Origin of the sequence: Nocardia pseudobrasiliensis NBRC 108224 (genome assembly GCF_001613105.1) — a bacterium.
In the GTDB taxonomy this organism is placed as follows: Bacteria; Actinomycetota; Actinomycetes; order Mycobacteriales; family Mycobacteriaceae; genus Nocardia; species Nocardia pseudobrasiliensis.
Map to the genome: position 1 here is coordinate 114,359 of NZ_BDBS01000005.1, position 57,671 is coordinate 172,029.

Genomic DNA, 57,671 nt, shown 5'->3' on the forward strand with positions numbered 1-57,671 from the left:
CAAGTCTGTCCTATGCCGAATTCGCCGCGCGCGTGCGGCGTTTGGCGCGCTGGCTGATCGCCGAGGGCGTCGGGCCGGAGACCCCGGTGGCGCTGGGGATGGGTCGCTCGATCGATCTGGTGGTCGCCATGTACGCGGTCAGCGCCGCGGGTGGCGCGTATGTGCCGCTGGATCCCGATCATCCGGCCGATCGCATCGCCTATATCGTCGACACCGCGCGGCCGAAGTTCGTCCTGGTCTCCGGGGACGAGCTGGAATCGGTTGCGGCGCACCAGGTCCGGATCGACGAGCTGGATCTGTCCGGATTCGCCGACACCCCGCTGACCGACGCCGATCGCCGGGCGCCGCTGCGGGCGGCCAATACCGCGTATCTGATCTTCACCTCCGGTTCGACCGGCCGCCCCAAGGGCGTCGCCGTGACGCACGGCGCGATCGTGAACCAGCTGGTGTGGATGCACGCCCAGTACGGCCTCGCGGCCTACGACGTGGTGCTGCAGAAGACCCCGGCGACCTTCGACGCGTCGGTGTGGGAGTTCTTCTGGCCGTTGCAGGTCGGCGCGCGATTGGTCGTGGCCCGGCCCGACGGTCATCGCGATCCGGCCTATCTGGCCCGGTTGATCGCCGCCGAGCAGGTCACCGTGGCGCAGTTCGTGCCGTCGCTGCTGCAGCAGTTCGTCTCCGCGCCGCAGGCGAGCCGGGTCGATACGCTGCGCCTGGTCTTCGCCGGTGGCGAGGGTCTGCCCGCGGCGCTGGCCCAGCGGGTGCGCGCGGAACTCGGCGCGCGGGTGCACAACCTCTACGGTCCGACCGAGACCACGGTGCAGGTCACCGCGCACGAGGTGACCGACGCCGATACCGCGATGGTTCCGATCGGCGCGCCGGTGTTCAACACCGGTGTCTACGTACTGGATTCGCGGCTGCGGCCGGTGCCGGTGGGTGTGCCGGGTGAGTTGTATCTGGCGGGCGCGCAGGTGGCGCGCGGCTATGTCGACCGGACCGCCCTGACCGCCGAGCGTTTCGTTGCCAACCCCTTCGGGGTTCAGAAAGCGGGAGCAGGGGCAACCGAAGGGGACCTGGACGGTACCCGGATGTATCGCACCGGCGACCTGGTGATGTGGACCGAGGACGGCGAGCTGCAGTACCTGGGCCGCACCGACTTCCAGGTGAAGCTGCGCGGTCTGCGCATCGAACTCGGCGAGATCGAGGCCGCGCTGACCGGACTGGACGAGATCGCCCAGGCGGTCGTCGTGGTGCGCACCGAGGAGCGCACGGGCGATCAGCTGGTCGCCTACCTCGTGGCCGAGCCGGAGACCGCGATCGCCGTCGATACGGTGAAAACGGCTCTGACACAGGCACTGCCGCGCTACATGGTGCCCGCGGCCTTCGTGGTGCTGCCCGCGTTCCCGCTCAATGCCTCGGGCAAGCTGGACCGCCGCGCGTTGCCCGCGCCGTCCTTCGCGGCGAAATCCTTCCGCGCCCCGGCCACCTCGGTCGAGCAGGCCGTGGCCGGGACCATCGCCGAGGTGCTCGGCGTGCCGCGCGTCGGCCTGGACGACGACTTCTTCGAACTGGGCGGCAACTCCCTGGTCGCCATGCAGGTGGTGGCCCGGCTGGGCGAAGCGCTCGACACCGATGTGCCGGTGCGCGTGCTGTTCGAGAACACCACGGTCGAGGAATTGGCCGCGCGCCTGGAATCGCAGGCGGGACAGGGCGGTCGGACGCCACTGATCGCGCGCCCGCGGCCCGAACCGGTGCCGCTGTCGCTCGCGCAGCAGCGCATGTGGTTCCTCAACCGCTTCGACAACCGCACCGCGGTCAACAACATCCCGGTCGCCGTGCGGCTGTCCGGTGAGCTGGACCTCGAGGCATTCGTCGCGACCATCCGCGATGTGGTGGCGCGGCACGAGACGCTGCGGACGATCTATCCCGAGATCGAGGGCGTCGGCTATCAGCGGGTGCTCTCGGCGGCCGATGTCACCGTCGAGCTGAATCCGGAACCGGTCACCGAAGCCGAACTGCCCGAGCGGATCGCGGCCCTGGTCGGCGTGTTCTTCGATATCACCCGGGAACTGCCGTTCCGGGCGAATCTGCTGCGCCTGTCCGCCGATGAGCATGTGCTGGTGCTGGTCATGCACCACATCAGCGGCGACGGCTTCTCGATGCGCCCGCTGCTGCGCGATGTGGTGGCCGCCTACTCCGAACGCGTCCGCGGCGAAAGTCCGGCGTGGGCGCCGCTTTCGGTGCAGTACGCCGATTACGCGCTGTGGCAGCGCGAGGTGCTGGGCGAGGAGAGCGATCCGGAATCGCCCGCGGCCCGGCAGATCGCCTACTGGAGCGAGCAGTTGCGCGATCTGCCCGATCAGATCGAACTGCCCGCCGATCGGCCGCGGCCGGAGATCGCGTCCAACCGCGGCGCGACGCACTCGTTCACGATCGATGCCGAATTGCATTCCGCGCTCACGGATTTGGCGCGGTCGCGGGGCGTGACGTTGTTCATGCTCATGCACGCCGCACTGGCGACCTGGGCCGCGCGCCTGTCGGGCGGAACCGATATCGCCATCGGCACCCCGATCGCTGGCCGCGGCGAGCGTGCGCTCGATGACCTGATCGGCATGTTCGTCAACACCCTCGTGCTGCGTACGCGGGTGGACAGCTCGACCTCGTTCACCGAACTGCTCGAGCAGGTGCGTCGCACCGACCTGGCCGCGTTCGCGCACGCCGATGTGCCGTTCGAGCGGTTGGTGGATGTCATCAGCCCGGTTCGCTCGCAGGCGCATCATCCGCTGTTCCAGGTGGCGCTCACCTTCGAGGCCGCCGGACAGCGCGACGCCAACCGGATCGCGCTGCCCGGTCTGGACCTCGGCATCGTCGAATTCGACGAGGGCACGGCCAAATTCGATGTGCAGCTGACCATCGGTGAGAGCCTCGACGGCGGCCTGGGGCTGTCGTGGAACTACGCCACCGATCTGTTCGATCCGGAAACCGTGGCCGCGTTCTCCGATCGGCTGGTGCGGATCCTGCGCGGTATCGCCGAGGATCCGGCGGCCGTGGTGGGCGATCTCGATCTGCTCGGCGAGGCCGAGCGGCTGGATGTGTCGCAGCGCTGGGTGTCGTCCGGAAACGACGGCGGGGCAGGGCATTTCGCCGATCGCGCCGTCACCCTGTCGGATCTGTTCGACGCCGCGGTGGCCGCACACGCCGATCGCGTCGCGGTCAAGTTCGGCTCCGACCGGCTCACCTACGGTGAACTGGATCGGCGCGCGAATCAGTTGGCACGCAGGCTGATCGAGAAGGGCGCGGGGCCGGAGAGCCTGGTCGCGGTGGTGCTGCCGCGTTCGGCCGATCTGGTGGTCGCACTGCTCGCGGTCATCAAATCCGGTGCGGGTTACGTCCCGATCGATCCGACCTATCCGGCCGATCGCATCGCCTATGTGCTCTCCGACGCGAAGCCGACGAGCGTGATCGTCGACGGCAGTGTGCGGGTCGAGCTGCCCGAGGATCTGCCGACGGTCCAGATGGACTACTACGGCATGGATGTGCCGGAGTTGGTCGACGCGGGCGAGCACCCGATCACCGACGCCGATCGCCGCGCGCCGCTGACCGCGGACGCCATCGCCTACGTCATCTACACCTCCGGCTCGACCGGTCGGCCCAAGGGCGTGGCGGTCGCGCATCGCAACGTGGTGCGGCTGTTCGCCAATACCGATCGGGAATTCGGCTTCGGGCCCGACGATGTGTGGACCCTGTTCCACTCCTTCGCCTTCGACTTCTCGGTGTGGGAGCTGTGGGGCCCGCTGCTCTACGGCGGCACGCTGGTCGTGGTCGACTACTACACCTCCCGCTCGCCCGAGCAGTTCCTGGAGCTGCTGCGCCGCGAACGGGTCACGGTGCTCAACCAGACGCCGTCGGCGTTCTATCAGCTGGCCGAGGCCGATCGCAATGCCGCGCCCAGTGCCGCGCCGCTGTCGCTTCGCTATGTGGTGTTCGGCGGCGAGGCGCTGGAACTGCGCCGCCTGACCGATTGGATCGCGCGGCACGGTGATACGCGGCCGCAGCTGGTGAACATGTACGGCATCACCGAGACCACGGTGCACGTCTCGCATCGGGTTCTGGATGCCGAAACCATCGCCGCCGCAACCGGTTCGGTGGTTGGCCGGGCCATCGCGGGCCTGCGGGTGTATGTGCTCGACGATCGCCTGCATCCGGTGCCGGTGGGTGTCGCGGGTGAGATGTACGTGGCCGGACCGCAATTGGCGCGCGGCTATCTGGGCCGGGCCGATCTGACGTTCTCGCGCTTCGTCGCCGATCCGTTCGGCGAGCCCGGCTCGCGGCTGTACCGATCCGGTGACGTGGCCCGCTGGAACCGTCACGGCGAACTGGAATATCTGGGCCGCGCCGATGATCAGGTGAAGGTCCGTGGCTTCCGCATCGAACTCGGCGAGATCGAGGCCGCGGTGCTGGCGCAGCCGGGCGTCGCGCAGGCCGCGGTGATCGTGCGCGAGGATCAGCCGGGCGATCAGCGCATCGTCGCCTATGTGGTGGCGACGGGCGCGGTCGATCTGGACGCGGTGCGCGAGGCCGCGGCCGAGCGATTGCCGTCCTACATGGTGCCCTCGGCGTTCGTGGTGCTGGATCGAATCCCGTTGACCGTCAACGGCAAACTGGATCGTCGCGCGCTGCCCGCCCCGGCGGTGCAGGCGCGGGCGTTCCGCGCGCCGGAGACCCCGGTCCAGGAGGCCGTGGCCGCGGTATTCGCCGAGGTGCTCGATATCGAGCGGGTCGGCCTGGACGACGAGTTCTTCGCCCTGGGCGGTAACTCGCTGATCGCGACCCGCGTGGTGTCGCGGATCGGCGCGGCGCTCGGCACGACCGTCGCGGTGCGGATGCTGTTCGAGGCCCCGACCGTGGAAGCGCTCGCCGCGCGGCTGGAGTCGCATACCGGCGGTGAGTCGCGCCCGCGCCTGACCGCGCGCGCACGCTCGGCCGCGGAGCTGGTGCCGCTGTCGTTCGCGCAGCAGCGTATGTGGTTCCTCAACCAGTACGACAAGACCTCCGCGGCCTACAACCTGCCGCTGGCGATCCGGCTGTCGGGCGAACTCGACACCGTCGCACTGGAATTGGCCGTCTTCGACGTGGTACGCCGGCACGAGTCGCTGCGCACCCGCTATCCCGAGCACGGCGGCACGCCCATGCAGGTGGTCGTCCCGGCCGAGCAGATCGCGCTGGATCTGCGCGCCTACCCGGTACTGGACACCGAATTGATCACGGCCGTCACCGAATTCGTGTCGACCGGATTCGATGTCGCCGAGCAGGTCCCGCTGCGCGCCCGACTGTTCCAGGTGCAGGCCGATGAGCATGTGCTGGTCGTGGTCGTTCATCACATCGCCGCCGACGGCTTCTCGATGAGTCCGCTGGCCCGCGATGTGATGACCGCCTACACCGCTCGCACCCAGGGCAGCGCGCCGGGCTGGGCGCCGCTGCCGGTGCAGTACGCCGATTTCGCGATCTGGCAGCGCGAGGTGCTCGGCTCCGAGGACGATGGCGAATCGCTGCTGGCGCGCCAGGTCGGCTACTGGCAGAACGCGCTCAACGGGGTGCCCGACGAGTTGGCGCTGCCGACCGATCGTCCGCGCCCGGCCGTGGCCTCCCATCGCGGCGCCACCCTGCATCGCACGCTGGCGCCGGAACTGGTCAATGCGCTGGAAGCCGTTGCGCGCGAACATGGTTCGTCGTTGTTCATGGTGATGCACGGCGCGCTGTCGGTGCTGCTGGCCCGGCTGTCCGGCGGCGACGACATCGCTGTCGGCACCCCGATCGCCGGACGTGGCGAGGCCGCGCTCGACGAGCTGGTCGGCATGTTCGTCAATACGCTGGTGCTGCGGACCGGCCTGGATCCGGCCGAGGCGTTCACCGCGCTGCTGAGCCGGATCAAGGATGTCGACCTCGAGGCGTTCGGCAATGCCGATGTGCCGTTCGAGCGGCTGGTGGAACTGCTGGCGCCGGAGCGCTCGCAGGCCCGCAACCCGCTGTTCCAGGTCATGCTGGCCTTCCAGAACCTCGACCGCGCCACCCTGGAACTGCCGGGGCTCACGGTGTCGTCGCTGGATCTCGAGGAGAGCTTCGCCCGCTTCGATCTGCAGTTCACGCTGTCGGAGATCGCGGCCGAACATGGCGGGATGGCGCTGGCGCTGACCTACGCCACCGATCTGTTCGACGAGTCCACCGCCGCGGAGATCGTGCAGCGATGGGTGTGGGTGCTCGAGGCCATCGCCGCCGATCCGCGGATCACGGTGGGCGCCATCGACATTCTCGACGCCGCCGAGCGGACCGATCTGATCGCCCGCACCGGCCTGCCCGCCGAACCCGCGCGGACCCTGCCCGAACTGCTGGCGGAGGCCGCGGCCATCGACCCGGCCGCGCCCGCGGTGGTGTTCGAGGGCCGGACGGTGTCCTACGGCGAGCTCGACGAGCGCTCGAACCGCCTGGCGCGCTTGCTGATCGAGCGCGGTGTCGGCACCGAGGATCTGGTCGCGGTCGCTGTACCGCGTTCGGACGAGTCGTACTTCGCCGAATGGGCGGTGTCGAAGTCGGGTGCGGCGTTCGTGCCGATCGACCCGACCTATCCGGCCGACCGCATCGCCCATATGGTCACCGACTCCGGTTCGCCGGTCGGCCTGACCGTCTCCGCGGTGCGTGGCGAACTGCCGGATTCGGTGGACTGGCTGGTGCTCGACGAGCTGAATCTGGGGTCCTACTCGGAGGCGGCGGTCACCGACGCCGATCGGCTGCGCCCGGTACGCCCGGCGCATCCGGCCTACGTCATCTACACCTCCGGTTCGACCGGTCTGCCCAAGGGCGTGGTTGTCACGCATGCGGGCCTGGCCAACTTCCGGGCCGAGCAGAACGAGCGCTACGCGGTCGACTCCGATACGCGCGCACTGCATTTCGCCTCGCCCAGCTTCGACGCCTCGATGCTGGAATTCCTGCTCGCCATCGGCGCGGGCGGCGCCCTGGTGGTCGTGCCGCCGGGCGTCTACGGCGGCGAGGAGCTGTCGGAGCTGATCCGGCGCGAGCGGGCCACCCACACCTTCCTCACTCCGTCGGTGCTGGCCTCGCTGGATCCGGCCGCACTGGCCGAGATGAAGGTCATCGTCGCCGGCGGCGAGAACGTCCCGGCGGATCTGGTCGCGAAATGGGGTGGGGCCCAGGACGGTTCGGGTCGCCGCTTCCACAACGGCTACGGTCCGACCGAGACCACGATCATGACCAATATCAGCGATCCGCTGTCGCCGGGCGAGCCGGTCACCATCGGTGGCCCGATTCGCGGTATGCAGTCGCTGATCCTGGATTCGCGGCTGCGGCCGGTTCCGGTGGGCGTCGCGGGTGAGCTGTATCTGTCCGGCGTCCAGGTGGCGCGCGGCTATCACGCGCGGCCGGGTCTGTCGGCGGAGCGGTTCGTGGCCAATCCGTACGGGGACGCGGCCAGCGGCACCGCGCGGATGTACCGCACCGGTGACGTGGTGCGCTGGAACCATCACGGGGAGGTCGAATACGTCGGCCGCTCCGACTTCCAGGTCAAGGTGCGCGGTTTCCGCATCGAGCTGGGCGAGATCGACGCCGCGCTGGCCGCCCACGAGAGCGTGGACTTCGCGGTCACCGTGGGGCACGAGAACTCCGCGGGCGCGACCTCGCTGGTGTCGTATGTCGTTGCCGCACAGGGTCATGCGATCGATGTGGCGGTGCTGACCGAATACGTCGAGCAGAGCCTGCCCGCCTATATGGTGCCCTCGTCGATCATGGTGATCGACCGGATTCCATTGACCCCGGTCGGCAAGCTGGACCGGCGCGCGCTGCCGGAACCGGTGTTCGCGACCGAGGTCACCTTCCGCGCGCCGCGAACCCCGGTGGAGCACACCATCGCCGAGGTCTTCGCCGAGGTGCTCGGGGTCGAGCGGGTCGGTGTGGACGATTCGTTCTTCGCCCTCGGCGGTGATTCCATCGTCTCGATCCAGCTGGTCTCGCGGGCCAAGGCGCGGGGGGTGGTCTTCAGCCCGCGCGACGTGTTCGAGCAGCGCACCGTGGCCGGTTTGGCCGCGGTCGCCGAAACTGCCGACGGGCGTGGGGATTCCGCGCCGACGCTGGTGGAACTGCCCGGCGGTGGCGTGGGCACCATGCCGCTCACTCCGGTGGCGCGGTTCATGGTCGAGCGGCCGGGCGAGTTCCGGCGCTTCAATCAGCTACTGGCACTGGAACTTCCGATCGGCATCGACCGGGCCGGTATCGCGGCCACGGTCGGCGCGGTCATCGACCGCCACGACATGCTGCGGGCCCGGCTGCGCCGGCACGCGGGCGCGGAATGGATCATCGAGACCGCCCCCGCGGGTTCGGTCGATGTGGATGCGCTGATCGATCGTGTCGAGTTCGACGCGGCGACCGACGATGCCACCCTCACCGAGATCGCCTCCGCTGCCGTCGATTCCAGCCTCGCCCTGCTGGATCCCGAAGCGGGCGTCGTGATTCGATTCGTGTGGCTGGACCCTTCGGCTCCCGCCCCCTCTGACTCCGGGACCACTTCCGCTGTCTCCGAAGCCACCTCTGCTGTCTCCGGTGCCGTACCTTCTGTCTCCGAGGTCACGACCTATGGCTCCGAGGCGAAGCCGAGGAGTGGCCGCCTTGTCGTAATCGCTCACCACCTCGTGGTCGACGGCGTCTCGTGGCGCATTCTCGTCCCCGATTTCGTGGCCGCGTGGGGTCAGCTGTCGGCCGGGCAGCCGCCGGAACTGGTCGCGCCCGCGACGAGTATGCGCACCTGGGCGCACGCCCTCGAGCGTGTGGCCGCCGATCGGGCCGGTGAGCTCGAGTTCTGGCGCGAGGTCGTCGAGGGGCCGGATCCGCTGCTGACCCGCCGCCCGTTCGATCCGAGCGTCGATGTGACCGGCGTGATCGACAAGCATCGGGTCGAGGTGTCCCCGGAGGTCACCCGCTCGCTGCTCACCACCGTTCCGGCGCTGTTCCACGGCGGCGTGAACGACGGCCTGATCACCGCGCTGGTCCTGGCCGTCGCGAAATGGCGTGCCCGCGAAGCGGATTCGCTGCTCATCCGAATGGAGGGCCACGGTCGCGAGGAGGAGCTGGTACCGGGTGCGGATCTGTCGCGCACGGTCGGCTGGTTCACCGCGATCTTCCCGGTGCGCTTCGATCTTTCCGGTATCGATATCGATGCCGCGCTTGCGGGCGGGGCCGCGATGGGCCGGGCCGTCAAGGCGATCAAGGAACAGCTGCTCGCCGTGCCCGACAAGGGTCTGGGCTACGGCCTGCTGCGCTATATGAACGCGCAGACCGGTTCGCAACTGCCCGAACTGCTGCCGGGCCAGGTCAGCTTCAACTACTTGGGCCGGGTTTCGGAGACCAGCGTGCCCGACGCGCTGCGCGGCTTCGGGTGGGTGCCCGCCGCGGAGCTGGGCGACCTCGGCGGCGCCTACGACGCCGATATGCCCGCCATGGCCCCGCTCGATATCAACGCCATCGTGTCCGGGGATCGCTTCAGCGCCCAGATCGGTTATCCGACAACCCTGTTGGACGCCGACGAGGTGCGCGAATTCGGCGCGCTGTGGGTCCGCGCGCTGGAAGCGGTGGCGCGGCACGCGGATTCGGCCGACGCGGGTGGGCACACCCCGTCGGACTTCCCGCTGGTGCGGGTCTCGCAGGCCGATATCGACGGCTGGGAACGGCGCTTCCCGGCGCTGACCGAGGTGTGGCCGCTGTCGGCACTGCAGGGCGGCCTGCTGTTCCATGCTCAGCTCGCCGCCACCTCGGTGGATGTGTACACCGCGCAGGCGGTGCTGACGCTCACCGGCCGGGTCGACGCCGCTCGGCTGCGTTCGGCCGCGCAGGCGCTGGTGGATCGCTACGAGAATCTGCGCACCGCGTTCGTGACCGACGCGCAGGGCAATCCCGTGCAGGTCGTCCTCGACGGCGTGCGGGCGGAATGGGCCGAACACGACCGTCGCCGCACCGGCGAGGCGAGCGATCTGATCGAGGCCGACCGCATGCGACGCTTCGATCTGGCGCAGCCGCCGCTGATCCGGTTCACCCTGATCCGGGTCTCGGAGGATCGCTGGTCGCTGGCGGTGTCCAACCACCACATCCTGCTCGACGGCTGGTCCATGCCGCTGCTCATGCGGGATCTGCTGGTGCTGTACGCCACGCGCGGCGACACCGGCGCGTTGCCCGCCGTCCGGTCCTACCGGCACTTCCTGGAATGGGTCGTACGGCAGGATCATTCGGCCTCGCTCGCGGCCTGGACCCGGGCGCTGGCCGGGGTGTCGGAACCGACACTGCTGACCCGGCCCGATACCGCGCACGAGATCACCAGCCTGTCCGGCGAGTACTTCTTCGAACTCGACGAGGCCGCCACCGCGCGGCTGACCGGATACGCCGCGCAGCTGGGCGTCACCGCCAACACCGTGCTGCAGACGGCGTGGGGAATTCTGCTGGGCCGCATGACCGGTCGCGACGACGTGCTGTTCGGCACGACCGTCTCCGGTCGCCCGGCGCAGCTGGCCGGCGTGGAATCCATGGTGGGTCTGTTCATCAACACCGTGCCGGTGCGGGTGCGCTTCGATCCGTCGGAACCCGCGCGGTCGCTGCTCACCCGAACCCAGGGCGAGCAGGCCGATCTGCTCGACCACCACTACATCGGTCTGGCCGAGATCCAATCCGCGGCGGGTATCGGCGGACTGTTCGACACGCTGGTCGTCTTCGAGTCCTATCCGGTCGATGCCGAGGGCCTGCAGCAGCAGGCCGCCGATATCGACGGTATGGCCGTGACCGGACTGGACGCCGCCGACGCCACGCACTATCCGCTGACGCTGATCGCGCAGCTGGACACCCGTCTGCGCGTGCGCGCCGGATATCTGCGGGATCTGTTCGACGAGAACATGGTTCGGCGGATCGCCGACCGGCTGATCCGGGTGCTGACCGCGATCACCGCCGAACCCGATGTGGTCGTGGGCGAGATCGACCTGCTCGACGCCGCCGAGCGCGAGACGGTCGTCTCGCGGTGGAACGCCACCGCCGCCGAGGTGGATCGCACCCAGACCCTGGTCTCGATGTTCCAGGCGCAGGCCGAACGCACCCCCGGCGCGCCCGCGCTGAGCTTCGAGGGGACGAGTCTGTCCTACGACGAGTTCGCCACGCGGGTCAACAAGCTGGCCCGCTGGCTCATCGAGCGCGGTGTGGGCGCGGAATCGTTCGTGGCGCTGGGTATGCGCCGCTCGATCGATCTGGTCGTGGGCATGTACGCGGTGAGCGTGGCCGGTGGCGCGTATGTGCCGCTGGATCCGGATCATCCGGCCGAGCGGACCGAATACATTCTCGCGACCGCGGATCCGGTGTGCGTGCTGACCACCGGCGACGATCTGGCGATCGATACCGCGCAGGTGCGCATCGACCTACTGGATCTGGCCAACTACTCCGGCGAGCCGGTCACCGACGCCGATCGGCGCTACCCGCTGCGGCCTTCGGATACCGCGTATGTGATCTTCACATCGGGTTCGACCGGTCGCCCCAAGGGTGTGGCGGTGCCGCATTCGGCGATCGTCAACCGCCTCGTGTGGATGCAGTCCGCGTACGGCCTCACCGCCGATGACGTTGTGCTGCAGAAGACTCCGGCCACCTTCGACGTGTCGGTGTGGGAGTTCTTCTGGCCGCTGCAGATCGGCGCGCGACTGGCGGTGGCCAAGCCCGACGGACATCGCGATCCGGCCTATCTCGCCGAACTCATTGCCGCCGAGGGCGTTACGGTCACGCACTTCGTACCGTCGATGCTCGCGGTGTTCGTGGCCGAGGAGGCCGCGGCGCGGTGCACCTCGTTGCGCAAGGTCTTCGCCTCGGGTGAGGCCCTGTCGCCCAAGCCCGCACATCGCCTGCGCGAACTGACCGGCGCCGAACTGCACAACCTGTACGGTCCGACCGAGGCCGCGGTCGACGTCACCTATCACGAGGTCGTCGACGCGGATACCGAATCCGTGCCGATCGGCCGTCCGGTCTTCAACACCCAGGTCTACGTGCTCGACGGCCGGTTGCGGCCGGTGCCGGTGGGTGTCGCGGGTGAGCTGTATCTCGCGGGTGTCCAGCTGGCGCACGGTTATGTGGCCCGGCCGGATCTGAGTGCGGATCGTTTCGTGGCGAGTCCGTTCGGTGACGGACAGCGCATGTACCGCACCGGCGACCTCGTGGTCTGGACCGAGGACGGCGAGCTCGAGTACATCGGCCGCACCGACTTCCAGGTCAAGCTGCGCGGTCTGCGCATCGAACTCGGCGAGATCGAATCGGCGCTGACCGCGCTCGACGAGATCGCGCAGTCGGTCGTGGTGGTGCGCAGCGATGCCCACACCGGCGATCAGCTGGTGGCGTATGTCGTTGCCGCGGCCGGGAATTCGGTCGACGTGGAGGATATCCGCGAACAGCTCGGCGAGCGGTTGCCCGCCTATATGGTCCCGTCGGTGTTCATGGCGCTCGAGGAGTTCCCGTTGAACGCCTCCGGCAAGCTGGATCGTCGCGCGCTGCCCGCGCCGGTATTCGAGGCGGCGGTGTTCCGCGCCCCGACCACGCCGGTGGAGGAGATCGTCGCCGATATCTTCGCCGAGGTGCTCGGGGTCGAGCGGGTCGGTCTGGACGACGACTTCTTCGCCCTGGGCGGCAACTCACTGATCGCCACCCAGGTGGCCGCGCGGCTGTCGGCCGCGCTGGACACCCAGCTGGGCGTGCGCGAGATCTTCGAGGGCTCCTCGGTCGCCGCACTGGCGGCTCGCGCCGAATCCCGGTCGGGTGCGGGCGGGCGCAAGGCGCTGGTCCCGCAGCCACGCCCGGAGCGGGTGCCGCTGTCGCTGGCACAGCAGCGCATGTGGTTCCTCAACCGGTTCGATCCGGAGTCCGCGGTCGACAATATTCCCGCGGCCGTGCGGCTTTCGGGTCTGCTGGACCGGCAGGCATTGCAGGTCGCGGTCGCCGACGTGCTCGCGCGGCACGAGTCGCTGCGCTCGTTCTATCCGGAGATGGACGGGGCGGCCTATCAGCAGATCGTCCCGACCGGCAAGGTCATTCCCGACCTGACCCCGATCGAGGTCACCGAACACGAACTGCCGCAGCGGCTTTCGGAGTTGTTCCTGACCGCCTTCGACGTCACCGCCGAGGTGCCGTTCCGGGCGCGGCTGTTCGAGGTCAGCCCGACTGAACATGTGCTGGCGCTGGTGGTGCACCACATCTCGGCCGACGGCTTCTCCATGGGCCCGCTGACCCGCGATGTGATGACCGCCTACGGCGCGCGCGTCGACGGCGGCGAGCCCGCCTGGGCCCCGCTGCCGGTGCAGTACGCCGACTTCGCGCTGTGGCAGCGCGAGGTGCTCGGCCGCGAGGACGATCCGGAATCGGTGATCGCCCAGCAGATCTCGTACTGGCGCGAGGCCCTGCGCGGACTGCCCGAACAGCTGGATCTGCCGTCGGATCGGCCGCGACCGGCCGTGGCCTCGGGCCGCGGCGCGACGCATTCGTTCCGCATCGACGCCGACACCCACGCGCGGCTGGCCGATCTGGCCCGCACGCGGGGCGCGACGCTGTTCATGGTCACCCACGCCGCGCTCGCGGTGCTGCTGTCGAGGCTGTCGGGTGAGCAGGACATCGCCATCGGCACCCCGGTCGCGGGCCGCGGTGAGCGGGCGCTCGACGATCTGATCGGCATGTTCGTCAACACCCTGGTGCTGCGGACCGAGATCGAATCCGGCGCGACGTTCACCGATCTGCTGCGCGCGGTGCGTTCCACCGATATCGCGGCGTTCGGCCACGCGGATCTGCCGTTCGAGCGGCTGGTGGAGATCATCAATCCGGCTCGGTCCCAGGCGCGGTCACCGCTGTTCCAGGTCATGCTGGCCTTCCAGAACCTCGGACAGACCTCGCTCGAGCTGCCGGGCCTGACCGCCAGCGGCGTGGACATGCCGATCGATACCGCCAAGTTCGATCTGCAACTGGTGCTCACCGAGGGGCCGGATGGTGGAATCGAGGCGCAGTTCATCTACGCCACCGACCTTTTCGAGGCCGACACCGTCGCGCTGTTCGCGCGCCGGTTCACTCGACTGCTGAAGTCCATTGCGGCGACGCCGGATCGGGCGGTGGGGGACATCCCGCTGCTGGACGCGCAGGAGGCTCTGCACGAGCTGCGCGGCTGGAACGCCACGGCGCACGAGCTCCCCGCGGGCTCGACGCTGGTGGAACTGTTCGAGGCACAGGCGCAGGCCACCCCCGACGCGGTCGCGATCGTGGACCGTGAGGCCGGGCAGAGCCTGACCTACGCCGAATTCGCCGCCCGCGTGCACCGGCTGGCCCGCCGCCTCGTCGAGGCCGGGGTCGGCCCGGAAACCCTGGTGGCCCTGGGCATTCGGCGCTCGCTGGACTTCGTGGTCGCCGCGTACGCGGTGCTCGAGGCCGGTGGCGGCTATGTGCCGCTGGATCTGGGGCAGCCCGCCGACCGCATCGGCTACGTACTCGAGACCGCGCGTCCGGTGGCCGTACTGACCACCGAGCGCGACGGCTTCACGGCGGGTGAGCTGCCGGTGCTGACCGTGGATCGACTGGATCTGTCGGAATACGCCGACACTCCGCTCACCGACGCGGATCGCCGTGCGCCGCTGCGTGCTTCGCATCCGGCCTACGTCATCTTCACCTCCGGTTCGACCGGTCGCCCGAAGGGCGTGGCCGTGCCGCATGCGGCCGTGGTGAACCAGATCCGCTGGATCACCGGCGAATACGGCATCGGCGTCGACGATGTGGTGCTGTTCAAGACCCCCGCGACCTTCGACGTGTCGGTGTGGGAGCTGTTCGGCCCACTGTCGGTCGGCGGCCGCCTGGTCGTGGCGAGCCCGGACGGGCATCGCGATCCGCAGTATCTCGCGGATGTCATTGCGGCCGAACGGGTCACGATGACCTCGTTCGTGCCCTCGATGCTGACCGTGTTCTCGGCGGGTGTGGAGCCCGCGGCGATCGCCTCGCTGCGCGCGCTGCTGATCGCCGGTGAGGCGTTCACCTCCGACGCCGTGCGGGCCTTGCGCCGCGTGAGCGACGCCGAGCTGTACAACCTCTACGGCCCCACCGAATTCACCGTGCACGCCACGCACGCGCCGGTCGCCGACGATGTGCGGGGCGCGGTGCCGATCGGTCTGCCGGTCTGGAACGCGCAGGCCTATGTCCTCGACGGTCGCCTGCATCCGGTGCCGCCGGGTGTCGCGGGTGAGCTGTATCTGGCGGGCGATCAGCTGGCCCGCGGCTACTTCGGCCGCACCGACCTGACCTCGGATCGCTTCGTGGCCAACCCCTTCGGGGTCCCGGGAGACGCCTCCGGCAGGGGCGGCTCGCGCATGTACCGCACCGGTGACCTGGTGCGGCGCGGACCCGACGGCCAGATCGTCTACCTGGGCCGCACCGACTTCCAGGTGAAGCTGCGCGGTCTGCGCATCGAGCTCGGCGAGATCGAATCCGCCCTGCTCGCCCACGATTCGGTCGCACAGGCCGTCGCGCTGGTGCGCTCGGACGCCCGAACAGGCGATCAACTGGTCGCCTACGTGGTTGCGGCGGACGGCCCGGCCGAGGTCGACGCGCTGCGCGCGCATCTGGCCCGGCAGTTGCCGTCCTATATGGTCCCGGCCGCCATCGTGGCGCTCGATGCCATGCCGCTCAACCCGAACGGCAAGCTCGATCGCCGGGCCCTGCCGGAACCGGCCTTCGAGGCTCGCGAGTTCCGCGCGCCCTCGACCCCGATCGAGGAGATCGTGGCCGCGACTTTCGCCGAGGTACTGGACCTGGGCGAACAGGTCGGTGTCGACGACGACTTCTTCGAACTGGGCGGCAATTCGCTGATCGCCACCCAGATCGTCGCGCGCCTGGGCGCGGCGCTGGACACCCGCGTGCCGGTGCGACTGCTGTTCGAGGCCCCGACGGTCGCCGCGCTCGCCGCGCGCATGGAAAGCCATGCCGGGTCGGGCCGTCGCCGCGAACTGGTGGCCGGACCGCGGCCCGAGGAGATTCCGCTGTCGCTGGCACAGCAGCGCATGTGGTTCCTCAACCGGTTCGACACCGCCAGCGCGGTCAACAATATTCCGCTGGCCGTGCGGTTGTCCGGTGCGCTGGATGTCGACGCGCTGCGCGCGGCCGTGCGCGATGTGATCGACCGGCACGAGGTGCTGCGCACCGTCTACCCGGAGACCGCCGACGGGCACGGCACGCAGGTGATCCTGCCGACCGGCACGGAAATCGCGGCCCTGGAACCGATTTCGGTCTCCGAGGCCGAGATCGCCGAGCGCATCGGCGAGGTCGTGCTGACCGGCTTCGATGTGACGGCCGAGGTTCCGGTGCGGGCGCGGCTGTTCGAGGTGAGCCCCACCGAGCATGTGCTGGTCTTCGTGGTGCACCACATCTCCGGCGACGGCTGGTCGGTGCGGCCGCTGGCCCGCGACGTCATGATCGCCTACGCCTCCCGTTCGCGCGGCGAGGTTCCGGGCTGGGCGCCGCTGCCGGTGCAGTACGCCGATTACGCGCTGTGGCAGCGCGAGACGCTGGGTTCGGAGGACGACGACCGGTCGCTGATCGCCCAGCAGGTCGCCTACTGGTCGCGTCAGCTGGCCGGACTGCCGGATCAGTTGGATCTGCCGTCGGATCGCCCGCGTCCCGCCGTGGCGTCCAACCGCGGTGACGTGCACGAGTTCTCGATCGATGCCGAGCTGCTGCGCGGGCTGAACGCGCTGGCGCGCGAGCACGGCGCGAGCCTGTTCATGGTCGTGCACGCGGCCTTCGCGGCGCTGCTGTCGCGACTGTCGGGCAGCGACGATATCGCCGTGGGCACCGCGGTCGCGGGCCGTGGCGAGGCCGTCCTCGACGATGCCATCGGCATGTTCGTCAATACGCTGGTGCTGCGCACGCAGGTGGAGAACTCGACCTCGTTCGCCGACCTGCTGGCGCGCACCAAGGAGGCCGATCTGGCCGCGTTCGGCCAGGCGGATCTGCCGTTCGAGCGGCTGGTGGAGATCCTCAATCCGGCCCGCTCGCAGGCGCGGCATCCGCTGTTCCAGGTGATGCTGTCGTTCCAGAACACCGGCGAGGCCTCGTTCGAACTGCCCGGGCTCGAGGTGTCCGGGGTGCCGCTGGATGTGGTGACGGCCAAATTCGATCTGCACCTGAACCTCACCGAGCGGATGGGTGACAACAATGAGCTAGTCGGTATGAGCGCCGAATTCGCCTACGCCACCGACATGTTCGACGCCGGGACCGTCGCGGCGTTCGCGCGGCGACTGGTGCGGATGCTGGCGGCGGTGACGGCCGATCCCGCGGTGGTCGTCGGCGATGTCGAACTGCTCGACGACACCGAACGCCGCAAGGTGCTCGACAACTGGAACGCCACCGCCTACGACATCGACCGCGTCGTGCTCGGCAAGGCCGCGGGCAGCCGCGCGCTGACGCTGGCCTCGATGTTCGCCATGCAGGTCGAGCGCACCCCGGACGAGCCCGCGTTGACATTCGAGGCGACCACGCTGTCCTACGGCGAGTTCGCCGAGCGCGTGAATCGCCTGGCGCGCGAACTGATCTCGCGCGGTGTCGGACCGGATTCGCTGGTCGCGCTCGGTATGCGCCGCTCGATCGAACTGGTCGTTGGCATGTACGCGGTGAGCGTGGCCGGTGGCGCGTATGTGCCGCTGGACCCGGATCATCCGGCCGAGCGCAACCAGTACGTGCTCCAGACGGCGCGGCCGGTGTGCGTATTGACCACCGCCCGAGACGGATTCGAGGTCGAGGGCACGGTCCTCGAGATCGACGCCCTGGACGTGTCGGGTCACTCGGGTGAGCCGGTCGCCGACGCGGATCGCCTCGCGCCGCTGCGTCCGTCCAATACCGCCTACGTGATCTTCACCTCGGGTTCGACCGGCCGCCCGAAGGGCGTCGCGGTGACCCACGAGGCGATCGTCAACCGCCTGGTGTGGATGCAGGACGAATACGATCTGTACTCCGACGATGTGGTGCTGCAGAAGACCCCGGCCACCTTCGACGTGTCGGTGTGGGAGTTCTTCTGGCCCTTGCAGATCGGCGCGCGACTGGTGGTGGCCAAGCCCGACGGGCATCGCGATCCGGCGTATCTGGCCGAGCTCATCGTGGCCGAGGGCGTGACCACCGCGCACTTCGTGCCGTCGATGCTGTCGGTGTTCGTCGCCGCCCTCGACGCCTTCGGCGCCGAGGGCCCACAGAGGGTGGGCCTGACCAATGTCTTCGCCTCCGGTGAGGCGCTGCCCGCGCCGACCGCGCAGAAGCTCATCGAGCTGACCGGTGCGCGGCTGCACAACCTCTACGGCCCCACCGAGGCCGCGGTCGACGTGACCTATCACGAGGTGACCCCGGCTGACACCGCGTCGGTGCCGATCGGTCGACCGGTGTTCAATACCGATGTCTACGTGCTGGATTCGCGTCTGCACCCGGTCGCCCCGGGTGTCGCGGGTGAGCTGTATCTCGCGGGTGCGCAGTTGGCCCGCGGGTACGTCGCGCGGGCCGACCTCACCGCCGACCGGTTCGTGGCGAGTCCGTTCGGTGACGGCCAGCGGATGTATCGCACCGGCGACCTCGTGCGCTGGAGCGCGAACGGTGAGATCGAATACCTGGGCCGCACCGACTTCCAGGTGAAGCTGCGCGGTCTGCGCATCGAACTCGGCGAGATCGAGGCCGCGCTGGTGGCGCTGGCGGATATCGCGCAGTCGGTCGTGGTGGTGCGGTCGGACGATCGCCTGGGCGATCAGCTCGTCGGCTACCTCGTGGCCGAGGCGGGCCGGGCCGTCGATGTCGAGGCCGTGCGCGCGGCGCTGTCGGATGAACTGCCCGCCTACATGGTTCCCACGGCCTTCGTGATCCTGGACGCCTTCCCGCTCAACGCCTCCGGCAAGCTCGACCGCGGGGCGCTGCCCGCGCCGGTGTTCGAGGCCAAGGTGTTCCGAGCCCCGTCCACCCCGATCGAGGAGATCGTGGCGGGCACCTTCGAGGATGTGCTCGGCGTGACCCGCGTCGGCGTGGACGACGATTTCTTCGCCCTCGGCGGAAACTCGCTGATCGCCACCCAGGTGACCGCGCGGCTCGGATCCGCGCTCGATACACAGCTGGCCGTGCGTGATCTGTTCGAGGCGTCGACCGTCGCCGCACTGGCCGTACGTCTCGAGCAGAACGCCGGATCGGGTCGCACCCGTCCGCGCCTGGCGGCCGCCGAGCGGCCGGAGCGGATTCCGCTGTCGCCCGCGCAGCAGCGGTACTGGTTCCTCAACCAGTTCGACACCGCGACCTCCGCGGTGGACAACATCCCGCTGGCCGTGCGGTTGTCGGGCACGCTGGACCTGGCCGCGCTGGAACAGGCGATCGGCGATGTGTTCGCCCGGCACGAGGTGCTGCGCACGACCTATCCGGCCTCGCCCGAGGGTCCGAGCCAGGTCATCCTGGCCGCGTCGAAGACCGCGCCGATGCTGATGCCGGTGCCGGTCGACGAGACCGAATTGCTGGACCGGATCATCGAATTCGCGCTGACGACCTTCGATGTGACCGTCGAGGTGCCGCTGAAGGTGGCGCTGTTCCAGGTGACCGGCGCCGACGAGCATGTGCTCGCCTTCACCGTGCACCACGTCGCCGCCGACGGCTCCTCGATGGGTCCGCTGGCCCGCGATGTGATGGCCGCCTATGTGGCCCGCGCGCAGGGCGAGGCGCCGCAGTGGGCGCCGCTGCCGGTGCAGTACGCCGACTACGCGCTGTGGCAGCGCGCGGTGCTCGGCACCGAGGACGATCCGGAATCGCTGGCCGCCCAGCAGGTCTCGTACTGGACCTCGGCGCTGGCCGGACTGCCCGATCAACTGGAACTGCCCACCGACCGGCCGCGCCCGCCCGCGCAGTCGTTCCAGGGCAAGGCGATTCGCTTCGATATCGACGCCGAGCGGCACGCCCGCCTGCACGAGCTGGCGCGGGCCAACAACACCTCGCTGTTCATGGTCGTGCACGCCGCGCTGGCGGTGTTGCTGTCGCGGCTGTCGGGCACCGACGACATCGCCGTCGGCACCCCGATCGCCGGTCGTGGTGAGCGCGAACTCGACGATCTGATCGGCATGTTCGTCAATACGCTGGTGTTCCGCACCCGCGTGGCCGGCGACGCCGCATTCGCCGAACTGCTGTCGGAGGTGCGCGAACGCGACCTCGAGGCGTTCGCCAATGCCGATGTGCCGTTCGAGCGGCTGGTCGAGGTCATCAACCCGGTCCGCTCGACCGCGCGCAATCCGCTGTTCCAGGTGGGCCTGTCGTTCCAGAACCTGGCCGAGACCACCTTCGAACTGCCCGGCCTGTCGGTCAGCGCGGTCGACTTCGACTCCCAGCTGGCCAAGACCGATCTGCATGTCACGCTGTACGACCGGTACAACGAGGACGGCACCCCGGCCGAGATCGTCACCGAATTCGGTTATGCCGTCGATCTGTTCGACGAGGCGACCGTGCAGGGCTTCGCCGACCGGTTCGTGCGGGTGCTGGACGCGGTGCTCGCGGACGCCTCGGTGCGGGTGGGCGATATCGACCTGCTCGATGCCGACGAGAGCGCGCGCATCCTGCGGGCCTGGAACGACACCGGACGTGAACTGGCCTCGAGCACACTGGCCGCGCTGCTGGACGACGCGGTCGCCGCGGATCCGAAGGCCGTGGCGCTGGTCGCCGACGAGCCCGCGCTGACCCTGACCTACGCCGAACTCGACGCCCGGGTGAACCGCCTCGCGCGGTACCTGATCGAACTCGGCGTGGGCGCGGAGGACCGAGTGGCCCTGGCCATTCGGCGCTCGGTGGACCTGGTGGTCGCGATGTACGCGGTGGCCCGGACGGGTGCGGCCTATGTGCCGATCGACCCCGCCCAGCCCGCCGATCGTGTCGAGTACATCCTCGAGACCGCCGCGCCGGTTCGCGTATTGACCACGGCCGCCGAGGAATTCGAGCACGGACCGGTGGTTCGGATCGATGAGCTGGAACTGTCGGCCTACTCCGCCGCCGCGCTCACCGCCGACGAGCTGGTGCGCGAATTCGGCCCGGACAGCACCGCGTATGTGATCTTCACATCCGGTTCCACCGGCCGCCCGAAGGGCGTGGCGGTGCCGCACGGCGCGATCGTGAACCAGTTGCGTTGGAAGGTGGCCGAATTCGGCCTCGATCCGGCCGACGCGGTACTGCTCAAGACCGCCGCCACCTTCGACCTGTCGGTCTGGGAGTTCTGGTCCGGTGTGGCGTGTGGCGGCCGGATGGTCATCGCCGCGCCCGAGGGGCACCGGGATCCGACGTATCTGAACGAGCTCATGAACCGCGAGTGGGTGACCACGCTGCACGTGGTGCCGTCGATGCTCGACGCGTTGGTCACCGCCGGACTGTCGGATTCGCTGTGGCGCATCCTCGCCATCGGTGAGGCCCTGCCGGCCGCGCTGGCCCAGCGCGTGCTGCGTGAGCATCCGCGCACCGAACTGTTCAACCTCTACGGTCCGACCGAGGCCGCGGTGTCGATCACCAGCCATCGGGTCACCGAGGCCGATCAGACGTCGGTGTCGATCGGCGCACCGGAGTGGAACAGCCGGGTGTACGTGCTGGATTCGCGGTTGCGGCCGGTTCCGGTGGGCGTCTCCGGTGAGCTGTACCTGGCCGGTGCGCAGTTGGCGCGCGGGTACTTCGGTCGGGCGGATCTGACCGCGGATCGGTTCGTGGCCAACCCCTTCGGGGTCGCGGGAGACAACGAGGGTTCTCGTATGTACCGCACCGGTGACCTGGTCGCCTGGAATGCCGCCGGTGAGCTGGAGTACCGCGGTCGTACCGACTTCCAGGTGAAGATCCGCGGCTTCCGCATCGAACTCGGCGAGATCGAGTCGGCGCTGCTGCACCAGGACGGCATTGTCGCGACGGCCGTTGTGGCGCACAGCGATCCGCACACCGGCGACCGCCTGGTGGCCTACGTCGTCACCGATTCCGGTGAGCTGGACTCCCAGGCCCTGCAGTCGGCACTGGCGGCGCGGCTGCCGTCGTACATGGTGCCGTCGCTGTTCATGCGGCTGGACGCGTTGCCGCTCAACGCCAATGGCAAGCTGGACCGCAAGGCGCTGCCCGAGCCGGTATTCGAGAAGGCGGTGTTCCGCGCGCCGGTCACGCCGATCGAGCAGATCGTGGCGAATACCTTCGCCGAGGTGCTGCGGCTGGATGCCGGTTCGGTCGGCCGCGACGACGACTTCTTCGCCTTCGGCGGCAATTCGCTGCTGGCGACGCAGGTCGCGGCGCGGCTGGGCGAGGCGCTCAACACCCGGGTGCCGGTGCGCCTGATGTTCGAGGCGGCCACGGTCGCGGCGCTCGCGGTTCGGGTCGAACAGCACGCGGGCGCCGGTGGGCGCAAGGCGCTCACGGCCGGTCCGCGGCCGGAGCGGATTCCGCTGTCGCTGGCACAGCAGCGCATGTGGTTCCTCAACCGGTTCGATACCCAGTCGGCGGCCTACAACGTGCCGATCGCGGTGCGGTTGACCGGCAGCCTCGACGTGGCCGCGCTGCGGGCGGCGATCGCGGATCTGGTGGCGCGCCACGAGATCCTGCGCACGATCTACCCGCAGACCGAGGACGGCGCGGTCCAGGTGATCCTGCCCGCGGCCGAGTCGGTTCCGGAGCTGGAACTGCGGACCGTGGCGCTGGACGGTATCGAGGCCGCGGTGGTCGAGCTGACCAATACGATCTTCGACGTCACCGCCGCGGTGCCGGTCAGGATCGCGCTGTTCGAAATCGAGGGCGCGGCAAGCGAATACGTGCTGGCGATGGTGGTACACCACATCTCCGGCGACGGTTCGTCGGTCGGTCCGCTGACGCGCGATCTGATGACCGCCTACGCCGCCCGTTCGATCGGCGAGGCCCCGGGCTGGGCGCCGCTGGCGGTGCAGTACGCCGACTACTCGATCTGGCAGCGCGAACTGCTGGGCAGCGACGACGATCCGGAATCGCTGGCCGCCAAGCAGGTCGAGTACTGGACCTCCGCACTGGCCGGACTGCCGGATCAGTTGGATCTGCCGTCGGATCGGCCGCGTCCGGCCGTGCAGTCGTTCGCCGGTGGCAAGGTCGATGTGCGTATCGACGCCGAAACCCATCGGGCGCTGATCGAATTGGCGCGCACCGAGGGCGCGACGCTGTTCATGGTCGTGCACACCGCGCTGGCCGTGCTGCTGTCGCGGCTGTCGGGCACCGACGACATCGCCATCGGTACGCCGATGGCCGGTCGCGGCGAGGCCGTGCTCGACGATCTGATCGGCATGTTCGTCAACACCCTGGTGTTCCGCACCGAGGTGGCGGCCGACGAGCCGTTCACTCGACTGCTGGCGCGTCAGCGCGAGACCGATATCGCGGCGTTCGCCAATGCCGATGTGCCGTTCGAGCGCCTGGTCGAGGTGCTCAACCCGGTCCGTTCCACCGCGCGGCATCCGCTGTTCCAGGTCGGCCTGTCCTTCCAGAACCTGGCCCAGTCCAGCCTGGAACTGCCGGGGCTGACCGTGGCGGGTCTGGACTTCGACACCCAGATCTCGCAGTTCGATCTGCATCTGATCGCGACCGACCGCTACGGCGCGGCCGGGGAGCCCGAGGGCATCACCGGGTTCTTCACCTACGCCGCCGATATGTTCGATCGGGATACGGTGCAGGGCTTCGTGGATCGGTTCACGCGATTGCTCGGTGAGATCATCGCCGCGCCGGGCACGGCCGTCGGCGATATCGCGGTGCTGGCCCCGGCCGAGCGCACCGAGATCGTCGAGTCCCGCAATGCCACCGCGCGCCGAATCGATACCACCCAAACCCTGGCCTCGCTGCTGGCCGCGTCGATCGCGGCGAATCCGACCGCGGTCGCCCTGATCGGCCCCGACAGCGCGGTGCTCACCTACACCGATCTGGCGCGGCGGGTCAATCGCCTGGCGCGGCATCTGATCTCGCTGGGTGTGGGTCCGGAGTCGCGGGTGGCGCTCGCGTTCCGGCGATCGACCGATCTCGTGGTCGCCATGTACGCGGTATCCGCCGCGGGCGGCGCGTATGTGCCGGTGGATCCGGATCAGCCCGCCGAGCGGACCGGATACATCCTCGAGACCGCGGCCCCGGTGTGCGTGCTCACCAATGCCGCCGCGGAGTTCGACACCGATGCGGCCCCGCTGATCCGGATCGACGAGCTGGTGCTGGGTGAGCTGTCCGAGGCCGCGATCGACGATGCCGAGCGGGTCTCGCCGCTGCGTCCGGACAACACCGCGTACGTGATCTTCACCTCCGGTTCGACCGGCCGCCCGAAGGGTGTGGCGGTGCCGCATGCCGCGGTGGTCAACCAGTTGCTGTGGAAGACGGCCGAATTCGGTCTGGGCATCGACGACGCGGTGCTGTTGAAGACCGCGGCGACCTTCGACCTGTCGGTGTGGGAGTTCTGGTCGGCCGCGGTATCGGGTGGCCGCCTGGTGATCGCCACGGCCGACGGCCATCGTGATCCCGCGTATCTGAACGAGCTCATGGCCCGCGAGGTCGTGACCACGCTGCACGTGGTGCCGTCCATGCTGGACTCGCTGCTGGTGGAATCCGGTGGCGTGCTGTCGCGTTCGCTGCGACGGGTGCTGGCCATCGGTGAGGCGCTGCCCGCGGCCACCGCGCAGCGGTTCCGCCGCGACAATGTCGGCGAGCTGTACAACCTCTACGGTCCGACCGAGGCCGCGGTCTCGATCACCAGCCACAAGGTCACCCGGGCCGACCAGCTGTCGGTGTCGATCGGTGCGCCCGAGTGGAACAGCCAGGTGTACGTGCTGGATTCGCGGCTGCGGCCGGTGCCCGACGGGGTGGCCGGTGAGCTGTATCTGGCGGGTGCGCAGTTGGCGCGGGGTTACTTCGGCCGCGCGGATCTGACCGCGGATCGCTTCGTGGCAAGTCCTTTCGGGGTCGGCGCGCGCATGTACCGCACGGGTGACCTCGTGGCATGGCGCGAGGGTGAACTCGAATACCGGGGCCGCACCGACTTCCAGGTGAAGATCCGTGGCTTCCGTATCGAACTCGGTGAGATCGAGGCCGCGCTGCTGGCGCTGCCGGAGATCGCCCAGGTCGCGGTGCTCGCCAAAGCCGACGAGCGCACGGGTGACCGCCTGGTCGCCTACCTGGTGCCCGCGGCGGCGGAACTCGAGGTGGCGCGGGTGAAGTCGGCCCTGGCGGCGGCGCTGCCGTCGTACATGGTGCCCTCGGCGTTCGTGGTGCTCGAGGCGCTGCCGCTGAATATCAACGGCAAGCTGGATCGAAAGGCGTTGCCGGAGCCCGAATTCGAGAGCACCGCCTTCCGCGCACCCTCGACCCCGATCGAAGAGGTCGTGGCGTCGGTGTACGCCGATGTGCTCGGTGTGGACCGGGTCGGCGCGGACGACGACTTCTTCGCCCTCGGCGGTAACTCGCTGCTGGCGACCCAGGTCGCCGCCCGGATCGGCGCGCTGCTCGACACCCGCGTGCCCGTGCGCGCGCTGTTCGAGGCGTCCACGGTCGCGGGCCTGGCCGCCAAGGCCGAACAGCAGGCCGGGGTCGGCGGCCGTCCGCCGCTGGTGGCCGGGCCGCGCCCGGACCGGATCCCGCTGTCGCTGGCACAGCACCGCATGTGGTTCCTCAACCAGTTCGACACCTCCTCCTCGGTGGAGAACATCCCGGTGGCCATCCGGCTGTCGGGCGAACTGGACGCCGCCGCGTTGCAGGAGGCCGTGACCGATCTGGTCGCGCGGCACGAGATTCTGCGGACCCTGTATCCCGAGACCACCGAAGGCCCTGTGCAGCAGGTGCTTTCACCGGCGGAGGTGCCGGTGGATCTGACGCCGGTGCGCATCGGCGAGGATCGGGTGCTGGCCGAGGTGGCCCAGTTGGTGTCGGCCGGATTCGACGTGACCACCGAGATCCCGTTCCACATCCGGCTGTACCAGGTCACCCCGACCGAACACGTGCTGGTGTTCGTGGCGCATCACATCAGCGCCGACGGCTGGTCGATGGGCCCGCTGACGCGGGATCTGATGGTGGCCTACGTGTCCCGCTCGACCGGCGAGGCCCCGGCGTGGGCGCCGCTGCCGGTGCAGTACGCGGATTACTCGGTGTGGCAGCGCGATCTGCTCGGCTCGTCCGACGATCCGGAGAGCCTGCTCTCGACCCAGGCCGAGTACTGGCGCAAGGCGCTGGCCGGAATTCCGGACGAGCTGAACCTGCCGACCGATCGGCCGCGTCCGACGGTGCAGTCCTTCGCCGGTGGCCGGGTGGTGTTCCCGATCGGCACCGAACTGCATCAGACGCTGCAGCGGATCGCCCGCGAGCGCAACGCCACGCTGTTCATGGTCGTGCACACCGCGCTGGCGGTATTCCTGGCGCGCATGTCGGGCACCGACGACATCGCGATCGGTACGCCGATCGCGGGTCGCGGCGAGGCCGAACTCGACGATCTGATCGGCATGTTCGTCAACACGCTGGTGCTGCGCACCCACGTGCGGGGCGATCTGTCGTTCGACGAACTGCTGGCCCAGGCCAGGGACGCGGATCTGCAGGCGTTCGCGCACGCGGATATTCCGTTCGAGCGGCTGGTGGATCTGCTCGCGCCGGAACGCTCCACCGCGCGGCATCCGCTGTTCCAGGTGGCGCTGTCGTTCGAGAATCTGCCGGAGAGCTCGTTCGAACTGCCCGGATTGCGCGTGCAGGCGGTCGATTTCGAGGTCGATATCGCCAAATTCGATCTGTCGCTGACGATGCGGGAATCCGGCGATGCCGAGGCCGGCATGTACGCCGAATTCTCCTTCGCCCGTGACCTGTTCGACGATGCGACCGTCGAGGTGTTCGCGCAGCGCTTCACCCGGCTGCTCGAGGCGATCGCCGCCGATCGCACGGCGCCGGTCGGCGATCTGCCGCTGCTCGCGCCGAGTGAATGCGAACTGCTCACCCAGGTGCACGGCGACGAGGTCATGGCGACCGGTCTGCTGCCGGATCTGATGGGCAACGGCCTGCGACTGGGCCGGGATCGAATCGCGGTGCGCTACAACGGCCGTTCGATCAGCTACGGCGAACTCGACGAGCAGTCCTCGCGACTGGCGCGGGTGCTGATCGAACGCGGTGTCGGGCCGGAGAAGCTGGTCGCGGTGTCGTTCCCGCGCTCCTACGAGATGGTGCTGGCCGTGCTGGCGATCACCAAGGCCGGTGGCGCGCATGTGCCCGTCGATCCGAACTATCCCGAGGATCGGGTGCGGCATATGCTCACCGACTCCGCGGCGGTCCTCGGTATCACCGGATCGGCGCATATCGCCGGCCTGCCCGATGATGTCGAATGGCTGCTGCTGGACGATCCGGCGACCGACGAACTGTGCGCGGCGCAGTCGGCCGCGCCGGTGACCGACGCGGACCGCCTTGCGCCGCTGCGACTGTCGCATCCGGCGTATGTCATCTACACCTCCGGCTCCACCGGCAAACCCAAGGGCGTCACCGTGACGCACGCGGGTCTGGGCGGTCTGGCGGACGTGGCGACCGGGCTGTACGGGCTCGAACCGCATCATCGGTTCCTGCACATCTGCTCGCCCAGCTTCGACCCGTCGGTGCTGGAGTGGGTGTGCGCCTTCTACATCGGCGCGACGCTGGTGATCGTGCCCGGCACGGTCATCGGCGGTCCGGATCTGGCGGAGCTGCTGCGCACCGAGGGTGTCACGCACACCATCATCACCCCGGCCGTACTGGGCACGATGGATCCGGCGGGTCAGGAGCAGCTGCTGGTCACCTCGGTCGGTGGCGATGTCACCACGCCGGAACTGCTGGCGAAGTGGCAGCCGGGCCGCAAGTACTTCAACGCCTACGGTCCGACCGAGACCACGATCATCTCCTCCTACGCGCGACTGTTCCCGGGTGACCACATCACCATCGGCACGCCGGTGCACGGCATGTCCGCGCTGGTGCTGGACGGCCGTCTGAACCCGGTGCCGCCGGGTGTGGCCGGTGAGCTCTACCTGGCCGGTGGCGCGGTGGCCCGTGGCTACCACAACCGGCCGGGACTGAGCTCGGAACGCTTCGTCGCCAACCCGTTCGGCGCGCCGGGCGCGCGGATGTACCGGACCGGTGACGTGGTGCGCTGGTTCGCCGCGGCCGACGAACGCCGAGGCAATCTGGCCGTGCCGGAGATCCCGTGGGAACTCGATTACGTGGGCCGTTCGGACTTCCAGGTGAAGATCCGCGGCTTCCGTATCGAACTCGGTGAGATCGACGCGATGCTCGGTAAGCATCCGGATGTCGACTTCGCCTTCACCATGGGTCGCCAGACCGATGCGGGTGCGACGATTCTGGTGTCGTATGTGCTCGGCGCGAAGGATCGTGCCGTGGATCCCGCGGCGGTGACCGAATTCGTGGCGCGCACGCTGCCGCCGCATATGGTGCCGTCGGCGATCGTGGTGCTCGACGAGATTCCGTTGACCCCGGTCGGCAAATTGGACCGCAAGGCCCTGCCCGAACCGCAGCTCGCCCCGCGCGAATTCCGCGCGCCCGCCGGTGAGGTCGAGACGATCATCGCCGGGGTCTTCGCCGAGGTGCTCGGCGTGGATCAGATCGGCCTGGACGATTCGTTCTTCGCCCTCGGCGGCGATTCGATCCTGTCGATCCAGCTGGTGTCGCGGGCCAAGGCACGCGGTGTGGTGTTCAGCCCGCGCGATGTGTTCGAGCGGCGCAGTGTGGCGGCCCTGGCCGAAATCGCCACCCTCGGTGGGGAATCCGAGCAGCAGCGCCTGGCCGAGCTGCCCGGCGGCGGGGTCGGCGAGATTCCGATGACGCCGATCATGACCCAGATCCTGTCGAGCGGGTCGACCTATCAGCGGTTCTCGCAGTCGATGGAGCTGCGGGTGCCCGAGGGGATCGACCGCGAGACGCTGGTCGGGACCATTGCCGCGGTATTCGATCACCACGATGTGCTGCGGGCTCGGTTGCGGGGCAACGCCTCCGAGGGTTGGGCCTTCGAGGCGCTCGCGCGCGGTGCGGTCGATATCGATGCCCTGGTGCATCGGGTCGAGCTGCCGGGCGATATCTCCGACGAGGAGCTGACGCGGCTCGCCAGCGCGGAATACGATGCGGCCCTTGGTCGATTGGATCCCGCGAACGCGGCCATGGTGCAGTTCGTGTGGTTCGCCTTCGAGGGTGAGCGCCGGGATGTGCTGCTGGTCGTGGCTCACCACTTCGTCGTCGACGGCGTCTCGTGGCGCATTCTGATCCCGGATCTCGCGGTGGCGTGGTCGCAGCTGGTCGCGGGCCAGCCGGTCGCGTTGCCCGCCAACGGGACCTCGATGCGGCGCTGGGCGCACGCGCTGACCGATGCGGCCACCGATGCGGAACGAATCGCGGAACTGCCGTTCTGGCAGCGGGTCACCGAAACTCCGGATCCGTTGCTCGGCTCGCGCGAATTCGATCCGGCGGTCGACACCTTCGCGACCGTGGAGCGGGTCGAGGTGAGCCTTCCGGCCGATGTGACCGACGCGGTGCTGACCGCGATCCCGGGCCTGTACCGGGGCGGGGTCAACGACGGTCTGCTCTCGGCGCTGGCGCTGGCGGTGAGCCGTTGGCGCGGTGCCGAATTCGGTGATGCGACGCTGGTCAAACTCGAGGGTCACGGCCGCGAGGAAGAGGTGGTGCCGGGCGCGGATCTGTCGCGGACGGTCGGCTGGTTCACCAGCGCCTACCCGGTGCGGCTGGATCTGGCGGGCGCGGATCTCACCGAGGCGTTCGCGGGCGGAGACGCCCTGGGCGAGATCGTGAAATCGGTCAAGGAGCAGTTGCTCGCGGTGCCCGACAAGGGTCTGGGCTACGGCCTGCTGCGGTATCTGAACGCCGAGACCGGTGGACAACTCGGTGGCGCGGGGCAGATCAGCTTCAACTACCTCGGACGCGTCTCTGCCGGTGAGATTCCGGAACAGCTGGCCGAGGTCGGCTGGGTGCCCGTCGCGGATCTGGGTCGTCTCGATGCCGAGATGGATCAGGACATGCCCGCCAACGCGACGATCGATATCAACGCGATCGTCACCGACGGCACGGACGGTCCGCAGCTGGGCGCGTCCTTCGCCTTCCCGACGGGTCTGCTGACCCGCGAGCGGGTGGCCGAATTCGCCGATCTGTGGGTGGCCGCGCTGACCGCCCTGGCCCGGCACGCGCAGCGTCCGGAGGCCGGTGGTCTGACGCCGTCGGATCTGCCGCTGGTCACGGTCGAACAGTCGGATATCGAAGTGTGGGAACGGGATTACCCGGCCCTGGGCGATGTCTGGCCGCTGTCGCCGCTGCAGTCGGGTCTGCTGTTCCACGCGCTGATGACGCAGGCGACGGTCGACGTGTACACCATGCAGGCGGTCGTCGATCTCGGCGGCACGCTGGATGTGCGGCGGTTGCACGCGGCGGCCCAGAGCATCCTGGACCGCTACCCGAACCTGCGCACGGCCTTCGTCACCGATTCCGACGGCCACGCCGTGCAGGTCGTGCTCGACCGGGTCGAGGCGCCGTGGCGCGAGGTGGATCTGACGCATCTGCCCGAGGCCGGGCGGGTCGCGGAACTGCAGCGACTGGTCGAGGTGGATCGCCGGACCCACTTCGATATGGCGACCGCGCCGCTGATGCGGTTCACGCTCTACCGGACCGGCGAGCAGCAGTGGCACCTGGGCATCACGACCCACCACATCCTGCTCGACGGCTGGTCGATGCCGCTGCTCATGCGGGACATGCTGGTGCTGTACGCGGTTCGCGGCGATCAGACCGCGCTGCCGCGGGTGGCGTCCTATCGCAACTTCCTCGGCTGGCTGGCCGGGCGCGATCGCGACGCGTCGCTGCGGGCCTGGGCCAAGGCGCTGTCCGGTGTGGACGAGCCGACCGCCCTGGCCCCGCAGCCGCGGGCGGCCGAACAGTACGAGATCGGCAAACTGGTCACCGAGATCGATGCCGACCGCACCCGCCAGCTCACCAAGCACGCCGCCGAACTCGGCGTCACGGTGAACACGCTGGTGCAGGCGGCGTGGGGCATTCTGCTCGGACGGCTCACCGGCCGCGGCGATGTGGTGTTCGGCGCGACCGTCTCCGGTCGTCCGGCGGAACTGCCGGGCGTCGAATCGATGGTCGGCCTGTTCATCAACACGCTGCCGGTGCGGGTGCGGGTGGACGAGCGGCTCTCGGTCGGTCAGCTGCTGCAGCGGTTGCAGCACGATCAGGCGGATCTGCTCGATCACCACTACGTGGGCCTGACCGATATTCAGCGGATCGCCGGAGCCGGAGCGCAATTCGACACCCTGCTGGTGTTCGAGTCCTATCCGATGGACAAGCAGGCCATCGCCGCCGCGAGCTCCATCGACGGCATGACGGTGACCGGTGTGGGCGTCAACGACGCCACGCACTACCCGCTGACCCTGCTGGTGATGTCGGAGGCCACGCTCGAGCTGACCTGGAAGTATCTGGGCAGCAGGTTCACCGCCGACGAGGTGGCGACCCTGTCCGCGCGAATGCTGCGGGTGCTGGACGCCCTCGTGGGCGATCCGGACGCGCTGGTCGGCGACATCGATATCCTCGACCACGCCGAGCGGGCCCGGATTCTGGCCGAATCCGGTGTCAGCGCGGGCAATTCCGCGGCCGAACCCGCGCGGGTCGGGGCCCGGACGGTCGCCAAGGCGCTGGGCGAGGTCGTCGAGGACGATCCGCAGGCGCCCGCGCTGCTGGTCGACGGCGCCGAAATTCAGTACCACGTGGTCGATTCGAGGTCCTCGCAGCTGGCGCGGGTCCTGATCGATCGGGGTGTGGGACCGGGCGATATCGTCGCGGTCGCGCTGCCGCGCTCGCTGGACGCGGTGGTCGCGCTCTGGGCGGTTCAGAAGGCGGGCGCCGCGGCGCTGTTCGCCGACGGCCTGTCCTTCGGCGAAATCGTCTCGGCCGGAGCCGGTTTCGGCATCGCGCTGGAACCGGCCGCCAAGTCGGTCCGCTGGCTGGTCCCCACGGATCCGAAGGTCCAGGCCGACCTGGCCGCGGCCCCCTCGCATCCGGTCTCCTACGCCGACCGCGTCCGCCCGCTGCACGAAGACCACCCGGCCTTCGTCCTGCGCGCCGCCGCCGACTGGCTCACCCTCACCCAGGACCAGGCCCTCGACCGAGCCGAATCCCTGCGCACGGACAACGAGATCGACTACGAGTCGACCACGTACACCACCGCGGCCACGGGCCCCGCGGCCCTGGCCGAATTCCTGGCCAGCGCTACGGCGGGCGCGCTGTCGGTGCTGCCGAGCGGTGATGTGGAGGGCGATCTGGGCGACGGTGAGGTCACGCACTGGTTCGTCACGGCAGAAGAGGCGACGGATTCGGGGGACGAGGAGATCCGGGTCGTGGTTGTGGAGTAAGGCGTGCGGGCCGGTGCGGGGCTGTGGATAACTTCCTCTCACCGGCTTGGCGTCGACCTGGCCTGGTATAGACTGCGTGCAGCAAGTCGAAGAATGTTGTTCTTCCTGGCTAGGGGGGTTGGAGGTGGTTTCCGTGGCTATGCCCGCACCCGAGGCATCGTCGGAGTTCCTGCCTGCGTCTGATCGGTGGACCGCTGCCGACCTCGATCGCCTGCCCGAAAACGGACTCAGGTACGAGGTCATCAATGGACAGCTCATCGTGAGCGCAGCACCGAAGCCACGCCATCAGGTGTTGCTGACCGGACTGATTCTCGCGGTCACAACAGCCATACCGCAGGACCTTTGGGTGCTGCCCGGCGTCGGCATACTGATCGGTGATGACGAACCGATTCCAGATCTGATAGTCGGCAAGGGAGAGGTCGACCTCGACGCGCGAGGTATTGCCGACGAACAGATCCTGTTGGCTGTGGAGATCGTCTCGGCCTCGACCACGATGATGGACCGCTTGGTCAAGCCCACGTTGTATGCCGATGCGAAGATCGCCAACTATTGGCGTATCGAGATCAACTCCTTCAAAGGGCGCTTGCCCGGTGAACAACTGCCTGTGCTATTCGCCCACTCACTCGGCGAAAGTGGCGAATATGAGCTGACGCACCGTATTCGAGCGGGCGAGTCGGTGAAACTGCATTCACCGTTCGAGTTCACGATCGATCCGGCCACTTTGTTGCGCTAGCCGTTTGTCTGCTTTGTCCTGCCATGGGGGCGAAGTGCCTCCGACACGCAGGTTTAACGGCTGGGGGTGGGATGGCGATTCCGTATGGTGGGGCGAATGTCGATGCAGGTCGAGGAGGGGCTTTATGGCGGATAGTGCGCCTGCTTTGGAATTGTCCGGGTTGTACAAAGGATTCGGTGGGCCCTGGGTTGTCGATGGGGTGAGTTTGGTGGTGCCGCCCGGATCGTTTTTCGGGTTGGTCGGGCCCAATGGGGCCGGTAAGACCACGACGCTGTCGATGGCCGTGGGGTTGTTGCGGCCGGATGCGGGGCAGTCTCGGATCTTCGGGTTCGATGTGTGGTCGGATCCCGTGCACGCCAAGACCATTGTGGGGGTGCTGCCCGACGGGCTGGCATTGCCCGAGCGGCTCACGGGGCGGGAATTGCTCACCTACACAGGGCTTTTGCGTGGGATGGCGGCGGGGACCGTGGCCGAGCGGGCGGCGGAGCTGCTGAGCGTGCTCGAACTCGACGGTGCGGAGAACACACTGGTGGTCGACTATTCCGCGGGTATGCGCAAGAAGATCGGGCTCGCGACCGCGCTGCTGCACGCGCCGAAGCTGCTGGTGCTCGACGAACCGCTCGAGGCCGTGGATCCGGTGTCCGCCAGGACGATTCGCACGATTCTGCAGCGGTTCGTGGCGGCCGGTGGGTCGGTGGTGCTCTCCAGTCATGTGATGGCGCTGGTGGAGAATCTGTGCGATCGGCTGGCGGTGATCAATCGCGGGCAGGTGGTCGCGGCGGGCACGGTCGCCGAGGTGCGCGGTGAGGGCACCCTCGAGGAGGCGTTCGTACGTCTGGTCGGCGGCCGGATCGGCGGGGACGAGGGGTTGGCGTGGTTGGCGTCCTGATCCGTATGCGATGGCGGCTCACCCTGCGCTCGATGAGCAGCGGACGGGCCTCGGTGGCGTTCTGGCTCGGCGTCGTGATCGGGCTGATCGCGGCGATCATCAGCGCCGGGCTGCTGGCCGCGGCCGGATTCGCCTGGGACGCACGGGCGGCCACCAATGCCGCCGCCGCGCTGTACGCGGTGTGGACCCTCGGCTGGATCTGCGGTCCGATCCTCACCGGCAGCAGTGACGAAACCCTGCAGCCGGAACACTTCCGGCTGTTGCCGCTGAGCTATCGGCAGCTCGCGATCGGCCTGCTGGCCGCCGCGTTCACCGGGCCGTCGGCGATCGTGAATCTGATCGCCTTCGGCGGACTGATCCTGCTCGGGACCCAATTCGGCGTGCTGCCAGCGCTTTTCGCCGTGGTGGGCACATTCGCGCAATTGGTTTTCGTGGTGGTGCTGTCGCGGGTGCTGCTGGCCTGGATCGGCGCGGCCATGCGATCGCGGCGCGGTAAGGATCTGGGTGTGGTGCTGGCCGCGATGACCGGTCTGGCGTACTACCCGCTGCAATTGCTGATCAGCTACGTCGCGCCCCGGCTGGAACATGCCTCGCGGCCGGTGGCGCTGGCGCTGCGGATTCCGCCGTCGGGGTGGGCCCCCTACGCGGTCGAGGCCGCCGCGAACGGTCAGTGGTGGTGGAGTCTGGCGGCCGTGGGCGGGCTGGCGCTGCTGTCGGTGCTGCTGTGGCAGGCATGGGCGGTGCTGCTGCGCCGACGACTGACCACGCCCGAGGCCGCGGCCGGGCAGGTGCGCACGAATGTCGATGGCGGCGTACTGGATCGGCTGTTCCCGGCCGATCCGCTGGGCGCGGTCGTGATCAAGGAGCTGCGGACCTGGTGGCGCGACAGCCGTCGCCGCGCGGCGCTGCTGCCGTTGATGCTGATCGGCATCGTGGTCCCGATCTTCCTGTCACTGCAGCACAATCAGGGCGCGTTACCGTTCGCGGGCGCGTTCGTGGTGTGGATGGCGGCGATGGCCAGCGCCAATATGTACGCCTTCGACGGCACCGCGATCTGGCAGACGCTGGTGATTCCCGGTGCGATTCGCGCCGATGTGCGCGGACGCATGCTCGCGTGGGTCATCATCGTCGCGCCGTTCGGGCTGCTGCTGACCCTGATCCTGCCGGGTGCGGTGGGCATGTCGAAGCTCTATCCCTGGGGATTGGCGACCCTGCCGGTGCTGCTGGGAGTCGGGATCGCCACCGCCATTTATCTCTCGGTCTACGCGGCGTATCCGCTTCCACAGCAACGAGGTAACCCCTTCGGCGGCGGCGGGGCCAATCCCGGCTGTTCGCGCGCGCTGGTGCAACTCGTGGTCGGACTCGGGCAGATCATCCTGTGCGCGCCGGTGATCGTGGTGCTGGGAATCGGCTCCTATCTGCACAATTGGGTCGTGCAGTGGCTGGGTGTGCCGGTGGGTATCGCGGTCGGTGCGGGGGCCGCGGTGGTCGCGGCGCGGGTGGTCGAGAAGCGGGTGGCGGCCCGTGGGCCGGAGTTGTTGGCCGAGGTCAAGCCGCGGTGAGGAGCCCGCCGCCGCGGGCCTGGGGGGCCGCGGCGGCGGGAAATTGGTGGGCCCATGTCCGCGGCGGCGGGAAATTGGTGGGCCCATGTCCGCGGCGGCGGGAAATTGGTGGGCCCATGTCCGCGGCGGCGGGAATTTGTGGAACCATGCCCGAAATTTATTGCGTGAGGGGGAAATTCATCGTGTTGGCCATGATTTGTGCGCCGCGGTCGTTGAGGTGCAGGCCGTCGCCGGAGTCCAGGGAGGGGTGGATGTAGTCGGGGGCGGCGGGGTCCTCGACCGCGGCGGCGACATCGAAGACGGCATCGAAAATCGTTGTGGTGCGCAGCCATTCGTTGATCGTGTTGCGGGCGGGCACGCCGGTCTCGACGGCGACGCCGTCGTAGACGACGCCCGCGAACGGGCCGACCGTATTGGCGTAGATCGGTAGGCCCGCGGCATGGGCGCGGTCGGCCAACTCGGTATAGGCGGCGATCAGATCGTCGATCGCGGCGGTCTCGCCCAGGATCAGATCGTTGATGCCGAGATTGATCAGGACGAACTTCACCCCGGGCACATTCAGCGCGTCATTGTCGAAGCGGGACAGTGCGTGTTCGCCGACCTCGTCGGTGAGCAGGCGGTTTCCGCCGATGCCCTGATTGACGACCCAACCGTGTGCGACGCGGGTGTTCAGATAGTCGACCGAGCGGTGATCGGCCCCGACGGTCGTGCCGGTGCCCTCGAACCAGGAGTCGCCGAAGGCCACCGCGACCGGGGTGTCCGCGGGCGCGAAGACATCGACCCCGGTGACGAAAAACCGGGACTGCGATTCCTCGGCCTCCGGCAGGTCGGCGGCGATGACCCGATCACCCTCGGTGATATAGGTATTCGCCATCGCCTGATGCGAGAACGTCGCCAGGCCGGTCGATTCCGGCAGATACAGGCTCAGCGCCAGGTCGTCCCCGGCGGCGACCGCCAGCTCGACCGCATCGCTGACGATCTCCTCACCCGCCGCGATCGTCACATATTCCGCACCTGAGAACCGCAGGGCCACATCGCTTTCCGGCACGATCGCCGCGCCCGTCTTGCGCAGCGCCAGCCGCGCGGCCGCGATCGTCAGCGGGGCGCGGCCGTAGCGATTGCTCAACCGGACCCGAACCCGCTCGCCGCCACCGGCCATCCGCAGCATCTGGCGCACGGTCTGATTCGCGAAGCCGCGCGGCGGGGTGAGCTGGATCTGCTCGTAGGGGCTGATCACCGCGGAGCGAAACCCTGCCAGCCAGGTAGACGACATCACGACCTCCAAGTAGTTGCGCTGAGGAATATCCTCGCGGCAAAGGTATGCGACAGATGTTCCGCGTGTCAACTATCCGCATCGCAATGTTTTGTTAGGGTGGCGGCATGGAGCATGCGGACCTGTTCGACGACCCTCGGCTCACCGATGTGGGCCTGCTGTTCGAGGCGAGCCGGGGCATTCGGATGAAACTCGAGTCGACCTGGACGGCGAACGGGCTGTCGCTGCTGGATTTCATCGCGATCATGCGACTGAGCCGCTCGCCCGGCACACGGCTGCGCATGACCGATCTCGCTGCCCAGACGCAACTTTCGACCAGCGGCGTCACCCGGCTGGTGGACCGGCTCGAGCGCAACGGTCTCGTCCGGCGCGAGCCCGATCCCGCCGACCGGCGCAGCTCCTACACCGTGCTCACGCATGCGGGCGCGGCGCGGCTGGCCAAGGTGCTGCCGGAATATCTCGAGGTCATCGATCAGTGGTTCTTCGGACCGCTGACCCCCGAACAACGCGACGCCCTGGTGTCCGCATTGCGTATCATCCGCGATGCCTCGTTTCCCGAAGCCTCGTTGATCTCGGAGTGAGTATGAGCGTCACCTACATCAACCCGGGCGATCTGCCCACCAATCCGGCCTACAGTCAGGCGGTCCGCGTGCCCGCGGGCGCCGACATCCTCTACATCGGCGGCCAGAACGGCGTCGACGGGAGCGGTCGCCTCGTCGGTCCGGATCTGAAAAGCCAAGCCCGCCAGGCGCTGGCGAATGTGCGCAGCTGCCTGAGTGCGGCCGGGGCCGATCTGGAACACATCGTGAAGTGGTCGATCTTCATCAAGGAGGGCGAGCCGCTGCTGGACGGATTCGCCGCATTCCAGGAAGTCTGGGGCGAGCGCGAGAATCCGCCCGCCATCTCCGGCTTTTTCGTCTCCGCGCTGGCGGTGCCCGGTGCGCTCGTCGAGATCGAGGCCGTGGCCGCGATTCCCGCGGACTAGTCGATCGCCGCGCTCATCCGCCGCGTCAGCTCCCGGAGGTGTTCGATCAGCTCCGGGGGTTCGTGCACGCGATAGGGAAAGCCGAAAAGCCCGGTGTAGAGCGCCAATGCGTCGAGTGAATCCGCGCCGGTGTGCAGCAGGCAGCGATGGTCGTCGATGGCCTCGAGCACACCGACGGTCGGCGGAATCCGATCCGCCGCCTCGGCCGCGGACACCTCGAGGGTGATCCGGGCCCGATAGCGATAGGGCGCGGTGCTGACCCCGTGCGAGACCAGGCCCGTCTCGCCGAGTTCGGGGGCCTCGCGCGGGGTGAAACGGGGACCGTTGGGGATGCGCGGTCGCAGCCGGTCGACTCGATATGTGCGCCAATCGTTTCGCTCGACATCCCAGCCGAGCAGATACCAGTGCCGCCCGGTGTGCACGAGCCGATGCGGTTGCGCGGCCCGGCGGATCTCGGACCCGTCGTGGGTGCGGTAGTCGAAGCGCAGTTGTTCGTGATCGCGGATCGCGGCGGCGATCGTGGTGAGCACCTCCGGATCCACGGCCGGGGTGCCCGCCGCCATGGTGACCGTGGCCGCCTGTAGCGCGGTGACCCGATGTCGCAGCCGCGTCGGCAGCACCTGCTCCAATTTGGCCAGCGCCCGCAGCGAACTCTCCTCTATGCCCGCGATGGTGCCGCCCGCCGCGGTGCGCAGTCCGACCGCGACGGCGACCGCCTCATCGTCGCCCAGCAGCAGCGGCGGCAGTTTCGTGCCCGCGCCCAGTCGATATCCCGCCGCCCCGGCCACCGCGTGCACGGGATAGCCCAGGGTGCGCAGCTTTTCGATATCGCGACGCACGGTGCGCACATCGACGCCCAGCCGTTCGGCCAGTTCGGCGCCGCGCCAATCGCGGGGCGTCTGCAGTAGGGACAGCAGTTCGAGCAGCCGCGCCGATGTCTCCAACATGTTTTTCATTCTGCCGGATAGCTAGGGCGGAAGCTGTCCTAGGCCCTTCCTACTGTGATGTTCATGAGCGAAGCGATCACCCCCTTCCGGATCGACATCCCCCAGAAACAACTCGACGATCTGCGGGCCCGGCTCGACGGCGCGCACTGGCCCGCGCCGCTGCCCGGCGACGACTGGGACACCGGGGTGCCCACGCACTGGCTGCGGGAACTGGTCGAATATTGGCGCACCGGATACGACTGGCGGGCCGCGGAGGCGGAGCTGAATTCCTTCCCGCAGTTCACCACCGAGATCGAGGGCCAGCGCATTCACTTCCTGCATATCCGCTCGGCCGAACCGGATGCGCTGCCGCTGGTGCTCACTCACGGCTGGCCCGGGTCGATCGTCGAATTCCTCGATCTCATCGCGCCGCTGACCGATCCGCGGGCGCACGGGGGAGATCCGGCCGACGCCTTTCACCTGGTGATTCCGTCGCTGCCGGGCTTCGGATTCTCCGGTCCCGTCAACGATTCCGGGTGGACCAGGGATCGCGTCGGCCGGATCTGGGCGCGACTCATGGAACGGCTCGGCTATGACCGTTACGGCGTGCAGGGCGGTGATATCGGCGGCGCGGTCAGTCCGGCGGTCGCGCGCCATGCGCCGGATCGGGTGGTCGGTGTGCACGTCAACGGCGGAACCAATCTGCCGCCCAGGCAGATTCCGGAGGAGGAGCTGGCCGAACTGACCGATCTCGAACGCGATCGGCTCCGCCGCATCGAGGGCTTCATGCGGGAGGAGTTCGGCTACGTTGCCATTCAGTCCACCCGGCCGCAGGCCCTGGCGTACGGGCTGGTGGATTCGCCCGTGGGGCAACTGGCCTGGATCATGGACAAGTTCCGCGAGTGGACCCATCCCCGAAATATCGTGCCCGACAAGATCATCGATCGCGATCGGCTGCTGACCAATGCGATGATCTACTGGCTGACCGGCACCGCGGGCTCGGCGGCGTATGTCGGTTATGTGCAGCCGCAGGACTGGAACGCGCCGCCGCTGGAAAGCTCCGGCGTGCCCACCGGCGTCATCGCCTTCGCGCACGATGTCTGCATTCGGCGCTACTGCGAGACCGGAAACAACATCACCCGCTGGGTGGATGTCGACCGCGGCGGGCATTTCGCCGCGCTGGAGGAGCCGGAACTGCTAATGGCGGATATGCGGGAGTTCTTCCGCACACTGCGCTGATTCAGACCGCGCCCGCGGCGAGTGCGGCGCGCCAGCCGCCGTACTCGCCGATATCCTTCCCCGCCGCGGCGGCCGCGCCCTCACATCCGAAAGCCGTTGTCCAGCTGCCATTGTCGAGTTCGACGCGGCCGAGTTGCATCGGCGCGGGCAGCCCGGCGAGGAACCGGCCGAGCGCCGCGGGGGAGAGCAGCCAGCGCTCGCCCGCGATGGAGACGCCGAATTCGCCCGCGGGACAACGGGTTACCGCGGGTTTGGGCGGGGTGGTGTCCAGCGCGGCGAGCCGATAGTGCGGTGCGGTGCGCACCTCGCCCGCCCAGCGGGCGCCGAGGTCGGTGAGCTGATGTGCCAGGGGTTGGCCGCGCAGATGTGCGCCGAATACGACCAGTTCGCAGGTGGCGGCGATGCCGGCGGGCCATGCCTCGGCGAGGGTCGCACCGCTGATCAGGGCCGCGATATCCAGCGCGACCGCATCGTCGAAGGCTCGCGCGTACACGGTGACGCCGAATTGCGCCTCGCCCGCACTCCCCGCCGGAACGGCCACCGCGCACAGATCGAACAGATTGCAGAAGTTGGTGTAGGTCCCCAGCCGGGAGTTGACCCCGATCGGATCGTCCGCCACGGCCGCGAGCGTCGGCTGTGTCGGCACGGTGGGAGTGAGCAGCGCGTCGGCGTCGGCCATACTCGCCATGGCGATCTCGCGCAGGCGTTGCAGCTCCGCCAGATCGGAGACCAGCCGATGCGCGGGCAGGTCGCGGGCCGCCGAGATGATGGACGCCACGGTCGGATCGACCTCACCGGGGTGAGCGTCGACGAATTGTCCTACGGCCGAGTATCTTTCGGCCACCAGCGCGCCGGCGTAGAGCAGGCGGGCGGCCGCCAGGAACGGTTCGGGGTCCACGGGCACGATCCGGACGCCGCGTTCGCGCAGGGCGTCCACCGTGCGCTCGTAGGCCGGAACCCAGTCCTGATCCAGGTCTGGAAGCGAATCGAACACGGCCACAACGGGTTCCGGTGGGGCCGCGAGTCTGGTATCGCTCGGCCACAATCGCCCCGGTGCGCCCGCGGCCAGTGCGCGCATGGCGCGATCGGCGAGTGCGAGATCGGCGGCCAGGATGGTGACGCAGTCATAGGATCGGCAGGCGGGAACGACTCCGGCCGTGTCGACCACGCCGACGGTCGGTTTGATGCCGACAATGCCCGCGAACGCGGCGGGCACCCGGCCGGATCCGGCCGTATCGGTGCCGATCGCGATATCGGCCTCGCCGCGCGCGACCGCCGCCGCGGAGCCGGAACTCGAACCGCCGGAGACGTATTCGGGCCGCCGGACATCGGATACCGCGCCGTACGGCGACCGGGTGCCGACCAGTCCGGTGGCGAACTGATCGAGATTTGTCTTGCCGAGGACCACCGCACCGGCCGCGCGCAGGGCCGCCACGGACGCCGCGTCCCGCTCGGGGGTGTAGGCATACGCGGGACAGGCCGCGGTGGTGGGCAACCCGGCCACATCGACATTGTCCTTGACCGCCAGTCGCAGACCCGCGAGAGGCCCACGCGCCGAGGCTGTTTCGGTCGCGATCGCGCTCTGGTCGCGCCGGTGGATCCACACGCTCATGCGCGTCCCCTCGTCTCGGTGAGTTCGCCCGCGGCGTGCCAGGAATTGCGCTCGGCGGTGAAGGCCGCCCGCTGGCGGGTGCGGAAGTCGGCGATCGACGCGGCGTTGTCGGTCAGGAAGCGGCGATGGTCGGCGAGGCGGAACTCGCCGTCCTCGACGCGCAGCCGTATATCGCCCGCGGCGAAGTCGGCCCGCAGATCCAGCAGTTCCTCCGCCGAGACCGGATACCAGCGAATGCGATCGAAATAGTCCAGCAGCCAGGGATTTTCGTTATCAGAGCCGTGCCGCCACACCTGCGTGGTGCGCCCGACGAACTGATAACCGCCCGGCCCCTCCATACCGTATACGCACAGATAGGCCCCGCCGATGCCGACCGCGTTCTCCGGCGTCCAGGTACGGGCGGGATTGTATTTGGTGGTGACCAGTCGATGCCGCGGGTCGATCGGGGTCGCCACGGGTGCGCCCAGGTAGACGTCGCCGAGGCCGAGCACCAGATATTCGGCGGCGAATACGGTGTCGAAGACCGCGCCCACATCCGCCAAACCGTTCATCCGCCGGATGAATTCGATATTCCACGGGCACCACGGCGCATCGGCCCGCACACCGTGCATATAGCGGGTGATCGCCTCGCGCGTGGCCGGATCGTCCCACGACAGCGGCAGATGGACGGTGCGACTGGGCACCACGAGCTCCTCGCCCGGCGGCAGCACCGATTCCGCCTCGCTCAGCAGCCGCAGCAGTTTCGTCGTCGAGAGTCGATCCGGATCGATGCGGACCTGCAGCGAGCGGACGCCGGGCGTGAGCTCGGTGATACCGGGCTCGCGGCGTTCCAGCAGGTGCTGGTGCAGGGCGTGGACCCGGGCGCGCAACCCGAGATCCAGTGTCATATCGCCGTATTCGATGAGCAGGCCGTCGTCCCCGGCGCGACGATAGGTCACGGCGGTGGTGTCGTCGGCCTCGCCGCGGGTCAGTACACCGTCGTCGCCGTCGCCGCCGCCGGACAGTACGAACGGCCACTGGGCGCGACGGGCGGGACCGGTCTCGCGCGGCGAGGCGGCCCGATCGGCGCGGACGGGTACGAAGCGAACCTTGTCGCCGGGTGCGAGTTGTCCGAGTTTCCAGCGGTCGGCGGCCACCACGGTCACCGGACAGACGAATCCGCCCAGGCTGGGTCCATCGGGTCCGAGCAGGATCGGGGTGTCGCCGGTGAAGTCCAGTGCGCCGACGGAGTAGGCGGTGTCGTGGATATTGGAGGGATGCAGTCCGGCCTCGCCGCCGTCGGTGCGGGCCCATCGCGGTTTCGGGCCGATCAGCCGCACGCCGGTGCGATCGGAATTGAAGTGGACCTCGTAATCGGTGGCGAGAATGGTGTCGAAGTCCTCGCGGGTGAGGAATTCCGGTGCGCCGTGCGGACCCTCGGTGACGGCGAGCTGCCAGCGATTCGACAGGACCGGACGCAGGTCGGCGGGTACGCCCGGGGTGACATAACCGTGGTCGCCGCCGAGGGTGAGCCGATCCTGGGCGCGCAGCGGTGCGCCGGTCGCCCCGCCGAATTTGCCGAGCGTGAAAGTCGCTGTGCTGCCGAGATATTCGGGAGCCTCGATACCCCCGGCGATCAGGACATAGCACCGCATACCGGGCCCGGTGACCGGGCCGACATCCAAGACCGAGCCCGCGGCGACCCGGATCGCGCGCCACTGCGGCGCGGGGTGTCCGTCCACCCCGACGGCGGCCGGTGCGCCGGTCACGCAGACCCAGGCCGCGGCCGAGAAGCGCAGCGCCGGACCGCCGAGCGTGCACTCCAATCCCGCCACGCCCTCGGCATTTCCGAGGACCCGGTTGCCCAATCGGAACGACAGATCGTCCATCGGCCCCGACGGCGGCACCCCGACGTGCCAGTAGCCGATCCGCCCGGGCCAATCCTGGACGGTGGTCAGCATGCCGGGACGCAGGACCTCGAGGTGGCCCGCGGACGAAGTCATCGGGTGACCACCATGCGCACCGGGGTGGGATCGAAACCGTTGCAGGGATTGTTGATCTGTGGGCAGTTGGAGATCAGCACCAGGGTGTCGATCTCGGCGCGCAGGGTGACCTTCTTCCCCGGGGCCGAACGGCCGTCGACGATTCCGAGGGTTCCGTCCGCCTCGACCGGAACATTCATGAACCAGTTGATATTCGACACCAGATCCCGTTTGCCCAGACCCCATTTCAGGCCCTCGGCCAGGAAGTTCTCCACGCAGGCGTGCTGGTGGCGGGTGTGGTGGCCGTAGCGCAGCGTATTCGACTCCTGTGAGCAGGCCCCGGCGACGGTGTCGTGGTTGCCCACCTCGTCGGCGACGACCGTCATGAGCGCGGTGCCGTTCTCGGTGTAGAGCACGCTGCCGGTGGTCAGGAAGATATTGCGCTGCGCGGTGACCGTGGCCTGCGCGCTGTAGCGGTCGCCGTGATCGGCGGCGGCGTAGAGCAGACAGTCCACGGCCTGATTGCCGTGCAGATCGATGATCTCGAGCCGCTGTCCGGCCCGGACGATCGCCGACCAGGGTGAGCGGGCGGGGACGGTTTCGTCGAGGACGGTACTCATACCGACTCTCCCTCCGGATGGGCGGCACGCCACGCCTGCTCCGTATTCTCCACGGCCCGTTGATATTCCGGGTCGGCGCTGTGCGGCCGGGTGAGGTCGCTGGGTGCGGACCAGGCGACGACGTCGAGATCGGTCGGGGCGGTCGGATCGAGCGGATGTTCGGCATTGGCCACCAGTACGATCACCGGCAGGTGGATCAGCAATTCGACCGCCGCGCCCGAGCCCGCGCCGCCGGTCGGGGTGAGCGTCCCGTTCGACTCGACCCGCACACCGCGGAACAGGCTCACGCTCGGACCGATGTCCCGGGGAGTCAGCCCGTGTTTCGCCCCGGCCAGCCGCAGGGCCTGCCGAGCCGCGGGGCCCGGCCCGCACAGGGCGTCGTGGCGGGTGGAGGTGTCGGCCACGATCGTGGCCAGGACGCGGCCCTGATCCGACAGCAGCGGATGACCGGTGCCGAGGTACGCCTGCCAGGGCACCTTTACGGTATCCGCGACATTCAGCCGCTCCCAGGGGGATTCGGCCCGAAGCAGCAGCAGGTGCGCACACGCCGCGCCCGCGGGATCGGACAGGCGCAGCCGAGTGCCCCGGCCGAGCACGATATTCGCATAGCCGCCGGAGGGGATGCGTCGTGCGACGAGCACCTCCGTCGCGCTCAATCCCTGCGGCAGGGTGGGTTCGGCGATCGCGGCGTCCGCCGCCTGTGAGCGCGCATGATCGCGGGCTCCGAATGTGGATGCGGTACTTGGCATATCCCGTCCTTTCCGAATCGTCAGAGTTGGGCCGCGGCCGATCGCATCGAGACCAGCCGATGCACCAGTACTCCGACGGCCACCGTGATGGCCATGAAAAGCGGTGCGGCCCAGAGCATCCACCAGCCGCCGCCATTGGGCGTGTAGACCTCCGCGCGGGGCCACGCCAGGTTCACCGCCATGGCGACTCCCCACGCGACCGCCGCGGCATTCACCGGGATGCCCCACCGGCCCAGATCGAAATGCTTTCCGGTGGTGGCGGTCTGCTGTCCGGGGCGGCCCTTGATCCGCCACACCAGCAGCGGCACCGTCACCAGCAGATAGGCCAGATAGAGCGTCACGATGCAGACGCTGGCGAGGGTTGCGAAGATGGCCGCGTTGCCGAGATTGACCACCAGCAGCGCGATGCCCAGCACACCGATCACCGCCGCGGGCAGCACCGGCGTCCCGAAGCGCGGATGCACCGCGGCCAGCCGCCGCGCGAAGGGCAGCCTCCCGTCGCGGGCCATCGAGAACATCAGGCGCGATCCGGCGGTCTGAATGGCCAAGGTGCACACGGTGATCGCGATGGCGACGCAGATCAACAGCACCTTGCCCGCCGGGCTGTTCAGCTTCGCCGAGATCACATAGGCCAAACCCTCGGTCGCCAGGCGGCCGTCGTCGAGGGCGGGCGCGGCCATGAGCGCGCCGAGCAGCATGAGCCCGCCGCCCAGTCCGGAGACGGTCAGCGCGGTCAGAATGGTGCGCGGTGCGACCCTGCGCGGATTGTGCGTCTCCTCGGAAAGCTCACCGGCGGAGTCGAATCCGACCATCACATAGGCCGCCATGAGACCCGATACCAGGAACGCCGCCCAATACGGGCCGGGCGCCGCGGTACTGGTAGCGAACACCACATCCGGCCCGCGATCGGTATGGGTGAAGAACAGGGCCACCGTGGCCGAGACGCCGATGATCTCGACCGTCACGCCGATCGTATTGATCCGCGCCATCAGTCCGATGCCGAGCGCGTTGACCACGGTCGTCAGCACCAGCAGCACGCTGCCCAGTACGACCGCGTTCGCCGCACCGGATTTCGAGGTGAGCGCGGCGTCCTCGCCGATGAGCTGGAAGCCGCTCCAGATCGAGGGCAGCACCACCTGCAGCGCGATCGCCGCGGCGGCGGCCGTCACGATCTGCGCGATGATCATCATCCACCCGGCGAACCAGCCCACCAGCTCCCCGGCCAACCGCCGCGACCACTGGTAGATACAGCCCGAAATCGGGTAGCGCGCGGCCAATTCCGCGAAATTCAGGGCCACCAGGAACTGTCCGGCGAATACGACCGGCCAGGTCCAGAAGAACCCGCCGCCGCCGAAACCGTAACCGAAGCCGAAGAATTGGAAGATCGTGGTGAGAATGGAGACGAAGGAGAAGCCCGCCGCGAACGAGGCGTAGCGACCGAGCTTGCGTTGCAGCACCGGTCGATAGCCGAAACGTTCCAGATCGGCGCCGTCGGGGAGTTCGGGCAGGGTGAGGGTGGCGGCCATGGGCGGGAATCCTTCAGCGTCGTGGCCAATATCTATCGCTCGAAAGTTTTCCAAGGCCAGGGTGACCGATGGTGACGCCCGTGTATCGGGCCCGGCGATGGGGGTAACTTCTGTGTTTCCGTGATTTCTGTCGTGTGACAGAAAACTCTCCGACCAGGTCGCGACGGTCGCGATAGCGGCATGGTTCAGAATGGGTGCCGTGACGCAATCCGGACCCGGTCGCCCCCGTCTCGAACCGCGGCGCAGGCAGGGCCGGACGCCGCGCGCGGAAATCCTGGACGCCGCCGCCGAGCTGTTCACCACCAGGGGTTATGCGCGTACCTCGACCCGCGGTATCGCCGACGCGGTCGGTATTCGGCAGGCCTCGCTGTATCACCACTTCGCCGCCAAGGACGACATCCTCGACGCGTTGCTCGATGAAACCATCACCGGCCCCCTGGAATTGGCCCGCCGATTGCGGGACGATCCGGCCCCCGCGGTGGTCCGATTGTACGCCCTGGTCCGTTTCGACGTCGGCCAATTATGTTCCGCGCGTTGGAATCTCGGCGCGCTGTACCTGTTGCCGGAGCTGCGCTCGGAGCGGTTCGCCGAATTCCGCGGTCGCCGAGACGAATTGCGGGAGTATTACGAACAGTTCGCGGCGGCGGTGCTCGACGGGAAAGTCGCGCCGAATGCGAGGGCGCTGCCGTTTCGATTGGTCGAATCCGTCATCAATATGCGTTCCGACGAGGGTGCGGCCCCGGCATACGCCGAGCATCTGATTCCCGAGGCCGTCCTGTCCATGCTCGGCCGATCCGATGATCCGGCCGAGATCAGGGCAGCCGCCGAGGATCTGCTGCGCGGGCTCGGCGGCTGACGAGGTCTACCAGTCGATCAGATCGAGTTCGCGCAGACGGCGGAAGACCAGCATCGAGCCGGGGGCGACGTGCGGCATGGTCTCGTATTCGCCGCCGGTGAAATAGCGCAGCTCGGCCACCTCGCTGGTGGGGCGCGGATCGCCGGTGAGATCGGCGGTGAAGCAGGTCATGTGCAGCTGCACGCCGGGGGCCTCGCCGAAGGCCTGGCACTGGAATACGCCGAATTCGTGATGGGCCGCGACCTCCACGCCGAGCTCCTCGCGCACCTCGCGATACAGCGCCTCGACCGGTGTCTCGCCCGGATCGATCTTGCCGCCCGCCATATAGAAGACGTCCTTGTGGGCCGACCTGGCCTGCAGCAGCCGCCGATCGCGGACATACGCCAGCGTGGCCGTGTGGATCATCGGATTCCTTTTCGGTCAGTGCACCGGGGGCGCGAGCTTCCAGTGCTCGTGCAGCGCCTGGGCGATGGTCGGCAGGATGGTCACCGGAATCTGTTTGTGGCGCAGCATCGTTCGGATCTGGAGGACCTGTTCGCGTTTGCGATGCTCGTAGGCGTTGGAGATCGGGCGGATCACCGGCGGGATGCTGAGCAGGATCAGCTCGCCGTGCGGTTCGTCGCCACCCGCCAGATCCAGGGCCAGCGACCAGCGGGCGCGCTCGTCGAGGGCGAACCGCGCGGCGACCACGCGGGTCCAGTCGATACTCGTCTCGGCCCACGGGGTGCGGCAGTAGATGGCGCGCTCGGTCAGCAGCACCACATCGCGGCCGAACAGCGCCACCAGCAGCGTGATGCCCGCGACCAGCCCCGCGAACAGTCCGGTGACGACGCGGTTCACGCCGAACGCGGCGACGAAGGCGACACTGACGATCGTGATCGTCAGCACCGCAAGCGAACCGTAGAACACCGCTCGCCGTCCGGACACCACGCCCGCCCGCACCATTCGCATACCGACCTCCTGGCTACCGCGCGTCACCACCGTACCGGGAGTTCGGGTTGGAGTTCCGCTCGATTTACGAGCGCAGCGCGACCGCCGCCTCGGCGGTGTACACCAGGAAGGTCAGGCTCTGCTGGAAATACAGCTGGACCGTCTCCGCGTCGTGTGACAGATAGCCGATCGACAGATCCTGTCCCAGTTGCAGATCGAAGTCGCCGCCGCGCGTGGTGAGTACGAACGCGCCGTCGATCGCGGGCGCCCAGATGATCTCGCCCTCGGGAATCAACCGCTCGATATGGGTGCGGATCGGATGGCCGTGATCGGAGGTCTCGCTGACCTGGGTGTAGAGGTCGGCGCTGAGCAGCACCGAATACGGCCCGTCCACACCGGCCAGCCGCAGCGCGCTGAGCGCCTGGGCCACGGCCTCGGGCACCAGGCGCGGATCGCCGGGCAGGACGATTGCCTGATTCGACGAGGCCGACCGGATCCCGGTGATATTGGCGGCCGGATAGCCCTCGAAGATCGCGCGGTCCTCGGCATAGGCGATCTTGCGCGCGGCGTCCTTGACCGGATCGAGGTCGGCGTCCTGCGCGCCGCGCTCGACATTGTCCAGTTCCGTGCGCGAGAGGGTGAACGGCACCCGCAGTTCCACCAGCGGGGCGACGAGTCGTTGCCGCGCCTGCACACCCTTGTCGGGTGCGTCGATCGGCGCGGTGCGGCCCAGCCCGACGGCCGAGTAGTCGGTGCCGTGCGGACCCGACAGATCCACGACACGGCGTCCGGCGATATGCCGCTTGAACGTCCGCGACGCCTCCTCCTCGATCGCCGACCAGGCTTCGGAGGTGATCGGCGCCAGTTCGCGATGCAGATTGTTCATGCTTTGCTCCTTTTCAGCGTGCCGATACCGAGAGAGCCGTCCCCCGTGGACGCGGCAGTGGGTTGTTCCGGGGTCGCCGCCGCGGGCGGGTCCGGCATATCGTCGAAGAAATCCAGGGCCGGCACGAAGAACAGCGTGCCGGTGACGGCTGTGGAGAAATCCAGGATGCGGTCGTAGGCGGCCTCGGCGCTGCCGAGGAACATGCGCACCAGCATGCGTTCGGTGACGCTCGGGGTGGCGGCGTAGGCGACGTAGTAGGTGCCGAATTCGCCCTCGCGCACGCTGCCGAACGGCATATTGGCGCGCATGATCTGACGTTCGGTTCCGTCGGGGTCGATCAGCGTATTCACCGCGACATGCGAGTCGGCGGGCTTGTCCTCGTCGGACAGTTCGAAATCGTCGAGTTTGGTGCGGCCGATGACGCGCTCCTGCTCGGCGACCGACAGCGCGTTCCAGGCGTCCAGATCGTGCAGGTACTTCTGCACGATCACATAACTGCCACCGGTGAATTCGGGGTCCTCGTCGCCGATGAGCGTGGCCGCCGCCGCGGCCCGGCCCTCCGGATTCTCGGTGCCGTCGACGAATCCGAGCAGATCGCGCTGCTCGAAATAGCGGAAGCCGACCGTCTCATCGATGACGGTGGCCGCCCCGCGCAGCCGCGCCGCGATGGTCATCGCCAATTCGAAGCAGGCGTCCTGGGATTCGGCGCGGATGTGGAACAGCAGATCGCCGGGTGTGGCGGGGGCCCGATGGCGGGGGCCGTCGTAGCCCGGAAACTCGTGCAGCTCAGCTGGTCTCGGACCGGTGAAAAGCCGGTCCCACGCCGCGGCGCCGATACCCGCGATGACGCCCAGATCGGTACCGGGCAGCCGGAAGCCGATCGAGCGGCGCAGGCCCTGCAGATCTTCCAGCAGATCACGAACTACCGGCTCGCCCCCCGCGTCGATGGTCGCGACCAGGAAGATCGCGGCCCGCGTGAGCGGATCGAGAACCGGCTGCGGCTCACTCATGATCAACAGCCTACGGGGCCGCGCCGACAGGGCGGCGATTTGGTTGCCGGGTGGCTGCTCGATCGACCGCTACTTCGCGACGGTCAGCAGGAACGCCACGTCGTCGAGGGCCTTGACGCTGTGCCGCGCGTCCGGAATCACCAGCAGGTCTCCCGGCGAGCCCTTCCACTCTTTCGCCCCCGCGATCAGGGTCAATGTGCCGCTGAGGACCTGCAGGGTGGCCTCGCCCGGATTCTCGTGTTCGGCCAGGCTCTGGCCCGCGGTCAGTGCGATCACGGTCTGGCGCAGGCTGTGGGTGTGTCCGCCGCAGAGGGTCTGGGAACTGCGTCCGCTCGTGGCCGCCGCGGCCAGCTTGAGTTGCTGTCGAGCGACCGCGGTCAGCGATTTCTTGTCCATGGACAACCTTTCACGGATCAGCCGATAGCGGGCCCGGGGCTGCGGGCCTGATAGTCGTGAGTATGCCGGACGAATACCCGTGGCTCCGGCGGTTTCACCGTTGCGGTTTCGCGTCGGTCTCAGCGCAGGTAGTGCAGGAAGCGATAGCGCAGCCCGCTCGAGGATTCGCGCCAGCCGCTATCGGTGTCGACGCGCCAGTCCGGTCCGATCTCGGGTGCGTAGGTGTCGCCGTCGATATCCGCGTCGATCTCGGTGACCTCCAGATCAGTCGCGTAATCCATTGCCGCCCGGTAGATTTCACCGCCGCCGAGCACCCATACGGTCTCGCCGTCGAGCAGGCGCAGGGCCTCCTTCACCGAACCGGCTCGCTCCGCGCCCGCGGCCGTCCAGTCCGGCTGCCTGGTGACGACGATATTGCGCCGATCCGGCAGCGGGCGAAATCGCGGGGGCAGCGAATCCCAAGTGCGCCGACCCATCACGACCGGATGTCCCCGGGTGATCTCCTTGAGATGGGCCATATCCTCGGGCACCCGCCACGGAATGGCGTTGTCGACGCCGATGACCCCGCGCGTGGTCTGCGCCCAAATGAGCCCGATCACACCGCCACCGGCGCCTTGATCGCCGGATGATGCTGGTAGTTCAGGATTTCCACATCCTCGTAGCGATAGTCGAACAGCGTGGTCGCCGGATGCAGCCGCAGCCGCGGGAACGGATACGGCTCGCGGCCGAGCTGTTCGGTCACCTGGTCGAGGTGGTTGTCATAGATGTGGCAGTCGCCGCCGGTCCAGATGAAGTCGCCGGGCAGTAGCTCGGCCTGCTGGGCGACCATATGCGTGAGCAGGGCGTAGCTCGCGATATTGAACGGCACGCCCAGGAACAGATCGGCGCTGCGCTGATACAGCTGACACGACAGGCGGCCGTCGGCGACGTAGAACTGGAAGAACGCGTGACAGGGCGCGAGCGCCATCTTGTCCAATTCCGCGACATTCCAGGCGGACACGAGCATGCGGCGGGAATCGGGATCGGTGCGCAGCGTGTGCAGGACCTGTGCCAGCTGATCTATATGGGTGCCGTCCGGAGTCGGCCAGGAGCGCCACTGCACCCCGTAGACCGGACCCAGTTCACCGTCGGCGTCGGCCCACTCGTCCCAGATCGAGACGCCGTGTTCCCGCAGCCAGCGCACATTCGAATCGCCGCGCAGAAACCACAGCAACTCGTAGACGATCGACTTCAGATGCACCCGCTTGGTGGTGATCAACGGAAAGCCGGCCGACAGGTCGTAGCGGAGTTGGTGGCCGAAGACGCTGCGGGTGCCGGTGCCGGTGCGGTCCGATTTGGCCGTGCCGTGCTCGAGTACGTGTCGCAGCAGGTCCTCGTACTGGGTATCGATGCCCATGACTGGCAAGCTTACGCATCGTGCGAAAGCTGTTCGTGATCGGAATCGGGGCGGGCGACCCCGACCAGGTGACATTGCGGGCCGTCGCGGCGCTGGGGCAGGCCGAGGTGTTCTTCGTCATCGGCAAGGGCGAGAGCAAGCGAGAACTGGTCGATGTGCGCTCGGCCATTCTCACCGCGCATGCCACGCAGCCCCACCAGATCGTGACGATCGCCGATCCGCCGCGCGAGCGAACCGTGGCCACGACGCCGGACTATCGCGATGTGGTCGAGGACTGGCACGAGCGCCGGGCCGAACTGCTGGAGGCGGCCTTCGCTCGGACCGAGGGCGTGGGCGCGATTCTGGTGTGGGGCGATCCGTCGCTGTACGACAGCACGCTGCGCATGGTGGAGCGGGTGCTGGCCCGGGGCGCGGTGTCCTTCGACTACGAGGTGGTGCCCGGTATCACCAGTGCGCAGGCGCTGGCGGCACGGCATCGCATCGTCCTGCACGAGATCGGCGAGCCGGTACACATCACCACCGGTCGCCGGGTGCGCGAAGAGGGCGTCGCCGCAGGGCAATCGACGCTGGTGATGCTCGACGGGGAATGTTCGTTCACCCAGGTGCCCGGGAATGATCTGCATATCTGGTGGGCGGCGTATCTCGGTATGCCGGACGAGGTTCTGATCGAGGGGCCGCTTCGGCAGGTGGAGGAGCGAATCGTGCGGCGTCGCAACGAACTTCGTGAGCGCAAGGGGTGGATCATGGACATCTATCTGCTGCGATCGCGTCGGTAGAGTCTTTACATCGCCGGGTCGGCGCTATTTACTACCTTCTGTAGTAAGCCGGGAGGGGTGAGCGTGCGATTCGGGCGTAAGGCGCTGCGGTGGTTGGCTTTCGCCGCGCTCGTGGCGGGGGTGTTGATCGTCGTGGGTGGTGTGCTGGTGCGGGTCACCGGGTCCGGGCTGGGCTGTCCGGAATGGCCGCGGTGTACCGCCGATTCGTTCGGGGCGACCGCGGAGACGGGTCGCCACGGCGTCATCGAATTCGCGAATCGGCTGGTGACCACGGGGTTGTGCGTGATCGTGGGGCTGTTGTTCGTCGTCGCGCGGTGGCAGGTGCGGCCCGTGCCCGAGGTGGTGCGGTGGGTGTGGGTGCAGGTCGGGATCGTCGGGCTCAATGCGGTGGTGGGTGGTGTGACCGTGCTGGCGCGATTGAGTCCGTATGTCGTGGCCGCGCATTTTCTCGCCGCGGTCCTGCTGCTGACGGCGGCGACGGTGACCTGGGATCGGGTGCTGCGCCTCGATACGCCCGGCGGCGCGGCCGTTTCCACGCGGCTGCGAGCGCTGGGGCGAGTGCTGATCGCCGCCACGGCCGCGCTGACCATGGTGGGAGCGGTGGTCACGGGAACCGGGCCGCACGCCGGGGATTCGGCGCGGGTCACCCGAATGCCGTTGCCGTGGACCGCGACCGTCGTCGCGCACGGACTGCTCGCGGCACTGGTTCTCGGCACGGTCCTGGCCATGCGATACGCCGCCGAGCCGGGTACGGCCGTGCGGGAGCGCGCCACGATCCTGGTCCTGGTACTGGCCGGCCAGGGCGGCCTCGGCGTCGTGCAGGCCTTCGCGCATCTGCCCGGACCGCTGGTCTTCGCCCACGTCGCGGTGTCGGCGCTGCTGTGGATCGGCGCGGTGCGACTGTATCTGGATACCAACGAACCGGTGCGTGTCGGTGCGGGCCGGTAGGCTGCGATCGTGCCCGAGTTACCGGAGATCACGGCGCTCGAGCGGTTCCTCGCCGAGCATGCGGTGGGCGCGGTCGTCGGGCGGGTCGATGTCGCGGCGCTGAGCGTGCTGAAGACATTCGATCCGCCGGTTACCGCGCTGTCCGGTCGTGACGTCACCGGGGCCGGGCACTGGGGGAAGCATCTGGGATTGCAGTGCGACGGGCTGTGGTTGATCACGCATCTGTCGCGCGGGGGTTGGTTGCGCTGGCTCGACGAGCCGAGTGCCGCGCCGCCCAAACCCGGTAAGGGGCCGCTCGCGCTGCGGGTGCATTTCTTCACTCCCGAGGGTGCGACGCCCGCCTTCGATCTGACCGAGGCGGGCACCAAGAAGCGGCTCGCGGTGTGGGTTGTCGAGGATCCGCACATGGTTCCCGGCATCGCTCGGCTGGGGCCCGATGCCCTCGAGATCGACGAGCAACAGTTCGCCGAACTGCTGCACGCCACCTCGCAGCGACTCAAGACCGCCCTCACCGACCAGGCCCTGCTCGCGGGCATCGGCAACGCCTACTCCGACGAGATCCTGCACGCCGCGAAGCTGTCCCCCTTCGCAACCGCCTCGAGCCTGAGCGAAGACAAGATCACCCAGCTCTACACCGCGATGCGCACCATCCTCACCGACGCGGTCACCCGCTCGGTGGGCCAAGACGCCGCCCGCCTCAAGGGCGAAAAGCGCTCCGGCCTCCAGGTTCACGCCCGCACCGGCCTCCCCTGCCCGGTCTGCGGCGACACCGTCCGAGAAGTCGCCTACGCCGACAAGTCCTTCCAGTACTGCCCCACCTGCCAAACGGGCGGCAAAATCCTCGCCGACCGCCGCATGTCCCGCCTCCTGAAGTAGCCCCACCACTCGCGGGAGAACCTGGGCGGTTCTCCGGTGGTCGGTCGGAAGCCGGGACCCAGATGCACCCGCGTCGGTTCGCGGTGGCGAAGCGACCATCTGGGGCCCGGCTCCCGTCGGCACGGGGTCAGCCCAGTGCCGGGACTCGGATGCCTTCCCAGGCAAGGCGTTTGGTGTGGTCGGGGTCTACTTCTATGCGGGTGGGGTGGGTGATTATCTTGGTGCTGCGGCGTTGTTCGGTGTAGCGCGGCCAGGAGTCGAGGGGGTGGCCGGTGCGAGCGAAACTCAGCCAGTTGTCTTGGAATTCGTGTTGGACGGAGAGGAAGCCGCGGTAGCCGCCCGCCACGGTCAGTGAGCGGCCGATGGGGGAGTCGACGCCGCCGAAGACCGGGATGAGGTCGAAGGCGTGGGTCGCGCCGAAGCCCGCCAGGCGGACGGCGCGGGGCGCGTAGTCGAAACGGTAGACGTAGGTCGGGGCGTAGCGGCTGTGGCCGTCGGCCAGGGCGATCGTGGGACGCCAGAAGACGAAATCGCCGCCCATCCGGATCGCCACCCGCGCCGCCGGATAGCCGGGATAGGCTGCCACGACCCGTGATTCGACGTCCTCGCCGCAGCGGGCCAGGGCGCGGTGCAACTGTTCGGGAGTGGTCGGCAGGGTGCGATCGAAGCGGGCGAACAGCGTCGCCTCGTCGCGATTGGTGCCGATGATCAACGGCGCCGCGTGGGCGCTGCCGTCGACGATCGCATCGAGCGGCGCCCGCGGCAGATAATCGCCGTCCACGACCGGCGCCGCCGGAAAACTCCCGGGCTGACGCCACAGCGCCGAGGCGATCGCCCGATCCACGGCCTTGCGAATATCGTTGGGCCCGGCCGTGGTCAGCGCCTCGGCGGCGTTTTGCGTAGTGGCGCCGAGATTCTCCAGGCAGCGCCGCGCGAACGCACGCGCCTCACCCGCCTCGACGGCCCAGTCCGCGGGCGCGCTCTGCGCGATGCCGCGCTGGAACAGCCCGGCGGCCGCGGGCGTCGCCAACAGCGACACCACCGCATGCGCGCCCGCCGATTCACCGAAAATCGTGACATTGTCCGGATCCCCGCCGAAGGCCGCGATATTGCGTTGCACCCACCGCAATGCGGCCACCTGATCGCGCAGTCCCAGATTCGATTCGAAGGGGCGTTCCGGACTGGAGAATTCACTGAAATCGACGTACCCGAAAGCGCCCAGCCGATAGTTCATCGACACCACGACCACATCGCCGCGCTCGGCCAGCCGGGATCCGGAATACAGCGACAGCGCCGAGGTGCCGATGACATAGCCGCCGCCGTGGATGAACACCAGCACCGGCCGCAATGCCGCCGACGGCGTGACCGGTGCGGTCACATTCAGCGTCAGGCAGTCCTCGCCGGTCGGCTGAATATTGCGCGGACCGATCCGCGCGCCGGTGCGATGCTGCATCGCGGCGAGCCCGAAACGGGTGGCATCCCGCACTTCGGACCAGGGCCGCACCGGCTGCGGTGCGCGAAAACGCAGGTCACCGACCGGGGGCGCGGCATACGGGATCGAGCGCCAGCGCAGCGTACGGCGGCCGCGATGACCGCGGACCACGCCGTCGGCGGTCGTAACTTCTACCATCTACGAATGGTAGACCTCACTGCAGGTAGCCCTCGACCTGCTTGGCCGAGTTGACCTGTGCCTCATCGGGATCGGCGCCCTGATCGATGCGCGCCCGGCGCTGCCGCAGCAGATCCCAGCACTGATCCAGCATCACCTCGAGATCGGCCAGCCGCTGACGCTCGAGCTCCGGATCCAACTCCTTGTCCACGGTCTTGGACCGCAACTCGTGCTCCTGATCCACCAGGTCCTTGATGCGCGCCAGAATGTCCTGTTCGGTCATGCGGTCCATGCTACGGCCGATCTCCGCCGAATCACCGATGACGTGATCAGGACGGTCCGCGGCGCGATATTCACCATCCCTGGTGATCCGTCGCACAGCATGGTTAATGTGCCGTTACGAAAGCCCCGGAGGAATTCCGAACGCGCCTATTCTGCGCGAATGCATAAATGTCGATTCGCATTGATGGGAGTGATAGGTCTTTTCGCTGTCGGAACCGGAACGGCCACGGCCGAACCACCGGCGTTCTACGACACCCCGTCCGTACTGCCCGCGGGCGAGTCCGGCGAGCTGATCCGAGCCGAACCGATGACCGTGGCACTGGACCCGATCGCCCGGCTGCCCATGCCGGTCCGGGCCTGGCGAATCCTCTACGCCAGCAGCGATTCCCGCGGCGAGCGAGTGCCGGTGTCGGGCACGCTGCTGCTACCGGCGACGCCGTGGCCCGGCCCCGGCCCGCGGCCGCTGGTCGACGCCGCGTCGGCGACCCAGGGCCTGTCGCGCGACTGCGCCACCTCGATCAACCTGCAGAACGGCATCGCCTACGAAACCCCCTTCTCGCACCGCTTCTCCAGCGCGGGTGGGCGGTGGTGATGACCGACTGGCTGGGTCTGGGCGCCAATCGCGCGCACACCTACATAAATCGGGTGGACCAGTCCTACGCCGTCGCCGACGCCGCCCGCGCCGCGCTGCGGGTGCCGGAGGCCGGTCTCGGCCCGGACACCCCGATCGGCCTGGCCGGATCCGCCTACGGCGCGGAGGGCGTGGCCGGTGCGATCGAACGGCCCGACTATCTGAACGGCCTGAACGTCGTCGGCGCGGTCGTCGGCGAACCGCTGAACAGCGTCGCCGCCACCTTCGACAACATCTGGGCGCGCGACGACAATCTGGGTTACGACGCCGTCTACGAAATGAACGGCCTCATCGCCGCGTATCCCGATCGAGCCGAACGCATCAGATCCATCCTCAACGACGCGGGCCGCCGAATCCTCGACGAGACGCGCGGGCAGTGCCAGGCCGAAAGCGTGGCCCGCTACTCCCTGATCCCCACCCGCACGCTGACCGCCGACGGCCGGACGCTGAAGGAGCATTTCCGCGAGGAGCCGTTCGCCTCGCTGCTGGCCGAACAGAATCTGGGCGGCGCCGCGCCCACGGTCCCGGTCTT

Annotated in this window: 29 protein-coding genes (2 of these 29 running past the window's edge); 13 read left to right on the plus strand and 16 right to left on the minus strand. The window is 68.5% G+C overall.

What is annotated here, in order from left to right:
• From NP4_RS07530 to NP4_RS07545, 4 genes are all read left to right on the plus strand, one after another.
• Nucleotides 1-32,468 carry the 3' portion of a non-ribosomal peptide synthetase gene (locus tag NP4_RS07530; protein ID WP_067994063.1) on the plus strand. 11,155 nt of this gene lie to the left of the window's left edge, so only the last 32,468 of its 43,623 coding nucleotides appear in the window; its start codon lies beyond the left edge, outside the window; its stop codon occupies nt 32,466-32,468.
• A 139-nt stretch (nt 32,469-32,607) separates the two neighbouring features.
• Complete coding sequence (locus NP4_RS07535; protein WP_067994066.1) at nt 32,608-33,201, plus strand: Uma2 family endonuclease; 594 nt, start codon at nt 32,608-32,610, stop codon at nt 33,199-33,201.
• Nucleotides 33,202-33,325: 124 nt separating this feature from the next.
• The gene (locus NP4_RS07540) at nt 33,326-34,090 is read left to right on the plus strand and encodes an ABC transporter ATP-binding protein (protein WP_062509301.1); all 765 of its coding nucleotides are present in this window, start codon (nt 33,326-33,328) and stop codon (nt 34,088-34,090) included.
• 32 nt (nt 34,091-34,122) lie between these two features.
• Nucleotides 34,123-35,652 carry a hypothetical protein gene (locus NP4_RS07545; RefSeq protein ID WP_147287929.1) on the plus strand — a complete coding sequence of 510 codons (1,530 nt, stop codon included), beginning with the start codon at nt 34,123-34,125 and terminating at the stop codon, nt 35,650-35,652.
• A gap of 157 nt (nt 35,653-35,809) precedes the next feature.
• On the opposite strand, the gene NP4_RS07550 is transcribed toward NP4_RS07545, so the two are convergent.
• Nucleotides 35,810-36,925, minus strand: coding sequence for a GDSL-type esterase/lipase family protein (locus tag NP4_RS07550; protein WP_067994073.1), 1,116 nt, complete (start codon nt 36,923-36,925; stop codon nt 35,810-35,812).
• Between the two features lie 107 nt (nt 36,926-37,032).
• Between NP4_RS07550 and NP4_RS07555 the strand changes: the two genes are divergently transcribed.
• Nucleotides 37,033-37,506, plus strand: coding sequence for a MarR family winged helix-turn-helix transcriptional regulator (locus tag NP4_RS07555; RefSeq protein ID WP_067994077.1), 474 nt, complete (start codon nt 37,033-37,035; stop codon nt 37,504-37,506).
• Nucleotides 37,507-37,508: 2 nt separating this feature from the next.
• A complete protein-coding gene (locus NP4_RS07560; protein ID WP_067994081.1) occupies nt 37,509-37,910 on the plus strand; it encodes a RidA family protein in 402 nt (133 codons plus the stop codon).
• Here the strand turns inward: NP4_RS07560 and NP4_RS07565 are convergent.
• A complete protein-coding gene (locus NP4_RS07565; protein WP_067994801.1) occupies nt 37,907-38,857 on the minus strand; it encodes a helix-turn-helix transcriptional regulator in 951 nt (316 codons plus the stop codon). The two genes, NP4_RS07560 and NP4_RS07565, sit on opposite strands and share 4 nt — an antisense overlap.
• Before the next feature lie 63 nt (nt 38,858-38,920).
• On the opposite strand from NP4_RS07565, the gene NP4_RS07570 reads away from it, so the two are divergent.
• Complete coding sequence (locus tag NP4_RS07570; RefSeq protein ID WP_067994803.1) at nt 38,921-40,075, plus strand: epoxide hydrolase family protein; 1,155 nt, start codon at nt 38,921-38,923, stop codon at nt 40,073-40,075.
• A 1-nt stretch (nt 40,076) separates the two neighbouring features.
• Here the strand turns inward: NP4_RS07570 and atzF are convergent, their stop codons facing one another.
• From atzF to NP4_RS07595, 5 genes are read right to left on the minus strand one after another with little or no spacing between them, the layout of a single operon-like run.
• On the minus strand, nt 40,077-41,687 hold the full coding sequence (gene atzF, locus NP4_RS07575; RefSeq protein WP_067994084.1) for an allophanate hydrolase: 1,611 nt from the start codon (nt 41,685-41,687) through the stop codon (nt 40,077-40,079).
• Nucleotides 41,684-43,669, minus strand: a complete 1,986-nt coding sequence (locus tag NP4_RS07580; protein WP_067994087.1) for a 5-oxoprolinase/urea amidolyase family protein — start codon at nt 43,667-43,669, stop codon at nt 41,684-41,686. Before NP4_RS07580 ends, atzF begins: the two co-directional genes overlap by 4 nt.
• On the minus strand, nt 43,666-44,268 hold the full coding sequence (locus NP4_RS07585; RefSeq protein ID WP_067994089.1) for an urea amidolyase associated protein UAAP2: 603 nt from the start codon (nt 44,266-44,268) through the stop codon (nt 43,666-43,668). The genes NP4_RS07580 and NP4_RS07585 overlap by 4 nt, the downstream gene beginning before the upstream one ends.
• Nucleotides 44,265-45,017, minus strand: coding sequence for a DUF1989 domain-containing protein (locus tag NP4_RS07590; protein WP_067994092.1), 753 nt, complete (start codon nt 45,015-45,017; stop codon nt 44,265-44,267). The genes NP4_RS07585 and NP4_RS07590 overlap by 4 nt, the downstream gene beginning before the upstream one ends.
• Before the next feature lie 20 nt (nt 45,018-45,037).
• The gene (locus NP4_RS07595) at nt 45,038-46,543 is read right to left on the minus strand and encodes an amino acid permease (protein WP_067994094.1); all 1,506 of its coding nucleotides are present in this window, start codon (nt 46,541-46,543) and stop codon (nt 45,038-45,040) included.
• Between the two features lie 199 nt (nt 46,544-46,742).
• Here NP4_RS07595 and NP4_RS07600 point away from each other — a divergent pair, with 199 nt between their 5' ends.
• On the plus strand, nt 46,743-47,399 hold the full coding sequence (locus tag NP4_RS07600; protein WP_114755624.1) for a TetR/AcrR family transcriptional regulator: 657 nt from the start codon (nt 46,743-46,745) through the stop codon (nt 47,397-47,399).
• 6 nt (nt 47,400-47,405) lie between these two features.
• On the opposite strand, the gene NP4_RS07605 is transcribed toward NP4_RS07600, so the two are convergent.
• The 7 genes from NP4_RS07605 to NP4_RS07635 form a co-directional block, all read right to left on the minus strand.
• Nucleotides 47,406-47,804: an NUDIX hydrolase gene (locus NP4_RS07605; RefSeq protein ID WP_067994099.1), complete on the minus strand. Its 399-nt coding sequence runs from the start codon at nt 47,802-47,804 to the stop codon at nt 47,406-47,408.
• Nucleotides 47,805-47,819: 15 nt separating this feature from the next.
• Entirely contained in the window at nt 47,820-48,350 is a 531-nt protein-coding gene (locus NP4_RS07610) for a hypothetical protein (RefSeq protein WP_067994806.1), read from the minus strand.
• A 64-nt stretch (nt 48,351-48,414) separates the two neighbouring features.
• Complete coding sequence (locus tag NP4_RS07615; protein ID WP_067994101.1) at nt 48,415-49,215, minus strand: family 1 encapsulin nanocompartment shell protein; 801 nt, start codon at nt 49,213-49,215, stop codon at nt 48,415-48,417.
• On the minus strand, nt 49,212-50,225 hold the full coding sequence (locus NP4_RS07620; RefSeq protein WP_067994104.1) for a Dyp-type peroxidase: 1,014 nt from the start codon (nt 50,223-50,225) through the stop codon (nt 49,212-49,214). Before NP4_RS07620 ends, NP4_RS07615 begins: the two co-directional genes overlap by 4 nt.
• Before the next feature lie 69 nt (nt 50,226-50,294).
• On the minus strand, nt 50,295-50,621 hold the full coding sequence (locus NP4_RS07625; RefSeq protein WP_062509271.1) for a cupin domain-containing protein: 327 nt from the start codon (nt 50,619-50,621) through the stop codon (nt 50,295-50,297).
• A 119-nt stretch (nt 50,622-50,740) separates the two neighbouring features.
• Complete coding sequence (locus tag NP4_RS07630; RefSeq protein ID WP_067994107.1) at nt 50,741-51,220, minus strand: dihydrofolate reductase; 480 nt, start codon at nt 51,218-51,220, stop codon at nt 50,741-50,743.
• On the minus strand, nt 51,217-52,017 hold the full coding sequence (locus NP4_RS07635) for a thymidylate synthase (protein WP_067994111.1): 801 nt from the start codon (nt 52,015-52,017) through the stop codon (nt 51,217-51,219). The genes NP4_RS07630 and NP4_RS07635 overlap by 4 nt, the downstream gene beginning before the upstream one ends.
• A gap of 20 nt (nt 52,018-52,037) precedes the next feature.
• On the opposite strand from NP4_RS07635, the gene cobF reads away from it, so the two are divergent.
• From cobF to NP4_RS07650, 3 genes are read left to right on the plus strand one after another with little or no spacing between them, the layout of a single operon-like run.
• Nucleotides 52,038-52,793, plus strand: a complete 756-nt coding sequence (gene cobF, locus NP4_RS07640; RefSeq protein WP_067994114.1) for a precorrin-6A synthase (deacetylating) — start codon at nt 52,038-52,040, stop codon at nt 52,791-52,793.
• 57 nt (nt 52,794-52,850) lie between these two features.
• Nucleotides 52,851-53,741: a COX15/CtaA family protein gene (locus NP4_RS07645; protein WP_067994116.1), complete on the plus strand. Its 891-nt coding sequence runs from the start codon at nt 52,851-52,853 to the stop codon at nt 53,739-53,741.
• A gap of 9 nt (nt 53,742-53,750) precedes the next feature.
• The gene (locus NP4_RS07650) at nt 53,751-54,617 is read left to right on the plus strand and encodes an Fpg/Nei family DNA glycosylase (RefSeq protein WP_067994119.1); all 867 of its coding nucleotides are present in this window, start codon (nt 53,751-53,753) and stop codon (nt 54,615-54,617) included.
• Between the two features lie 127 nt (nt 54,618-54,744).
• On the opposite strand, the gene NP4_RS07655 is transcribed toward NP4_RS07650, so the two are convergent.
• Together NP4_RS07655 and NP4_RS07660 are read right to left on the minus strand one after the other, a co-directional pair.
• Nucleotides 54,745-56,247 carry a carboxylesterase/lipase family protein gene (locus tag NP4_RS07655; RefSeq protein ID WP_067994121.1) on the minus strand — a complete coding sequence of 501 codons (1,503 nt, stop codon included), beginning with the start codon at nt 56,245-56,247 and terminating at the stop codon, nt 54,745-54,747.
• A gap of 16 nt (nt 56,248-56,263) precedes the next feature.
• On the minus strand, nt 56,264-56,509 hold the full coding sequence (locus NP4_RS07660; RefSeq protein ID WP_067994809.1) for a DUF2630 family protein: 246 nt from the start codon (nt 56,507-56,509) through the stop codon (nt 56,264-56,266).
• A gap of 183 nt (nt 56,510-56,692) precedes the next feature.
• On the opposite strand from NP4_RS07660, the gene NP4_RS41565 reads away from it, so the two are divergent.
• Both NP4_RS41565 and NP4_RS07670 read left to right on the plus strand, forming a co-directional pair.
• Nucleotides 56,693-57,100 carry a hypothetical protein gene (locus NP4_RS41565; RefSeq protein WP_169813684.1) on the plus strand — a complete coding sequence of 136 codons (408 nt, stop codon included), beginning with the start codon at nt 56,693-56,695 and terminating at the stop codon, nt 57,098-57,100.
• Nucleotides 57,100-57,671, plus strand: partial view of a lipase family protein gene (locus NP4_RS07670; protein ID WP_169813685.1) — the 5' portion only. It continues 229 nt past the right edge of the window; only the first 572 of its 801 coding nucleotides appear in the window; its start codon is at nt 57,100-57,102; its stop codon lies off the right edge, out of view. Before NP4_RS41565 ends, NP4_RS07670 begins: the two co-directional genes overlap by 1 nt.

What these genes read in the sequence shown, in the direction of transcription:
- NP4_RS07535 (WP_067994066.1), top strand. Translation starts at nt 32,608, where the DNA reads ATGCCCGCACCCGAGGCATCGTCGGAGTTCCTGCCTGCGTCTGATCGG.
- NP4_RS07540 (WP_062509301.1), top strand. Translation starts at nt 33,326, where the DNA reads ATGGCGGATAGTGCGCCTGCTTTGGAATTGTCCGGGTTGTACAAAGGA.
- NP4_RS07545 (WP_147287929.1), top strand. Translation starts at nt 34,123, where the DNA reads ATGAGCAGCGGACGGGCCTCGGTGGCGTTCTGGCTCGGCGTCGTGATC.
- NP4_RS07550 (WP_067994073.1), bottom strand. Translation starts at nt 36,925, where the DNA reads ATGTCGTCTACCTGGCTGGCAGGGTTTCGCTCCGCGGTGATCAGCCCC.
- NP4_RS07555 (WP_067994077.1), top strand. Translation starts at nt 37,033, where the DNA reads ATGGAGCATGCGGACCTGTTCGACGACCCTCGGCTCACCGATGTGGGC.
- NP4_RS07560 (WP_067994081.1), top strand. Translation starts at nt 37,509, where the DNA reads ATGAGCGTCACCTACATCAACCCGGGCGATCTGCCCACCAATCCGGCC.
- NP4_RS07565 (WP_067994801.1), bottom strand. Translation starts at nt 38,857, where the DNA reads ATGTTGGAGACATCGGCGCGGCTGCTCGAACTGCTGTCCCTACTGCAG.
- NP4_RS07570 (WP_067994803.1), top strand. Translation starts at nt 38,921, where the DNA reads ATGAGCGAAGCGATCACCCCCTTCCGGATCGACATCCCCCAGAAACAA.
- atzF (WP_067994084.1), bottom strand. Translation starts at nt 41,687, where the DNA reads ATGAGCGTGTGGATCCACCGGCGCGACCAGAGCGCGATCGCGACCGAA.
- NP4_RS07580 (WP_067994087.1), bottom strand. Translation starts at nt 43,669, where the DNA reads ATGACTTCGTCCGCGGGCCACCTCGAGGTCCTGCGTCCCGGCATGCTG.
- NP4_RS07585 (WP_067994089.1), bottom strand. Translation starts at nt 44,268, where the DNA reads ATGAGTACCGTCCTCGACGAAACCGTCCCCGCCCGCTCACCCTGGTCG.
- NP4_RS07590 (WP_067994092.1), bottom strand. Translation starts at nt 45,017, where the DNA reads ATGCCAAGTACCGCATCCACATTCGGAGCCCGCGATCATGCGCGCTCA.
- NP4_RS07595 (WP_067994094.1), bottom strand. Translation starts at nt 46,543, where the DNA reads ATGGCCGCCACCCTCACCCTGCCCGAACTCCCCGACGGCGCCGATCTG.
- NP4_RS07605 (WP_067994099.1), bottom strand. Translation starts at nt 47,804, where the DNA reads ATGATCCACACGGCCACGCTGGCGTATGTCCGCGATCGGCGGCTGCTG.
- NP4_RS07610 (WP_067994806.1), bottom strand. Translation starts at nt 48,350, where the DNA reads ATGCGAATGGTGCGGGCGGGCGTGGTGTCCGGACGGCGAGCGGTGTTC.
- NP4_RS07615 (WP_067994101.1), bottom strand. Translation starts at nt 49,215, where the DNA reads ATGAACAATCTGCATCGCGAACTGGCGCCGATCACCTCCGAAGCCTGG.
- NP4_RS07620 (WP_067994104.1), bottom strand. Translation starts at nt 50,225, where the DNA reads ATGAGTGAGCCGCAGCCGGTTCTCGATCCGCTCACGCGGGCCGCGATC.
- NP4_RS07625 (WP_062509271.1), bottom strand. Translation starts at nt 50,621, where the DNA reads ATGGACAAGAAATCGCTGACCGCGGTCGCTCGACAGCAACTCAAGCTG.
- NP4_RS07635 (WP_067994111.1), bottom strand. Translation starts at nt 52,017, where the DNA reads ATGGGCATCGATACCCAGTACGAGGACCTGCTGCGACACGTACTCGAG.
- NP4_RS07655 (WP_067994121.1), bottom strand. Translation starts at nt 56,247, where the DNA reads ATGGTAGAAGTTACGACCGCCGACGGCGTGGTCCGCGGTCATCGCGGC.
- NP4_RS07660 (WP_067994809.1), bottom strand. Translation starts at nt 56,509, where the DNA reads ATGACCGAACAGGACATTCTGGCGCGCATCAAGGACCTGGTGGATCAG.
- NP4_RS41565 (WP_169813684.1), top strand. Translation starts at nt 56,693, where the DNA reads ATGGGAGTGATAGGTCTTTTCGCTGTCGGAACCGGAACGGCCACGGCC.